We start from the raw sequence: 51,498 nt of genomic DNA on the forward strand, positions 1-51,498 counted from the left end.
GCACCGCCTCTTCGACGGCGATCTCGTCGAAGGGGTTCATGCTCATCTTCACGTTGGCGGTCTCGACGCCGCTGCCATCCGCCTTGACGCGGACCTTCACGTTGTAGTCGACCACCCGCTTCACGGGCACCAGCACCTTCATGACGGCGTGTCTCCTCTCGAATGGTGTTCTTGTAACTGTTCAGGCGGCCGCGGACAGAATCTGCCCGCGCAAGGCTGCGACCGCATCGGGGATCGGCGGGGAGGCGGCGGTGGTCCCGAGCGCCGCCAGAACCTCGGCCGGCGCGACCACACCCCCGGATCCGACGAAGGCGCCCTGAACGACGGCCAGTGCCGCCAGTCCGCCCCGTGTTTCCATGCGGTGTTCGATGAAGATGTATTTGTCGTCCCAGCACAGCACCCGGCTGACCAGGGCGAATCTCTGGAACGGCCGCAGCGAGCGGCGATAGCGGATGGTCGCCCCGCCCAGCACCGGCTGCCAACGGTTGCGCAGGATCGCCGGACCCAGGCCGACGCGGATCATCAGGTCGGTGCGGCCCAGATCCATCACGCTGAAATAGCGCGCGTTGGTCATGTGCAGGTTGAGGTCCAGGTCGGTCGGCCAGACCCGGAATCGCAGAGCCGACGGCTCCAGCAGCCCGGCGCGTCGACCGCGCCACGCGGCAAAGATTGCGGCGGCGGCAACCGCCAGCAGGCGGAAGATCAGGTTCATCGCCCATCTCCCGCCTTGAAGGCATCGCAGGCCGCCCGCGGATGTCGCTGTCCCATCATGCTCCGATCTCTCCCCTCACAGGGCCGATCGGCGCGTGAAGGGGCGCCCGACCGGTCAGCTGTCCTTCGCGGCGGTCTTCAGCTCCGCCAGGGTGTTGTTGACCTGCTCTTCGATGTCGCGCAGCTCCTGCACGGTGGCTTCCAGATCCTCGCGCTGCTGGGCGAGGTCCTTCAGCCGCTTCTGAACCCGCTTCAACAGGTTCTTCTGCTGCTCGACCCCGCCATTGACGTTGTAGAGGTCGAGATACTCGCGGATTTCCGCCAGCGAGAAGCCCAGGCGCTTGCCCCGCAGGATCAGCTTCAGCCGGGCGCGGTCGCGCTTGGTGTAGACCCGGTTGTTGCCGACGCGGTTCGGCGCCAGCAGTCCCTTGACCTCGTAGAAGCGCAGAGCCCGCGGAGTGATGCCCAGCTCCTCCGCAAGCTGGTTGACCGTGTAGAGCTGTTCCATCCCTGGGAAGACCTTTTGTTTGCGTTTGGCACAATGCGTCTTCCGTTTGGTAGCACAGCTGCCGTGGCGTGATAAGGCTTCCCTTTACGTCCGGGTCAACGCAGTGACTTCGGGTCATCCTCCGTTCGATAGGGCCTGCTGCGCCTCGGCAATCAGTTCCTTCTTCGACAGCTTGCCGACGGCGGTCTTCGGCAGTTCCTCGCGGAACTCGATGGCCGTCGGCATCTCGATGCGGGAGATTTTGTCGCGCAGGAAGTCGCGCAGAGCCTCCACCGTCAGGCTGGCTCCCGGCTTCAACTGCACGAAAGCCTTCGGCGTCTGGCCGCGGTAATCGTCGGGCAGGCCGATGACGCAGGCGGCGACCACGTCGGGATGCTGGTAGATCGCTTCCTCGATCATGCGCGGATAGACGTTGTATCCGCTGCAGATGATGAGGTCTTTCAGCCGGTCGAGCAGGAAGACGTAGCCGTCCTCATCCATCGTCCCGACATCGCCGGTCATCAGGAAGCCGTCGACCACGGTGCGGTCGCTCTCCTCCGCCCGGCCCCAATAGCCGGCCATGACATTGGGTCCGGCGATCGCCACCTGACCCTTCTCGCCGATGCCGAGCTTGCGGGACGGGTCCTCCAGGTCGCGAATCTCAATGGCGATGCCGGGCAGCGGCAGGCCGATGGAGCCCTCCTTGTTGACGCCCTTCAGCGGATTGGCGGCGCAGACGGGGGAGGCTTCCGACAGACCGTAGCCTTCGATCAACACGCAGCCGGTCGCCGTCTCGAACTGGCGCTTCAGCTCCATCGGCAGCGGCGCGCCGCCGGAGATGCAGTAGCGGATCGAGGTCATCGGATAGCGGCCGACCTGCGGATGGCCCAGCAGCGCCTTGTACATGGTGGGCACGCCGGGGACGAGGGTCGGCTTGCGCCTGGCGATGGTCTTCAGCACCTGTTCGGTCTCGAAGCGCGGCAGCATGATCAGTTCCGCCCCACAGGCCAGCCCCATGTTCAGCACCACGGTCATGGCGAAGACATGGAAGAAGGGCAGGACGGCCAGAACCCGCTCCTGTCCCAGCGCCACCTCGGGGAACCAGGCTTGAACCTGCCGCGCATTGGACAGCAGGTTGTGATGGGTCAGCATCGCGCCCTTGGGCACGCCCGTGGTGCCACCGGTGTATTGCAGCACGGCGACGTCGCGCAGCCCGTCGATCCGCACCGGGCGCAGCGTTCCGTCATTGGCGAGAAGGCTGTCGAAATCGACATGGCGGTCGTCGCGCGGCACGGCGGCGATCTCGCTGCGCTTCAGCACGCTGAACAGGGCCTTCTTTACCACCGGCAGGATCGATGCCATGCGGCAGACGACGATCCGCTTCATCGGCGTGCGCGCCAGCATCGCCGCGACGCGCGGATAGATCTGCTTGAGGTCCAGCGTCACCATGATCTCGGTCTGCGAGTCGGTGATCTGGTGTTCCAGCTCCCGCTCGACATAGAGCGGGTTGTAGTTGACGACGGTCCCGCCGGCCTTCAGCACCGCGAAATAGGAAATGACGTAGGTCGGGCAGTTGGGCAGGCACAGCCCCACCCGCACCCCCGGCCCGACCCCCAGATCCTGAAAACCGCGGGCGGCGCGGTTCACCAGAGCCAGCACCTCGGCGTAGGTGTAGCGGCGGCCCATGAAGTCCAGGCAGGGGCGGTCGGCATAGCGCCCGGCCGCCTCCTCGAACAGCATGTGCAGCGGCATCGGCGCGAAATGCTGGTCCCAGGCGATTTCCTTGGGGTAGTGGGTCAGCCAGGGATGGATGGCGTCATTGGCGGCGGCGCCATTGGCATTGGTGGTCGGCGGATTGGCGCTCTGCGCAAGCGGCTCGGGCATGGTTCGCTCCCCTTGGCGGTGGCGCGTTCCGGATCACCTGACGGCCGGCACCGAAGGGCGGCATCGACAAGCGGCGGGCGTCTGAAACGCTTTCGTTATGACGTTGACGTAAACGTAATGCGCGCCTACTGTCAAGACCAGTCCTACGAACAATCCTGAGGGCACGCTTTCATGGTCGACGACATTCTGCAGGAACTGCGCAGCCGCAGCGGCGATCTGCGCTCGCTCAACGCCTCGGTCCGCTTCCTGCTGGGCAAGGAGGGGGAGGTGATCCGGGTCGATGGCCGCGCCAGCCCGATCAGCATCAGCCGCGACGATGCAGAGTCCGACTGCACCATCCGCATCTCGCCGGAAAACCTGCAAAAGCTCATCAACGGCAAGCTCAACCCGATGCTGGCCTTCACCATGGGCAAGCTGAAGGTCGAAGGCTCGATGGGCGTGGCGATGAAGCTGGCCCAGCTGCTGGACGACTGACGAAGCGGCCGGAAGAGCCGCCCACCAAATCAACCGGGAGGAAACGAACATGACGACGATGCGCACCAATTGCGCCACCCTGTCGGCTGCCCTGATGGCGGCCACGCTGCTGACCGGTCAGCCGGGTGCGGCCTCTGCCCAGGGGACTGCGCGCTCGCTGACCTACCAGATCCTGATGGGCGAGGATCCCATCGGCACCGAACAGGTGAAGATCGAGCCGCAGGGCGACCGCACCAAGGTCACCGTCACCGCCACCACGCGGGTGAAGGTGCTGTTCATCAACTTCCGCTACGACCACAAGCGGGAGGAAATGTGGAAGGGCGGCGTTCTGGAGTCGATGACCGCCACCACCGACGACGACGGCACCCCGCACGAGATCGACATGGTGCGCGATGCCGGCGGTTATCGGCTGGTGGTGGACGGCAAGCCGCAGCAGGCACCGGCAAGCGCCCTGCCGCTGACGCTGTGGACGACGGACGTGCTGAAGCACCGCGAGCTTCTGTCGGTGATCGACGCGGCCCCCTACAAGGTGGCTACGCGCAAGATCGGGGCGGAGACGGTGGAGGCCGGCGGCAAGGCGACGGAGGCCGCCCACCACCGCATCGAGGGCGATGTGGAACGCGACCTGTGGTATGCGGCGGACGGCACGCTGCTGAAGACGCGCTTCAAACGCAGCGGCTATGATATCACCTATGTCCTGAAGTGAATTCTGCCGCAGATTCCTGTTTGAACGAGGACCCGATGCCCATCTTCCTGTTTCCCGACGACCCCTTCTGGAACGAGGAGGCCGACGCCGTGGAGTTCGCGGTGCAGGTCGGGGAGTATCAGGGCCGGGTCTTCGTCACCCGCCGCACCCTGCAGGGCATCGTCGGCCACACGCCGAAGCCGGACGAGGCGGTTCAGCAGGTCTGCATGAACCGCCCCCTGTTCGAACGGGCGACCGAACAGCGCATCATGGCCCGCGCGCTCGATCCCGATGCCAACATCCACCTGACCGGCCGCGACCTTCACCGCGCGGCCGGCTGAACCGAAGACTCAGCGCCCAGAAATCAACGCAGATGGGCGTAGCGGCCGCGGAAATACAGCAGCGGGTCGCCGTCCTCGCGTGAGGTCAGATTGCGCACGCGGCCCAGCACGATGACGTGGTCGCCGCCGTCCAGCAGATGCTCGCGGTCGCATTCCAGCGTGGCGAGGCAGCCGGTCAGCAGGCGGACGCCGCCACGGCCGGTGGTGGTCTCCAGTCCGGCCCAGCGCTCTTGCAGGTCGCGGCGGGAGAAGCGGTTGGACAACTCCTCCTGGTCGGACGCGAGGATGTTCACCGCGAAATGCGGCGCGATGTTGAAGGCCTCGAACGACATCGCGGCACGGCCCAGGCAGAACTGCACCAGCGGCGGATCGAGCGACACGGACGAGAAGGAGTTCACCGTCACCCCCAGCGGCAGCCCGTCGGGCGCGATGGTGGTGATGACGGCGATCCCGGTGGCGAAGCAGCCGAGGGCGGAACGGAACGCGAGGGGATCGATCGGCTGTTCGGTGGTCATGACGTCCTGTGGTGTGGGCCGAAGTGGAGGGGCTGGCGGAGAAGAGGGCAGGGGACCCGTGAAAGGCCCCCGGAGTGGCCGAAGATGACACTGAAAGTAGGAAATACCGCGAATTAATCCAGCACGCCATCCGCTGCAAGCCGCATCTCCGTCGCATCCCCCGCCACATCTGCGCCGTATCTCCGCCCGGTCTCCGTCGCACCTCCCCCGGGGCAACGTCGTTAAACGGATCTTAATCAAACCCCGTCAGGGTTTTGCCGCGGCGGACGGCCGCCGCATCCACCGCGGCGCCGCGCGCGGAAATCGGCCTTCGGGCCTCGAACCATTCGCCACGGCCAGGGCATGAGCGGGAATTCCGGCGGCGACGAGCGGCCAATCATCATCAAGAAGAAGAAGGGCGGACACGGCGGCCACCATGGTGGCGCGTGGAAGGTGGCCTATGCCGACTTCGTGACCGCGATGATGGCCTTCTTCCTGCTGCTGTGGCTGTTGAACGTCACCACCTCGGACCAGCGCAAGGGCATCGCCGACTATTTCTCCCCCGTGTCGGTCAGCCGCGAACAGTCGGGCTCCGGCGGCATGCTGGGCGGCAAGACCATCACGGTGCCGGGCGCGCAGATCTCCCCCAGCTCGCCGATGTCGGCCGACGTGCCGGTGTCGGGTCCGCCCGGCTATTCGTCGCAGCAGACCGACGATGCCGACGACCCGACCGAATCGGTCGTCGGGCCCGGACAGGGCACCGGACCGGGAAAATCGGGCAAGGATGCCGCCGCCAACGGTGCGGCGGATGCGGATGTCGCCGACCAGAAGCCGAGCGAGACCCGCGCCGAATTCCAGAAGCGGATGGAGGAGATGGCCAAGCAGCTGGGCATCCCCGGCCAGAAGCCCGGCGAGAAGCTGTCCGACTTCGGCGAGCGGGTGAAGGAGGCGATGGACAGCCTGCAGGGCGCGGCCAAGGAAGCCCGCCAGTTCCAGCAGGCCGCCACCGAGATCCGTCAGGCGATCCAGTCGGTTCCGGAACTGGAGCCGCTGGCCCAGAATCTGATGATCGACCAGACGCCGGAAGGCCTGCGAATCCAGATCGTTGACCAGGACCGCGTGTCGATGTTCCCCGGCGGCTCCGGCCAGATGTATCCGCAGACCCGCCAGCTTGTGCAGCAGGTGGCGAAGGCGCTGTCGAAACTGCCCAACAAGCTGTCGATCAGCGGCCATACCGATTCCACCCCGTTCCCCGCCGGCTCCGGCCGCGACAACTGGGATCTGTCGAGCGAGCGGGCCAACGCCACCCGCCGCGCCCTGTTGGCCGGCGGCATCGACCCGTCGCGAATCCAGGATGTCGTCGGCAAGGCCGACCGCGACCCGCTGGTCGCCGATCAGCCCAACAACCCGCGCAACCGCCGCATCACCATGGTCCTGCTGCGCGAGACCCAGGCGGCACCCGCGGCCGGCGGCCAGTCCGGCGGCGGCGCCCCTACCAAAGCACGATAAGTTTTCGATGCCGCCGGTACTTTGGCGCTAATTTCCGGAATCGCCCGCGTCCGAATTCTTGCTTTGTCATTGCGTCGCACAACGGCGCGCGCGTTTGCCCTGTTCAAAGCGCGCGGCGATGGGTCATACTTCCTGCACAATGCGACATGGCCGGGGCGATGCCGCCCGGCCCGCGATGATCGGTCAGATACAAGCGCGGGGGAGTCTGTGAGCGTACCCGAGAGCAAACCGTCCGACCTTTTGTCATCCTACAATCCTGGCCTGTACTTCGACGAATTGTTCGGAGCCATGGATTTGCCGGCCGAACATACGGCGCTGATCCGCCAGAGGCTGGCCGCGCTCGACTTCGATGAACTGCGCCGCCGCGCGCAGGATGCGGAGCGGGAACTTTACAATCTCGGCATCACCTTCATCGTCTATTCCGACAAGGACGCCGTCGACCGCATCCTGCCCTTCGACGTCATCCCGCGGGTGATCTCCGCACCGGAATGGAAGCATCTGGAGGCGGGCGTCACGCAGCGGGTCGCCGCGCTGAACCTGTTCCTGCACGATATCTATCACGACCAGAAGATCCTGAAGGACGGGGTGATCCCGCGGGATCTGGTCGAGGGGAACCATAATTTCCGCCCGCAGATGATCGGGCTGGACGTTCCCTTCAACACCTACATCCACATCATGGGCACCGATCTGGTGCGCGACCGCCATGGCACCTTCCGCGTGCTGGAGGACAATGGCCGCGTTCCGTCCGGCGTCTCCTATGTCGTGGAGAACCGCCATATGATGCAGCGGGTCTTCCCCGACCTGATGCAGGACATCGGCATCCGCCCGGTGGACAATTACGGTCACAAGCTGCTCGACGCCATGATGGAGATCGCGCCGGTCGACGATCCCCAGGTGGTGCTGCTGTCGCCGGGTACCTACAACTCGGCCTATTTCGAGCACATCTTCCTGGCGCGCGAGATGGGCGTGCCGCTGGTGGAAGGGCGCGATCTGGTGGTGGAGAACGACCGCGTCTTCATGAAGACGACCAACGGTCTCGCTCCGGTCCATTCGATCTATCGCCGGCTGGACGACGCCTTCCTCGATCCCAGGGCCTTCAACCCCGACAGCCTGCTGGGTGTGCCCGGCATCCTGGAGGCCTATCGCAAGGGCAACGTGGCGCTGGCCAACGCCATCGGCACCGGTGTCGCCGACGACAAGGCGGTCTACTGCTATGTCCCGCGGATGATCAAATACTACCTGGACCAGGACCCGATCATCCCCAACGTCGACACCCGCATCTGCCGCGAGGCCGACGCCCTGCAATACACGCTCGACAATCTGGCCGATCTGGTGGTGAAGCCGGTGGGCGAGGCCGGCGGCTATGGCATCACCATCGGCCCGCGCGCCAGCAAGGCGGAACTGGAGGATTGCCGGGCCAAGCTGCTGGCCGATCCGTCCAACTACATCAGCCAGCCGGTGGTCGACCTGTCGGTCTGCCCGACCGTCTGCGACGACGCCATCGAGCCGCGCCACGTCGATCTGCGCCCCTTCGCCATCACCGGCAAGAGCACCTGGGTCCTGCCCGGCGGCCTGTCGCGCGTGGCGCTGAAGAAGGGCACGCTGATCGTCAATTCGTCCCAGGGCGGCGGCTCCAAGGACACCTGGGTTCTGGAAGGTGGTGCGGCATGAACCTGCTGTCCCGTTACGCAGAGTGCATTTTCTGGATGGCCCGCTACATGGAACGGGCCGAGAATCTGGCCCGCATCCTGGACGTGCACGAAACCTTCGCGCGCGACACCCGCGGGGCCACCAACTGGTTCTCCATCGTCCAGCTGAACGCCGACGAGAAGGACTTCTTCAGCCGCCACGACCGCCCGACGGCGGAAGCGGTGATCCACTATTACATGTTCGACGCGCAGAACCAGAATTCGCTGCTGTCGATGCTGCGGATGGCGCGGGAGAACGCGCGGACCCTGCGCCCCTGGATCTCGACGGAGATGTGGACGCAGATCAACGTGTTCCACAACAAGCTGCTGGAGATGTCGGTCAAGGACGTGGCGGCGCAGAACCTGTCCAAGGTCTGCACCTGGATCAAGGAGGAATGCCAGACCCACACCGGCATCACCGAGGGCACCTTCTACCGCGACCAGGGCTGGTACTTCTACCAGATGGGCAAGTATATCGAGCGGGCGGACCAGACCACGCGCCTGCTCGACATCAAGTACCACACGCTGCTGCCGTCGCCGGCCGAGGTCGGGTCCACGCTGGACGTCAGCCAATGGACGACGGTCCTGCGCTGCACCGCCGGCTACCACGCCTTCCGCCGCGTCTATCCCCGCGGCATGTCGCCGACCACGGTCGCCGGCTTCATGCTGTTCAACGAGGGATTCCCGCGCTCCGTCGTGATGTGCGTGCGGCAGATCGACGGGGTGCTGACGCGGATGCGCTCGCGCTACGACCTGCGCGGCGGCTCGGCGGCGATGGAGCGGGTGGACGAGCTGCTGGCCGCGCTGCTGTCCCGTCCGATCGATGCGGTGCTGCGTGACGGCCTGCACGAATATCTCGACTGGATACAGCTGCAACTGAGCGTCGTGACCACGGAGATCGCGCAAGCCTTCTTCGGTGCTCAGCCTCCTCTGGCAGTTCAGAGCCAGTCGCAGTAAGCTCTGGTGCGGCGGAGGGGTTCACGCTCCTCCGCCTCCTCCTCACTGTCGTGGTGGTTGTCGGTCAGAATGTCGGTCATCCAGCCGCCGCAGCGTCCATTGCAGCAATTCTTCCGGTCGGGGCCGATGCCCTGCCCCTATCTGCCCGGACGTGTTGAACGCAAGCTGTTCACCCGCCTGATCGGTCCCTTCGCGACCGAGGTGAACTCGACCCTGTCGCGCGCCGGCTTCCGCCGCAGCCACGACATCGTCTATCGCCCGGTCTGTCCCAACTGCCAAGCTTGCGTGCCGGTACGCGTGCCGGTTGCGGAGTTCGTGCCGACCCGGTCGCAGCGCCGGGTGCTGAAGCTGAACGAAGGGGTGACGCTGGCCGAACGCCCGGCCTACGCCACGTCGGAGCAGTACCGGCTTTTTGCGCTCTACCAGAACTCCCGCCATGGCGATTCCGACATGGCCCGCATGGCGATGGGTGATTTCGCCGCCATGGTGGACGAGGGCAGGGCGGACACCAACCTGCTGGAGGCGCGCGACGAGCGCGGGCAGCTGGTCGGCTGCATGCTGACCGACCGGCTGTCGGACGGCTATTCGGCGGTCTACAGCTTCTACGACGCGGCGCAGGACCGCCGCAGCCTGGGCACCTTCATGATCCTGGGCCTGATCGAACGGGCACGGTTGGCCGGCATGCCCTATGTCTATCTTGGCTATTGGATCGCCCACAGCCGAAAGATGGCCTACAAGGCGAAGTTCCATCCGCTGGAATGCCTGGGCGAGGACGGCTGGCGCCCGGCCGAGATCGCTCCGGACATCGACGGATCGATCAGGGATGGAGAGTAGAGGCATCGCCGCCGCACCAACGGCGATGCGCCCATACCCGATGACCGCCGACGTCAGGCCGCCTTGATGTCGCTCAGGAACTTCTCGACATCCCGGCGCATCAACTCTGCCTGTTTGGACAGTTCACTGGCGGCGCCCAGCACCTGACCGGCGGAATTGCCGGCCTCGCCTGCGGCTTGATTGACCTGGACGATGCTGCCCGTCACCTCCTGCGTGCCAGCGGCGGCCTGCTGGACATTGCGGGAAATCTCGTTGGTTGCCGCGCTCTGCTCCTCGATCGCGGCGGCGATGCCGGTGGTGATGTCGTTGATGCGGCCGATGGTGCCGCCGATGCCGGTGATCGCCGTCACCACGCCATAGGTCGTCTGCTGGATGGCGCCGATCTGGCCGGCAATCTCCTCCGTCGCCTTGGCGGTCTGGCCGGCAAGACTCTTCACCTCGCTGGCGACCACGGCGAAGCCCTTGCCGGCCTCTCCCGCCCGCGCCGCTTCGATGGTGGCGTTCAGGGCCAGCAGGTTGGTCTGGCTGGCGATGGAGTTGATGAGTTCCACCACCGCCCCGATCCGCTGGGCTGCATCGGCGAGGCTGCGCACCGCGTCGCTGGTCTGCGCCGCCTCCGTCACCGCCTTGCCGGCAATGTCGGCCGAGCGGGCGATCTGGCTGCCGATCTCCCGGATCGAGCTGGCCATCTCCTCGGTCGCGGTCGCGACCGTCTGGACGTTGGCGCTGGTCTGTTCGGCGGCCGACGCCACGACGGTGGCCTGGCTGCTGGTCTGCTGCGCCATCGCCGACATGGCGTGCGCGGTGGTGTCCAATTCCGACGCGGCCGACGCCACGGTGCGCAGCGCGGCGCCGGACGACGTCTCGAAGGATGCCAGCAGACGCTCGATCGCCGCGGTACGCCGTGCCTTGGTCTGCTGTTCGGCCGCCTCGGCGGCGGCGAGCCGGTCGGCCTCGATCAGACCGTCCTTGAAGATCTGGACCGCTCTGGCCATGGCGCCCAACTCGTCCTTCCGCTCCGTTCCATCGACGGCGACCGAAAGTTCCCGGTTCGCCAGACGGCCCATGATCATGGTCAGCTTCTGGATCGGCCGAACCACGGTGGACAGCATGGAAACAGCGATGCCGATGCAGATCACGGCAACCAGGCCGGAAGAAACCATGATGAGGATTTTGCCGTTTTCATACAGGTCCTGGCCTTGGTCAGCCGCCTTTGCGCCCTCGCGCGTATTGAAGTCGATCAGCTTCTGCAAAAGGCCTTTTGCCGTCCTATACTGATCTCTTGCTTGTCCACGGAAGACGGAGCCGGCTTCTTCGGTCTGGTTCTGGCGCGAGAGTGGAAGCAGGACGGTCTTGCTGGTTTTCAGATAATCGCCCCATGCTGACTTGAACGCCTGATAGGTTTCGGTCTCGAATCCTGGCGTCAGCATGGCCGCATAGGTCCTATCAGCCTGTTCGAAAGATTTAAGAATCTCTTCCAGGGTTTTTTCTTCGACGCGCATGCCCTCATCCGAGGTTGAGATGATGTGCGCACCTTCATTGATGCGGTAGTAATCGAACAGCGTGTAAAGATTGGCGACCGCAGCGACGGACGGAAGCCAATTATTCCTGATCTCGAGAGACTTATCGTTCATCGACGACATCTGCAGGATGGAGAAGCCTCCAAACGCAATAAATATGATTATTACTGCTGTAAAGGAAGCGATCGACTTCATTCGAACCGTCATGTTCGATAGCCACGTCATTCCCCATCTCCTGCAAAAAGCAACGGTTCTGATTGAAAAGGCCCTAAAACCGGCCGACACCATATCGTCACGCCTCTATGGGCGTCTTCGATAGGGCATCCGACCGCCTTAGCAAGGAATGCGCCATCGGCCTCCGGTATGTGGAGTTGCAAGAAAAGCAAGGGCTTTGCCGGCGATGATCAGTTTCATGATCGACCGGCGACCCATGCGGGGCTGGACCTGCAGTGTGGCAAGTTGACGCAGGCGCTGCGAATTGCGACGCATTCCGCAGTTTCCATCTACGGGATTCTACGTAGCTCCAACGTAGCCCTTGCCGCTGGGGGGCGGGAAAGGAATAGTCCCGTCCAATCCTATCTTTTGGTATACCCTCCAATCGAGAGAGGGTTGCGACCTGTCGCGCGTGCGCGGCTGCAACAAAAGCAAAAGGGGACGGCCCAAGCCGCGCCCCCGCAACAGGGAGGTTTCTCCTTTGAGAGGTCTGCTCAGACTAAGTGGGCTGATCGATGCCATGAACCAAGGCATCGGCAAGCTCGCCTACTGGCTCGTGCTGGTCGCCGTCGTCGTCAGCTCAGTCAACGCTGTGGTCCGCTACGGGCTGAACACCAGTTCCAATGCGTGGCTGGAACTGCAATGGTATCTGTTCTCGGCCGTGTTCCTGCTGTGCGCCGGCTATACCTTCCTGCGCAACGAACACATCCGCATCGACATCGTGCTGGGCCGCTTTTCCAAGCGGGTGCAGGCCTGGGTCGACGTCTTCGGCATCATCTTCTTCATGTTCCCGATGACGATCCTGATCATGGTGCTGTCCTGGCCGATGTTCATGGACAGCTTCGTCACCAACGAAATGTCGAGCGATGCCGGCGGCCTGATCCGCTGGCCCGTGAAGCTTCTGGTCCCGGTCGGCTTCTTCCTGCTCACCGCGCAGGGTGTCTCGGAACTGATCAAGCGCATCGGCTTTCTCACCGGCCATCGTGACGAGCCGGGCGAGAAGATGCACAGCCATTCCTAAGGACCGGGAGCACCCCAGATGGTCGAGTTCGTAACCGCCAACATGGCGCCGCTAATGTTCGGCGCGCTGGTGTTCTTCCTGTTGATGGGTTTCCCGGTCGCCTTCGCTCTGGCCGCGAATGGTCTGGCGTTCGGTCTGATCGGCATCGAGCTGGGTCTGCTGACCCCGGCGCTGCTGCAGGCGCTACCGGAACGCGTGTTCGGCATCATGCGCAACGACACGCTGCTGGCGATCCCCTTCTTCACCTTCATGGGCCTGATTCTTGAGCGATCGGGCATGGCCGAGGATTTGCTCGATACCATCGGGCAGTTGTTCGGTCCGATCCGTGGCGGTCTGGCCTATGCGGTGATCTTCGTCGGCGCGCTGCTGGCGGCGACGACCGGCGTGGTCGCGGCCTCGGTCATCTCCATGGGTCTGATCTCGCTGCCGATCATGCTGCGTTACGGCTATGACCGGCGGATCGCGACCGGCGTCATCGCCGCGTCCGGCACGCTGGCCCAGATCATTCCGCCGTCGCTGGTGCTGATCGTTCTGGCCGACCAGCTCGGCCGCTCGGTCGGCGACATGTATGCCGGCGCACTGATCCCCGGCCTCGTGCTGACCGGGCTCTATGCCGGTTACATCCTGCTCACCAGCATCATCAAGCCGGAGATGGTGCCGGCCCTGCCGCCGGAAGCCCGTTCGCTGCGCGGTTGGAAGCTTCTGCTGCGCGTCATCACCTCGCTGGTGCCGCCGCTGGTGCTGATCTTCCTGGTTCTGGGCACGATCTTCATCGGCATCGCCACCCCGACCGAGGGCGGCGCCATGGGCGCGGCCGGCGCCATCCTGCTGGCCCTTGCCAAGCGGCAGCTGAGCTGGGGCCTGATGCGTCAGGCGATGGACGCGACCGCCAAGCTGTCATCCTTCGTGGTGTTCATCCTGATCGGTTCGACCGTGTTCGGTCTGGTGTTCCGCGCGGTGAACGGCGACCTGTGGGTGGAGCATCTGCTGACCAGCCTGCCGGGCGGCGAGCTTGGCTTCCTGATCGTCTGCAACATCCTGGTTTTCGTTCTGGCCTTCTTCCTCGATTTCTTCGAGCTGGCCTTCATCATCGTCCCCCTGCTGGGGCCGGTGGCGGACAAGCTGGGCATCGATCTGATCTGGTTCGGCGTGCTGCTGGGCGTCAACATGCAGACCAGCTTCATGCACCCGCCCTTCGGCTTCGCGCTGTTCTTCCTGCGGTCGGTGGCGCCGAAGACCGACTATCTCGACAAGATCACCGGGAAGAAGATCGCGAAGATCACCACCGGCCAGATCTATTGGGGTGCGGTTCCCTTTGTCGTCATCCAGATCATCATGGTCGCCCTTGTCATCTCCTTCCCGCAGCTAGTCGACGCCGGCCGCGACAAGGGACCGAAGATCAACCTGGACGACGTGAAGATCGAAATCCCGGCCTTCGACAACCAGGAAGTGGCTCCGCCGTTCGGCGCTCCGGCGCAGCCGGAGTCGAACCCGAACGACGACATCATGAAGCAGCTGCAGGGCAAGTGACGCCTGTCGTCACCAAGCCTGGACAAGCAAAAGGGGCCGGTTCATCCGGCCCCTTTCTTGTTGATGCGTATCCGGTTGGGAAAGGGTCAGCGTGACTTGGTGGCACCGGCCCAGTTGGTCGGCGCGGTTCCGGAAGAGGGAAGAGCCCCGCCGCTGCCAAGGGAAACCATACGGTCGCTTCCGGCGATGGGCGGCAGGGCGGCGAATTCCTCCGCCGTCATGCCGGTCAGGATCACGGCCTGACGATTGCGGGCGTAGCGCAGGTTGTCGCTGCCGACCATCACCTTGTGCTCGTTCGGGAAGCGCGGGGCGCCGACGGTGACGATCGCCTGTTCCACCCGGTTTGTCGGCCCGATCACGAGATCGCTGACGTTGCCGAGGATCCGGCGGCCGTCCGGCGTCTGCACGGTCAATCCGACGAGTTCCACCGGTGGCTTGGTCGCCACCTCCGCTGATGGGACGCCGCCCATGTCCGAACTGGCGCAGGCGCCCAAGGCCAGAACCGGCAGGGCCAGAACCGGCAGGATTGCCAGAGCCGACAGGCTGGGGAGGGGCATGCGCAGGGAAAGGCGGCGGTGATCCATCGGTCTTGGCCCTTTTGCTGACGGCGCGGAACTGTGCGTCCCTAGAACAGCACGAGCATGGCCGGAGGTCCCGCGCGCCGAAGGGGTGACCCCATCGTCGGCCGGAGACCTCCATCGGGACGGGTCAGGTGAAGATGAAGTCGTGGGCGGCACTCAGGCCGATCTGGTCCACCGTCAGCGACGAGCCGTCGGTGAAGGTGAAGACCGAATTCGAGCCGTTGGTCGTCATCGCCATCTCCCACGCGGCGTAGCCGTGGAACTCGATCTGGTCGATCCCCTTCTCGAAATAGTTGATGGTGTCGTGGCCGAAGCCGCCGGTGGCCCGCTCCATCAGGAAACGGTCGATCTGTCCGTCGGTGTAGCTGACCATCAGGTCGTCGCCGGTGCCCGGCTGGAACAGGTCGGCGCCGCCGTCGCGATAGCTGTCGTAAAGCGTGTCGTTGCCGGAGCCGCCGATCATGGTGTCGTCGCCGCGCATCCCCTTGACGATGTCGTCGCCGGTGCCGCCGTTCAGCCAGTCGTTGCCATCGCCGCCGAACAGCTGGTCGTTGCCGGCATCGCCCCACATCGAATCGTTACCGGCCTCGTTGCCGCCATAGGGATCGCCGAGCCAGTCGTTGCCGTCGCCGCCATGAAGCTGGTCGTTGCCCAGCCCGCCGATCAACGAGTCATTGCCGCGTTCGCCATACAGCTGATCGTTACCGCCGGCGCCGTTGACGCGGTCGTCGCCATCCAGACCGTCGATCCGGTCGTCATAGGCGGTGCCGGTCATGGCGTCGTTGTTCGAAGTCCCCCAAAACTGGCGCATGGCGTCTCTCCATCAGTGCCGTTAACGTGCTGTTAACGATTAACCAGATGTTAACCATGAGGCCTGGGCGGTCGAAAAGCGATAAAGGGGCAGTACAAACGGGACAAGGAGAGATGACACAGATAATCGAAGCTTGATTGGATTTGTGATCTTTAATGTTTCTTTATTCGACGTATTTGTGATCCAAAGCGGGATCTTTCTGTGACGGAACAGAGACTTTGCTCCTCCTATGGGTAGGTCCGGGCCGGCGGAAGGGCACAGCGGCGCCGGCCGAAGGCGATGCGCGGACGGGGAGGGCAGTAGGCCGCAGGCAAAAGCACTGTCGGAACGGATCGTCCGAAAGAGGATCGGCGGCGCAAATGTGCTTCGCGCCTTCCAAGATTGCGGATCCGGCGGTGTGCGCAAAAAATTACCGGGCGTCCAAAGGAACGCCCGGTGCAGTCATATACAGGGAGGGTTAGAGACAAGAAGCTGTGTATACCCTTCGGCGGGGGTGCCGCTTTGATGTGGATCAAGAAATCCGGCAGCGGCGTCGAACCGGGTCTCGATCGCCTCCCGCTCAGCCGTGGCTGTGCGAATGCCCGCCATAGAGAATGGACGGATCGGTTTCGACCTCCTGGATCGTTTCCAGCTTTCCTGCCCGCCAAGCCCGATAGAAGCAGCTGCGCCGGCCGGTGTGGCAGGCGACGCCGTCCTGTTCGACGATCAGCAACAGGGTGTCGCCGTCGCAATCCACCCGGAAATCCTTCAGCCGCTGGACCTGCCCGGAGGTCTCGCCCTTGCGCCACAGCCCGCCGCGCGACCGCGACCAATAGCAGACGCGGCCGGTTGACAAGGTCTCCACCACCGCATCGCGGTTCATCCAGGCCATCATCAGGATTTCGCCGCTGCCCTCAGCCTGGGCGATCGCCGGCACCAGTCCGTCGGCGGTGAAGCGGATGGCGGCCAGCACCTCTTCAAAGGGGCCGGAATCGATCGACGGCGTGTCCGTCATGGCAAATGACTCCTTCACAGGCCCGCCGCTCAGAGGGCGGCGGCCATCCGGCGGAAGCCGGCCTCGAGATCGCGGATCAGGTCGTCGGGGCTTTCCAGACCGGCATGCAGGCGCAGGACCTGTCCCGGATCGGTCCAGCGGGTGGCGGAGCGCACTGCGGCCGGCCGCGTCGGCAGGATCAGGCTTTCGAACCCGCCCCAGCTGTAGCCCATGCCGAACAGCTCCATGCCGTCCAGCATCGCCGCCAGGGCCTTGCGCGGCACCTGGTTGATGATGATGGAGAACAGGCCGCTCGATCCGGTGAAGTCGCGCTTCCACAGCTCGTGGCCGGGGAAATCGGGGCGGGCGGGGTGCAGCACGCGCGTGACCTCCGGCCGGGCGGCCAGCCAGTCGGCGAGCGCCAGCGCGCTTTCCTGATGCTGGCGCATCCGCACCGACAGGGTGCGCAGGCCGCGCAGGCCGAGATAAAGGTCGTCCGGCCCGCCGCAGACGCCGAAGCGGGTGGCGGCCTTCTTCACCGCGGTCCAGCTTTCCTCGTCCCGGCAGGTGACGACGCCCAGCATCGCGTCGGCATGGCCGACCATATACTTGGTGGCGGCATGGATCGACAGGTCGACGCCGTGGTCGAAGGGGCGGAAGAACAGCGGCGTCGCCCAGGTGTTGTCGATCATCACCGTGGCGCCGACTTTTTTGGCCGCGGCGGCGATGGCCGGCACGTCCTGCACCTCGAAGGTCAGCGAGCCCGGCGATTCGAGGAAGACCACGCTGGTGTTCGGCCGCAGCAGCGCCGAGATGCCGGCGCCGATGCAGGGATCGTAGAACTCGACCTCCACCCCATAGGGCGCCAGCGTCTCCTTGGCGAAGCGGCGGGTGGGGCCATAGGCGCTGTCGGTGATCAGCACATGGTCGCCGGCCTTGGTGAAGGCTGACAGCGCGATGGCGATGGCGGCGAGGCCGGAGCCGGTGTTCACCGACTTGTAGCCGCCCTCCAGCGCCGCCGCCGCCTCTTCGAAGGCGAAGGTGGTGGGGGTGCCCATGCGGCCGTAATGCACGCCTTCCAGCGTGTTGCGGTCGCTTTCCTCCAGCGCGTCCAGCGTCGGGAACAGCACGGTGGAGCAGTGATAGACCGGCGGATTGACGATGCCGTGGTTGTTCCGCGGATCGCGGCCGGCATGAACGAGAATCGTGTCCTGCGTGACGTCCTTCATCGACTGTCCGTTTGGCTGGTGCGGCGTTCCGGTGCGGCGGAGCCGAACATTGTGTCATTCCGAAGGCCCTGCGGCCAACACCGATTGCGCCGAAGTGCCGTCAGCGGGCGGTATAGTCTGGTATCACCACAAATGCACGGATGATTCGACAAGCGGGATCAAGTTGATACACTCTTGTCCCACGCGCATGGCTGCGTCGCGATCCCCACAGGGGCGGCCCGTCGGGGCTACCTCAGGCTCCCCGGGGATCACATGGCCGGCGTGGTCGGCGCGTCGTCAGACCGCTCAAATGCGAAGAACGCAAGAACAGGGTGGAGTTAATAATTATGAAGTCAGGGCTTCTCGCCGCCGCCGCGGCGGCTGTGGTCATTACCGCCAGCGCCGCCGCCGGTGCTGCCACGCTCGATACCGTCAAGCAGCGCGGCTTCGTGCAGTGCGGCGTCAATGCCGGCCTGCCGGGTTTCGGCAACCCCGATAGCGCCGGCAACTGGACCGGCCTCGATGTCGATTACTGCCGTGCCGTCGCCGTCGCCATCTTCAACGACCCGAACAAGGTCAAGTTCACCCCGCTGTCGGCGCAGCAGCGCTTCCCGGCCATCCAGTCGGGCGAGGTCGACCTGCTGTCGCGCAACACCACCGCAACGCTGACCCGCGACACCTCGGTCGGCCTGAACTTCGCCCCCGTCACCTATTATGACGGCCAGGGCTTCATGGTTCCGAAGAAGCTGGGCGTGAAGAGCGCCAAGGAACTGAACGGCGCCACCGTCTGCGTCCAGTCCGGCACCACCACCGAACTGAACCTCGCCGACTATTTCCGCGCCAACAACATGACCTACAACCCGGTCGTCATCGAGTCGAACGACGAGGTGAACGCCGCGTACTTCGCCGGCCGCTGCGACGTGCTGACGACCGACGTGTCCGGTCTGGCCGGCACCCGCGCCGGCGTCGCGCCGGTTCCGGAAGACCATGTCATCCTGCCGGAAGTCATCTCCAAGGAGCCGCTGGCCCCGGCCGTGCGCCATGGCGACGACCAGTGGTTCGACATCGTGAAGTGGACGGTCTACGCCACCATCCAGGCGGAAGAGTTCGGCATCAACTCCAAGAACATCGACGAGTTCGCCAACTCCAAGAACCCGGACGTCCAGCGCTTCCTCGGCACCTCGCCGGGCATGGGCAAGGCTCTGGGCCTGGACGAGAAGTGGGCCTACAACGTGGTGAAGAAGGTCGGCAACTACGGCGAGATCTTCGACCGCAACGTCGGCCCGGGCACCCCGCTGAAGCTGGAGCGCGGCCTGAACGCGCTGTGGACCAAGGGCGGCCTGATGTACGCGCAGCCGTTCCGGTAAGGCAGACCACCGTTTGAAGGCCGCCCGTCGGGACCTGCCGGGGGCGGCCTTCCGGTAGAAGGAGCGGTCGCGAAGGGCGTCAGCGAAACGCCCGCGCATCTGGCCGCATTGGGAGACATGTCGCATCCCCTACGGTGTGGAAATTGCCCGGAAAACGTCCGGGACCGCGTGGGCACCGTATGGGGCGCGATGGTTGGGGGAGAGTAGTCCGTGGCGACCGAGACCCGGACCACCCAAGGCGCTCCGCCGCCGGGTGGCGTATCCATTTCCCTCAGCGACCCGACGTTCCGTGCCATCGTCTACCAGATCCTGGTGGTCGGCGCGGTCGTTCTGGTCGGCTGGTTCCTTATTTCCAACACGCTCGACAACCTCGCGCGGCGCTCGATCGCGACCGGTTACGATTTCCTGGGGCGTGAAGCGGCCTTCGGCATCGGCGAGTCGCTGATCGACTATTCGCCGAAGGACACATATGGCCGGGCCTTCCTGGTCGGCGTGCTGAACACGTTGAAGGTGTCGGTCATCGGCATCATCCTGGCGACGATCATCGGCACGGTCATCGGCGTCGCCCGGCTGTCCAGCAACTGGCTGATCGCCAAGCTGGCCTCGACCTATGTCGAGATCGTGCGCAACATCCCGCCGCTGCTGCAGCTGTTCTTCTGGTATGCGCTGGTGTCGGACGGCCTGCCGGCGGTACGCCAGGCGCTGAACCCGTTGCCGGGCGTGTTCCTGTCGCAGCGCGGCCTGCGCATTCCCGTCCCGGTCGCCGATCCGGTCTGGACCAACATGGGCATCGCCCTGCTGGTCGGCATCGCCGCCGCCTGGGGGGTGTCGCGCTGGGCCAAGGCCCGGCAGGCGCGCACCGGACAGCCCTTCCCCGCGGGGTGGGCCGGGCTGGGTCTGATCCTCGGCCTGCCGATCCTGACCTGGATCGCCGGCGGGGCGCCGATGGCGCTCGACATGCCGAAGCTGGCCGGCTTCAACTTCTCCGGCGGCGTCGCGATCTCGCCCGAGTTCTTCGCCATCCTGACCGGCCTGACGCTCTACACCGCGGCCTTCATCGCCGAGGTGGTGCGCAGCGGCATCAAGGCGGTCAACTGGGGCCAGACCGAGGCGGCGCGCGCGCTGGGCCTGCCGAGCGGTCCGACGCTGCGCCTTGTGATCCTGCCGCAGGCGCTGCGGGTGATCGTGCCGCCGCTGACCAGCCAGTATCTGAACCTGATGAAGAACAGCTCGCTGGCGCTGGCCATCGGCTACCCCGATCTGGTGTCGATCGCCAACACTACCCTGAACCAGACCGGCCAGGCGATCGAAGGCGTGACGATGATCATGGGCACCTATCTGGTCATCAGCCTCAGCATTTCGATCTTCATGAACTGGTACAACAAGCGCATCGCGCTGGTGGAGCGGTAACGGCCATGACCGACAACGTGCAAAGCGTCGGCCTGCCGGACGAGCGTCCGCCGGCCAACACCGTCGGCCCCATCGCGTGGCTGCGGAGCAACCTGTTCAACACCTGGTACAACGCCATCCTGACCATTCTGGTCCTGGCGCTGCTGGTTTCGGCGATCCCGCCCTTCGTCGGATGGCTGCTGGTCAACGCGCATGGTTTCGATTCGAACTCCACGGTCTGCCGGCAGGATGCCGGCGGCGCCTGCTGGGGCTTCATCGGCGAGAAGCTGCGCTTCATCATGTTCGGGATGTTCCCGTGGGATGAGCAGTGGCGGCCGCTGCTGACCATCGGCGTCTTCATCGCGCTGCTGGTCGCCAGCTGCGACCGCCGCTTCTGGAAGCCGTGGTTCGGCCTGGTCTGGGCTGCCGGGCTGACGCTGGTGGCGATCCTGATGTGGGGCGGCGTCTTCGGCCTGACCTATGTCGAGAACACGCTGTGGGGCGGCCTGCCGCTGACCATCATCCTGTCGGTGATCGGTCTGGCCGTCGCCTTTCCGGTGTCGATCCTGCTGGCTCTGGGCCGGCGGTCGGACATGCCGGCGGTAAAGGTGCTGTGCGTCACCTACATCGAGTTGATCCGCGGCGTGCCGCTGATCAGCCTGCTGTTCATGGCGTCGGTGATGCTGCCGCTGTTCCTGCCGAACGGCGTTTCCGTCGACAAGCTGCTGCGCGCGCAGATCGCCTTCATCATGTTCGCCGCCGCCTATATGGCGGAAGCGATCCGCGGCGGCCTGCAGGCGATCCCGAAGGGGCAGTATGAGGCGGCGGACGGGCTGGGGCTCGGCTATTGGCAGAAGATGCGCAAGATCATCCTGCCGCAGGCGCTGGCCATCGCCATCCCGCCGCTGGTGAACACCTTCATCAGCTTCTTCAAGGACACCTCGCTCGTCATCATCATCGGCCTGTACGACCTGCTCGGCACCGCGAAGGCCGCGCTGTCCGACCCGTCCTGGCGCGGCTTCTACCGCGAGGCCTATCTGTTCATCGGCGTGATCTACTGGATCTTCTGCTTCAGCATGTCGAAATACAGCCAGAAGCTGGAACGCGACCTGAACCGCGGCCATCGCCGCTAGATCAACGCCGTCAAGGGAGAAGCAAGACCCATGTCCCAGGCCATGTCCCAGGGCACCAAGCCGAAGCACACCCTCAGCGGCGAGGAGATCATCCGCTGCACGGGCGTCAACAAGTGGTACGGCGAGTTCCACGTCCTGAAGAACATCAACCTCAACGTCCAGAAGGGCGAGCGTATCGTCGTCTGCGGCCCGTCGGGGTCGGGCAAATCGACGATGATCCGCTGCCTGAACCGGCTTGAGGAACATCAGAAGGGCACGATCGTCATCGACGGGATCGAGCTGACCAACAACCTGAAGAACATCGAGTTGGTCCGCCGCGAAGTCGGCATGGTGTTCCAGCACTTCAACCTGTTCCCGCATCTGACGGTGTTGGAGAACTGCACGCTCGCCCCGATATGGGTCCGCAAAATGCCGAAGGCGGAAGCGGAAGAGCGGGCGATGAGCTACCTGACGCGGGTGCGCATCGCCGAACAGGCCAAGAAATATCCCGGCCAGCTGTCGGGCGGCCAGCAGCAGCGTGTCGCCATCGCGCGGTCTCTGTGCATGAGCCCGAAGGTGATGCTGTTCGACGAGCCGACCTCCGCGCTTGACCCCGAAATGGTCAAGGAGGTGCTGGACGTCATGATCGGGCTGGCCGAGGACGGCATGACCATGCTGTGCGTGACGCACGAAATGGGTTTCGCCAAGTCGGTCGCCGACCGCGTCATCTTCATGGACCGCGGCGAGATCGTGGAGCAGGACACGCCGGACGCGTTCTTCTCCAACCCCAAGTCGGAGCGCACGCGCCTCTTCCTCAGCCAAATTCTAAACCACTGATCCGGGCAGCAGGCCGGCGCTTCCGTCCGGCCTGCTATTTGGAAATAAAACACCTCGAGTTGGGGTGCGCGACGCAAAGTCCTGTGGCGTCGCGCACCAGTTTGCGGTTCAATCGGTCGCCCGACGTGCTGTTCGACCGATCCGCTTACGGAGACCGAGGTTATGGACCTGCTCAGCCCCCGTCCCAGCGTTGGCCAGATCAAGCCGTACCGTCCCGCTCGCCCGCCTCGCGACGGCCGCCGGTGGATCGACCTGTCGCTGACCCACAATCCGCTCGGACCCAGCCCGCTGGCGCTGGACGCCTATTGCGAGGCGGCCACGCGCATCCATTGCTATCCCGATTGGGATCAGGAACCGCTGCGCCACGCCATCGCGCGCCGTCATTCCATCGACGCCGACCGCATCGTCTGCACCGCCGGATCGGAGGAACTGATCCATCTGGTCGCCCAGGCCTTCGCCGGTCCCGGTGACGAGGTTCTGTGCCACGAGCGGGGCTATCGCGGATTCCTCAAGGCGATCCGCGCCGCCGGGGCAACCGCAGTCGTGGCCGCGGAGCGCGACATGGTGGTGGATGTGGACGCGATGATCGACCGCGCCAGCGAGCGCACGAAGATCTGCTTCCTCGCCAACCCCAACAACCCGACCGGCACCTACATCCCGGCCGAGGCGGTGCAGCGGCTGCGCGCCGGCCTGCCGTCCACCACACTGCTGGTGCTGGATTCGGCCTATGCCGACTATTGCCGGATGCCGGACTACAGCGACGGGACAGAGATCGTCGAGAATTCCGACAATGTCCTGCTGATCCGCACATTCTCAAAGATGCACGGGCTGGCGGGGCTGAGGGTTGGCTGGGGCTATGGTCCCGCCACGGTGATCGAAGCGGTGAACGCCATCCGCGGTGCCTTCAACGTCTCGCTGCCTGCCCAACTGACCGCCGCCGCCGCTCTCAGCGACGCGGAGCATGAGGAGGCGACCTTCGCCCACAATGCGCGGTGGCTGCCCTGGCTGTCACGCGAGTTGGAGCGGGTGGGGCTGCGCGTCTATCCCAGCGTCTGCAACTTCGTGCTGGCCCGCGTGCCGACCGATCCGTCGCTGGGCACCCAGGCGGTCATCGACCATCTCGCCCACCGTGGCATCCTGGTGAAGCCGGTGACCGAGTACGGCCTGTCCGACTGCCTGCGCATCACCATCGGTCGCGAGGAGGAGAACAAGGCGCTGGTGGTGGCTCTGGCGGAGATTCTCGGCTGATGGGACCGACCGGAGGCTGCGACGGAACGACGCGAACAGAACGCACGGATTTTCGCCTCTTTTGATGCAGATCAACGAACGGTCTATGCGCTTCCGGATAAGGTCCTTCTTGTCTCTAACCCTCCCTGTATCACTGAGCCGGAGCATCCGCATGGATGTCTCCGGCTTTTTCTTTTCGGTCGGGGGAGACGGAAAGTGCCTGTCCGTTGACCTGCATCAAGGCGGGAGGGGGTGGATGGGCGTAGACCTTTGACTGTCTCTAACCCTCCCTGTTTCACAGGAGGCCCCGGTTCCGGTGCCTCCTGTTTTTTTGTCCGCGTTTTGGACGGCAACGCCTATGAGGGCGGGCGCGTGCGGTTCCAGCGCAGGACCAGCCCGATCACCGACAGCGGCACCACGATGACGGCGCCGATCAGGATGTAGGGCAGGGCCCAGCGGCCGGCGTCGATCATCAGTGCGGCGATGTCCTGCACCGTCTGCCAACTGTTCGTCAGGATGCTGGCCGGATTGATGTGCAGGAACGACAGCACGAAGCCGACGACGAAGCACAACACCAGCGTCCGAATGATCCAACCCACCAAGGCTTCACCTCACGCTCGTCACGGCGGAGCGTTCGCTCCGCCTGAAGCAACGCGCCGCCCCGCGACCGGGTTCCGGCGCCGTCAAACGGCCTCCCGCTCCACCGATAACGCGCGCGGCAGCTTGAAGACGATGTTCTCCGTCGCCGTGCGCAGCTCCTCCACCGTCACGTCGAAACGGGTGCGGGCGGCTTCGATGACCTCCTCGACCAGCACTTCCGGTGCCGACGCGCCGGCGGTGATGCCGAGGCGGGCGACGCCGGACAGCGCGTCCCAATCGATGTCGGCGGCGCGCTGGACCAGTTGGGCGGCCGGGCAGCCATGGGTCTTCGCCACCTCCACCAGCCGCTTGGAGTTGGAGGAGTTCGGCGCCCCCAGCACCAGCAGCGCGTCCACCTTCGGCGCGATGGCCTTCACCGCCGCCTGACGGTTGGTGGTGGCGTAGCAGATGTCTTCCTTCTTCGGCCCGGCGATGGCGGGAAAGCGGGCCTGCAGCGCGGCCAGGATCGCCGTCGTCTCGTCGACCGACAGGGTGGTCTGGGTGGCGTAGGCGAGGTTTTCCGGGTCACGGACCTCCATCGTCGCCACGTCGGCCACCGTCTCCACCAGCACCACGGCGCCGTCGGGCAACTGGCCCATGGTGCCGATCACCTCCGGGTGGCCTGCATGGCCGATCAGGACGATCTGCTTGCCTTCGTCGAAATGCCGTTCGGCCTCGCGATGCACCTTGCTGACCAGCGGGCAGGTGGCGTCGAGATAGAACAGCCCGCGCGCTTCGGCCGCCTGTGGCACCGATTTCGGCACGCCATGGGCGGAGAAGACCACCGGGCGACCGTCCGGCACCTCGGTCAGTTCGTCGACGAAGACGGCGCCCTTGGCTTCCAGGCTTTCGACCACGAAACGGTTGTGGACGATCTCGTGCCGGACATAGACCGGCGCCCCATAGCGGTCGATCGCCGTCTCGACGATCTGGATCGCCCGGTCCACCCCGGCGCAGAAGCCGCGCGGCGCCGCCAGCAGGATCGTCAAGGCCCGGGTGGCCTGGGGAGAGGTCGTGGTCATATGCGCTGTACCGCCCTTGCGTGGAGTGGGTCGCCCTTAGGTGGTCCTGCGCCAGACGGTCACAAGGGATAGAACCGCCGCGCGGTCTTGTGCCGGTCAAGCTGGGACACTAAAGTCGCGGTCCAACAGCCCGTCAACCGATCAGGCCGAACCGATGGACCGCCGCGACCGTAATATAGGAACCCCCGCCCGGAAAAGCCCGCTGGCGTCCCTCTTTGGGATGGGCCGCCCTGCGCTGCTCGCGGCCGGGGCCGTGCTGGTGCTTTCCGGCTGCTCCGGTATGGGGATGGGCCCGACGAATCCGTCGGAGGCGGCACTGGCCTGCCCGAAGGTCAACATCGTCCGCGACCTGCAGGAAGTGACGGTCTTCCGCCCCGGCGGCAAGGACCTGACCGATCTTGAGTCGCGCGCTGCCCTGGTCGATTTCACCGGCAGCTGTGACTACACCAGCAACGGCGTCACCGTGAACGTGAACGTCTATCTGGTGGCCGAGCGCGGCCCGGCCTTGCCGGGCAACACCGCCAAGTACCAGTATTTCGTCGCCCTGGCCCAGCCGGACGACACGCTGGTGTCGAAGGCCTTTTTCGACACCGACGTGACCTTCGTCCCCGGCCAGCCGCGCGCCGGCACCCGCGAGGAACTGACGCCGAAGATCCCGCTGCCCAAGGACGCCAACGCCAAGGATTGGAAGATCTATCTCGGCTTCCAGCTGACGCCGGAGCAGCTGAACTTCAACCGGACGCAGATGAAGAAGTAGGAAGCTCCGGGATTCGAATCCTTCGCTTGTACCATAAGGAGCGCCCGGCATGCTGCGGGCGCTCCCTCGAAGTTACCAATTCAAGGCGGGCAGTTTACGCCAGCCGGCTTGCGGCGAAGAAGGTCGCAGTCGGCGTGCCGTCCAGAATGCCGTCGGTAATGATGGTGTTGAGCACCTTCATCTCCACGTAATCGGTCGTCCCGTTCATGTAGGTCACGGAGGTCGTGGCGGCATAGGTTGGGGTGGCCATGGGGGTGAGGGATCGGCACAGGGCGATGTTGGCGTCGTTGAGATAGAGCCCGGCGTAGATCGAGCCGTTGGCGCCGCAGTTCATCATCACCTGGGCATGCAGCAGATAGTAGCCGGCGACGGAAGGCTGGAAGCGGGAATTCGTACCGTTGAAGGCATTCCCGACATTGATGTCGGCGGTGGTCAGCAGAACCTTGGCCCAGCTATTGTTGGTGACGCCACCCTGGCCGACATTGTTGCGGTGCGCCCGGACGACGACGGAGTTCTGCGTCGGGGCCGTCAGGTCGTTGAAGGACCGCTCGTCCACGATCATGTCATTGGTGACGGCATCCGTCGTCGGCAGCAGCACCACGCGGGCCACCGGCAGCTTGCCGGATGGGATCGCCGGCGGAGTCAGGCTGTTGGCGGTGCCGGCGACGATGGACGCCGCACCGGTGCCGCGGTCCACCACCACGCGGTCGATGCGGAAGCCGCTGGCCGGCGGCGTAAAGGGGCCGACGGACTGGGCGTTCACCTCGGTAAGGGTGGTGCCGTTCAGCAGGTTGCCGGGGTCGAGCGCCAGTGTCAGGTTCGGCACGACCTGCGCATGGGGGGCGAAGTTGCCGACGATGCGCTGGGACACCGCCCAGTTGGCGGCGGACTGGGACAGGTTGGACGGGTTGAAGGCCTGGACGGTCATTGCGCGCTCTCCAATGTGTCGATTGGGGGGTCAAACCCGCGGCGGTCAACGGCTGGCCAGCTCGGCGTAACGCGGTGAGTAGGTTTTTATGCCTATCCAGCCCGATTAAAAGGAAAATTTCCAAAACCCGGATATTTCAACGACTTGGCCGTATCGGCGACCAGAGCGCTGATTGACAAACCTGTCTATTCGCGACAGTGTGCCGCCATCACGCCGATGATCCCTCGCGGGAGAGATCGCTTGTGAGCTTGTCGTAAATCGACAAGTTCTCAGGCGGCGCCGAAGGAGCAACCGCCCCCGGAAACTCTCAGGCAAAAGGACCGCAAGGGGATAAGGCAACTCTGGAAAGCAGCCTCGGCGCTCACCCGCCGCGACTCACCGAAGGAGTAAACCGGGTGCCCGGCTCGACCGGACAACGGTGAATCTCTCAGGTCCAAGACAGAGGGGGCAGCTTCCTGCATCGATCCCGATGCGGGCGCTGAAACCTTGTCGGAGGACCCGCGCGTGACCGAGGCCGCAACCGCTCTCAAGACCACCCCGCTGCACGCGCTCCATGTCGAGCTTGGCGCCCGCATGGTGCCTTTCGCCGGCTATGACATGCCGGTGCAGTATCCGCTGGGCATCCTGAAAGAACACCAGCACACCCGCGAGAAGGCCGGGCTGTTCGACGTGTCCCACATGGGACAGGTCCGCCTGACCGGCGACGATCCGGCCGCAGCATTGGAAACGCTGGTTCCCGGCGACATCAAGGGCTTGGCGCAGGGCCGCATGCGCTACACGCTGTTCCTGAACGAACAGGGCGGCATCCTCGACGACCTGATGGTGACCAATGCCGGCGACCACCTGTTCCTGGTGGTGAACGCCGCCTGCAAGGAGCAGGACGTCGCCCATCTGCGCGAAAAGCTGGCCGGCAAGGCCGAGGTCGAACTGCTGGACGATCTGGCGCTGATGGCGCTCCAGGGTCCGATGGCGGCCGAGGTGATGGCCCGCTTCGTGCCGGAAGCCGCGACCATGAAGTTCATGAGCTACCTGTCCGCCACCTTCAAGGGCGTGCCGGTGATCCTGACCCGCTCCGGCTACACCGGCGAGGACGGCTACGAGATCTCCTGCGACAAGGCCGATGCCGAGATGATCGCCCGCGTGCTGCTGGGCGAGTCGGAGGTCGAGGCGATCGGGCTGGGTGCCCGCGACTCGCTGCGGCTGGAGGCCGGGCTGTGCCTCTACGGCCACGACATCGACACCACCACGACGCCGGTCGAAGGCGCGCTGGAATGGACGCTGCCGAAGCGCCGCCGCGCCGAGGGCGGTTTCCCCGGTTACGACATCATCCACCGGCAGTTGACCGAAGGTGCCACGCGCCGCCGCGTCGGCATCCAGCCGGAAGGCCGCCAGCCGGCCCGTGAGCACACCGAAATCCAGGATGCCAACGGCAACCGCATCGGCGAGATCACCAGCGGCGGCTTCGGCCCGACCGCCGGCGCGCCGGTCGCCATGGGCTATGTCGACATTGCGAATTCCGCGGTGGGTACGCCGCTGACTCTGGTCGTGCGCGGCAAGCCGCTGCCCGCCCGCGTCGCTGCTACGCCCTTCGTGCCGCAACGCTATTACCGGGGCTGACGGAGCAGTACCCCTCTTGGCCGTCATCCCCGCGAAGGCGGGGATCCAGGTCCGATGGAGCGGCTGTTTCGGTAACGCCTGGATCCCCGCCTTCGCGGGGATGACGGTTCCGAGAAGCCTTGAACCACCTGCCAACGAACGATTTTCAGGAACAGGGAACCCTTCCGATGAGCAAGAAATTCACCAAGGACCACGAGTGGGTTCAGGTCGATGGCGATGTCGCCACCGTCGGCGTCACTGACTTCGCCCAGAGCCAGCTGGGCGACGTGGTGTTCGTCGAACTGCCCGAGGCCGGCCGCGTGCTGGAGCAGGGCAAGGAAGCCGCCGTCGTCGAATCGGTGAAGGCCGCCAGCGACGTTTACGCTCCGGTCTCCGGCACCGTCGTGGAAGCCAACCAGGCCCTGGTCGATGACCCGTCGATGGTCAACAGCGCCGCGGAGACTGATGGCTGGTTCTTCAAGATCCAGTTGAAGGACGCCTCCGAACTCGATGGTCTGATGGATGAATCGGCCTACAAGGCCTTCGTGGAGGAATCCCACTAACATGCGCTATCTGCCCCTGACCGAGGCCGACCGGCAGTCGATGCTGGAGGCCGTCCGCGCAACATCGGTCGAAGACCTGTTCCGCGATGTTCCAAAGGCGGCCCAACTGGCCGGCCCGATCGGGGGCTTGCCCAACCATATGGGCGAGCTTGAGGTCGAACGGCTGCTGGGTTCCATGGCGGCCAAGAATGTGCCGGCCGGTTCGGTGCCGAGCTTCCTCGGCGCTGGCGCCTACCGCCACCATGTGCCGGCGACCGTCGACCATCTGGTCCAGCGCGGCGAGTTCCTGACCGCCTACACGCCGTACCAGCCGGAGGTGAGCCAGGGCACGCTGCAGGTCCTGTTCGAATTCCAGACCCAGGTCGCGCTGCTGACCGGCATGGATGTGGCCAACGCCTCTATGTATGACGGTGCCACCTCCTGCGCCGAGGCGGTGATGATGGCCAACCGCGTCACCCGGCGGAAGAAGGCGATCCTGTCTGGCGGCCTGCACCCGCATTACCGCGACGTGACCACCACCGACGCCCGCTTCATCGGCTTCGAGGCGGTGGCCCTGCCGGCCGCCCCGACCGGCGGCGAGGACCTGCTGGCGCTGGTCGACGACAAGACCTCCTGCGTTGTCGTGCAGAACCCGGACGTGTTCGGCCATGTCCGCGACTACACCGACCTCGCCGCGGCCTGTCAGGCCAAGGGCGCCCTGCTGATCGTCGTGGTGACCGAGGCTTTGTCGCTCGGCCTGCTGACCCCGCCGGGCGACGTGGGCGCCGACATCGTGGCTGCGGAGGGCCAGTCCTTCGGCAACGCTCTGAATTTCGGCGGCCCCTATGTCGGGCTGTTCGCGGTGAAGGACAAATATGTCCGCCAGATGCCGGGTCGCCTGTGCGGCGAGACGGTGGACGCCGACGGCCGCCGCGGCTTCGTGCTGACGCTCTCCACCCGCGAGCAGCATATCCGCCGCGAGAAGGCGACCTCGAACATCTGCACCAACTCCGGCCTGTGCGCGCTGGCCTTCTCGATCCATGTCAGCCTGCTGGGCGAGGCGGGGATCACGCAGCTGGCCCAGCTGAACCATGCCAAGGCGGTCCAGATGGCCGACAAGCTGGCGGCGGTTCCGGGCGTCGAGGTGCTGAACGACGGCTTCTTCAACGAATTCACCGTCAAGCTGCCGAAGCCGGCCGCCGCGGTGGTCGAGGAGCTTGCCAAGCGCCGCATCCTGGGCGGCGTGCCGGTGTCGCGCCTCTATCCGGGCGAAATGGAAGACCTGCTGCTGGTCGCCGTCACCGAGACCAACACCGACGCCGACATGGACGCCTTCGCCGCCGCGCTCACTGAGGTTCTGGCATGAGCATGAACAACCAGGGCCGTCCGTCGGCCATTCCCGCCGGTAGCGCCGGGTTCGACAGCGTGACCGGCACCGTCACCGGCAACCGCGGCCTGCAGATCGAAGAGCCGCTGATCTTCGAACAGGACAGCGCAGGGCGCACCGGCGTCGATCTGCCGGATCTGCCAAAGGTGGCCTCGCGCCTGGGTGCGGTGAAGCCGCGCGCCAAGGTCGGGCTGCCCGGCCTCGCCGAGCCGCAGGTGGTCCGCCACTACACCCGCCTGTCGCAAAAGAACTACGCCATCGACAGCGGGTTCTATCCGCTCGGCTCCTGCACGATGAAGCACAACCCGCGCCTGAACGAGAAGATGGCGCGGCTGCCGGGCTTCTCCGACGTGCATCCCATGCAGCCGGTCAGCACGGTGCAGGGTGCGCTGGAACTGATGGACCAGTTGGCCCACTGGCTGAAGACGCTGACCGGCATGGCCGCCGTGACACTGGCGCCCGCCGCCGGTGCCCACGGCGAGATGTGCGGCATCATGGCGATCCGCTCGGCGCATGAGGCAAAGGGCGACAGCGGCCGCACCAAGATTCTGGTGCCGGAAAGCGCCCACGGCACCAACCCGGCGACCGCCGCCGCCTGCGGCTACAGCGTCGACGCCATCCCGGCGACCGCCGATGGGCGCGTCGATCTGGAGGCGCTGAAGGCCAAGCTCGGTCCCGACGTGGCCGGGCTGATGCTGACCAACCCCAACACCTGCGGCCTGTTCGAACGCGACATCATCGCGATCGCCGACGCGGTGCATGCGGCCGGCGGCTATTTCTACTGCGACGGCGCCAACTTCAATGCCATCGTCGGGCGGGTGCGTCCGGCCGATCTCGGCATCGACGTCATGCACATCAACCTGCACAAGACCTTCTCCACCCCGCATGGCGGCGGCGGTCCGGGGTCTGGGCCGGTGGTGTTCGCGGAGTCGCTGGCGCCCTACATCCCGGTGCCCTACGTCACCCATGGCAAAGATGGCTTCGCGCTGGTTGAGAACGCCGGCGACGGTCTGGCCTTCGGCCGTATGAAGGCTTTCCACGGCCAGATGGGCATGTTCGTCCGCGCGCTGTCCTACATGCTGAGCCACGGCGCCGACGGGCTGTGGCAGGCGTCGGGCGATGCGGTGCTGAACGCCAACTATGTCATGGCGCGGCTGGAGGCCGTGATGACGGCCTCCTTCGAAGGGCCGTGCATGCACGAGTGCCTGTTCGACGACCGCTTCCTGAAGGGGACGGGGGTCACCACGCTCGACATGGCGAAGGCGCTGATCGACGAGGGCTTCCACCCGATGACCATGTATTTCCCGCTGGTCGTCCACGGTGCCCTGCTGATCGAGCCGACCGAAACGGAAAGCAAGGCCAGCCTCGACCAGTTCGTCGACGCGCTCCGTGCGCTGGCCGAACGGGCGAAGTCGGGGGATGTGGCTTACTTCCAGGCTGCGCCGCGCCTGACGCCGCGCCGTCGCCTGGATGAGACGGCGGCGGCCCGCAAGCCGGTCCTGCGCTGGAGCCCGCCGGTGGTGGCGGAAGCCGTCGCGGCCGAGTAAGGGGTTGCTGCGGGTGCCCCCACCCTAACCCTCCCCGCTCTCGCGGGAGAGTGGACTGCCGCCGCTGCGGCGGTTAGATCACGCCGACAACGATCCTATACCCCCTCTCCCGCGATCGGACCGGCCTTCGGCCGGCCGAGAGCGGGGGAGGGATGGGGAGGGGCAGCGGCTCACTTGTCGGTCTTGTCGACGTACTTGTCGGCCTTCTTCTGGTCCTCGGCGGCTTCGCGGGACATTTCCTCGCCGATCTTGGGGTCGATGCGCTTGGCTTCCTCAATCAGGTCGCGTGCCTTGCGGGCATCGCCGCCGGCGGCCTTGTCCAACGCCTGCTCGGCCAGATCGTGGGCCTTCTTGTGTTCCGGGCTGTCTTCGTGGCGGGTGGCCATGGGGCGCTCTCCTGTGTTTTTGGGAGTATGGAACCGGACGTTGTCCAACAGAAGGCGACCGTCAGGGTTCCGCTCTCCGCAGCGCACAAAAAATTTTTGGAAGTGACGGAATAGGGAAGTCGGTCTGCCCGTTTGTGCGGATGTCCGGTGGCGAACGGCCACCCAGCAACAGGGCAACGCGAACTCCCCATGAGCAACCCGAAGAACTCGATCCGGCGCGCAGCCATCGCCGCCGCACTGCTGGCCGTGACCGCCGGCCACGCGTCCTTCTGGTCCTGGCGCAACGCGCCCACGGCGGTGGACGCGGAACCCGGCCGCATAGAATCGGTGTCCTATTCGCCCTCGGGCCGCAGTTACGACCCCAATCACCAGCCGATCGTTCCGCGCAAGGACATCGAGAAGGACATGACCGCCATCGCCGGCTTCGCCGATGGCGTCCGTACCTACTCGACGCTCGGCTCGCAGGGCGAGGTGCCGGAGATCGCGGTGTCCAAGGGGCTGGACGTCACGCTCGGCATCTGGCTGAGCAAGGACAAGGTCCGCAACGAGCGGGAGGTGATGCACGGCATCGCGCTCGCCAAGGAATTCCGCGGCATCAAGCGCATCGTCGTCGGCAACGAGACGCTGCTGCGCGCCGAACTGACGGATGCCGAACTGGCCGGCTACATCAAGCGTGTGCGCGCCGCCGTTCCGGCTTCGATCAAGGTCGGCACCGCCGACGTCTGGTCGGAGATGGTCAAGGCCGACGCCACGGTGAAGGCGTCCGACTTCATGGGCGTCCACGTGCTGCCCTACTGGGAAGGCGTGCCGGTTTCCGATGCGCTGACCTGGATCCGCGACCGGCTTGACACCGTGCGCAAGGCGCATCCGGGCAAGCCGCTGTTCGTGGGCGAGGTTGGCTGGCCTTCGGGCGGCGAGAACTTCCACGACGCCTATCCGACGCCGGAGGCGCAGGCCGCCGTCGTCCGCGGCTTCGCGGCGGAAGCCAATGCCCTCGGCATCCATTACAACGTCGTCGAGGCTTTCGACGGCATCTGGAAGTCGACCATCGAAGGCTCGCCCGGCCCGACCTGGGGCGTGCTGGATGCCGACCGTCAGCCGAAATGGTCGATGACCGGCGCCGTCGCCGCCCCCTATGGCGACCGGGTCGGCGCGGGCGTCGCGCTCGCCGTTGGTCTGGCCCTGTCGGCTTTCGCCGTCTTCCGCCGCCGGACCAACGCTGGTTTCGCGCTGGCTGCCTCGATGGGCGCCAACATCATCGGCTTCGCCATCGGTTCGGCCGTCGCCGGTGCCTTCGCCGAATATCTGACCTTCGGTGCGCTGACCACCTGGGGCTCCGCCTTCGCGCTGGGCGCCCTGATGATGAGCGTCGCCTTCGCCGATCTGGTGGATGTCGCCCGCCGGCTGCTGACCGGCCGCGCCCCGGCGCTGCTGCCGCATGCCGTGCCCAGCATCGACCACAAGCCGATGGTCTCCATCCACGTCGCCGCCTGCCGCGAGCAGCCGGACGTGTTGAACGCCACGCTGGCCTCGCTGTCGCGGCTGGACTACCCGAACTATGAGGTCGTCGTCCTCATCAACAACACCGAGGAGGAGCATCTCGTCCGCCCGGTCGAGGAGATGTGCCGGGCGCTGGGTCCGAAGTTCAAGTTCCACTGGTACAAGAAGATTTCCGGCTTCAAGGCCGGCGCTCTGAACGCCGCCCTGCGCCACACCGATCCGTCGGCCGAGATCGTCGCCGTGCTGGACGCCGACTACACCGTGTCGCCCGACTGGTTGTCGAAGCTGGCTCCGACCTTCGCCGATCCGTCGGTCGGCATCGTCCAGGCCCCGCAGGAGCACCGCGACGGCCACGAGACGGCGCTGAAGGCCGCCATGACCGCCGAATACCGCCCCTTCTTCGACGTCGGCATGCAGGAGGGCGTGTCGAGCCAAGCCTTCATCTGCCACGGCACGATGATCATGCTGCGCCGCTCGGCGATGGATCAGGTCGGCGGCTGGTCGGAAGCCGGCATCTGCGAGGACACCGAACTGGGCCTGCGCATCCTGTCGGCCGGCTACCGCGCCGCCTACACCGACGAGCGGCTTGGCGCCGGTCTGGCCCCAGACAACTTCATGCAGTTCCGCAAGCAGCGCGACCGCTGGGTGTTCGGTTCCACGCAGATTGTCCGCGCCCACTGGAAGAAGTTCCTGCCGGGTTCCGCCGAACTGAGCGCGCGGCAGAAGCTGGGCTACGTCACCAACTGGATCCGCTGGTGGTCCGACGCTGTCGGCCTGTTCGCTGCCGCCGCCGCCGTGGTCTGGACTTTCGCCTCGCTGGTTCTGCCGCTGCACCTGCCGCCGGTGGCCGCCACCGCCGCCGTCCTGGGTGCCCTGGTCCTGCGTGCCGGCTCCAGCCTGCTGGCCTCGCGCTATGCCTCCGGCAACAGCTGGAAGGAAAGCCTCGGTGCCTGCGCCGTCGGAATGGCGCTGTCCACCACCGTCGCCCTGGCCGTCGTCCGCGGTCTGTTCCGCAAGCAGGACGCCTTCCGGGTGACCGCCAAGGGTGGCAAGCGCACCGCCGGCCGCTTCTGCGCCAAGCCCGAAGCGTGGCTGTCCGCCGCCCTGGTCGCCTCGTCGGCCACCGCCGCCCTGGTCAACCCGCTTGGCACCCTGTCGCTGGAGCTGTGGTCGGTGCTGCTCGCCGCCATGGCGGTGCCGAACCTGATGGCCGTCGCCTTCGGTATCGGTGACATGCTGCCGGTCCGCGAAGCCAAGCCGGCTCCGGTCCCCGCCACCCAGCAGGCCGACACGGCCAATCAGGAGCAGGGGGCGAACCGTCCGGTTGCGGCGTAAGCGCTTCGCCCGGTGATCAGAACTTTACGTGCCGCGCCGCCCCGACCGTCGACGCGGCACGTTTCCTTTGGAACGCAATTGCCGCTTTTGGGTTGCATTCTCGTTGCGCAGCTCGCGAGAAATGTTATGTTTATGACGTCTCCATAATTGACATGACGAACCCTCTGCCTTAGAAGGCCGCAACACGGCGCATACCGTTCACGAGAGACAGGGTCACCCCGGCCAATGCCCATCCCGTTGGATCCAGTCCTGATCGAAGAGTTTACAAAGCTGCTCGGAAACGAAGGCATTCATGATATTTCCCATTGGGTGCTGCCGAACGACGATGTTCCCTTTGATGAAACGGTCGCCTTGGAGAGATATAAGGCGATGTTGGATGAGGAATTTGAAGCTTCGTCCGAAGGCATAAAGCAGATCGTTGCCAGCGAGGACGCTCAAAAAGCAAAAGCGTAGAGATTTCCGGCTGATGATCAGGTTTAAATGATATGTTTGATGCCTTGGATGATTTTGTTGATTTGCAAGATGAGGTTGCTGAAAGCAAGCGTACTGTCAGACGGTGCGCTTACCTCGCCCAGGCTTTCGGGTTTTACAATCAGAAGCTTCAATCTTCTGGTCTTGTAGATGCTGAAATGAACACAGCTCTTTTGCTGAGTGCAATGGAAAGTTACTTCATTGATGTTCGGCGCATTAAAGATTTCCATGGCATGGAGCGCATCGACCGCTACAAGATTGCCAGCTACACATTGAAGTGGCTGTGCAAGATTCGTCCGATTCAGGTCGGACCATTGGGCAGTTTGAGCCGGGACGTTCAGAAACGCGGTCTGGTGGTCAATGCAGACTTCGCGCTTACCCAGGCTTTTTCTATCGCCAACATCAACAGCAAGATCATCGGGACCCGGTTGAGGAACAGCATCCTCTATTCGGCACATTATCGCGACATCGATGGCGGCGTGATGGCGGTGACGCTGGAGGCGCTGGCCAACGTGACTCTGAAGACCCGGTTGCTCGACGAAATCAAGCGCTTCGACGCCAAGCTGTTCGCCAAGGCATTAGGAACCGTAACCGGAACCGCGCCGCGGACGATCTGATCTGACGGATTCAAGAGCCTGACCGCCAACGGCCCCTTTCCCGCCTGCAAGGGCGGGGGAGGGGCCGACTTTTTTGGGGGTGGAGTCGCTTTTCCCACCAAGGTGAAACTTGTCGGCAACAGCGCTTCGTGCCTACCATCGGCGGCTGAAATCGACAAAGACGCGCGAACCAACGCGCCAAGCAACCTCTGGAGGGAGAACGCCATGCACGTCGTCAAAGCGTCCGATCAGTCTCCGCCATCGCTGCTGTCGGGCGACAATCGGACTCGACTGGAAAGCTGGCTGGCCACACAGGTCGGCGCATCCCGCGTCGTGGTGACTGAGGATGGACGGCTCGGCGGTGGCGCGATCTCTCTGAACCTTGCGGTGACTCTGGACATCGATGGCGGGCCGCTTGCCGGCCGGCATGCCTGCGTGCTGCGGGCCGAGGGCGGCGGGCGTATTTCGGCCAGCATCGGCAAGCTGCGGGAGTTCGTGGTGCTGCGCGCCGCCTTCGCCGGCGGGGTGATGGCGCCGGAACCGCTGTTCGCCTGCGACGATCCCGCCGTGCTGGGCCATGACTTCTACATCATGCGCCGCGCCGATGGGCTGGGCGCCGGCCATGCGGTGACGCGGTCGGAAGCGGCCCAACCGGAACTGGCGCGAGAGCTTGGCCGGCAACTCGGCCTGTTGCACCGGATCGCCCCGGAGACCGAGGGGCTGGAGAGGCTGGGCGAGGCGCCGGAATGCCCGGCGCAGGAGACGCTCTCTCAGTATCGCCGCTGGTTCGGCGACCTTGGACGCCGCGATCCGGTGATCGCCTGGGGCCTGCGCTGGATGGAGGTCAATGCTCCGTTGCCGGGTGCGGTGGTGCTGTGCCATCGCGACTTCCGCACCGGCAACTATCTGGTCAAGGACGGGGCGCTGACCGCGATCCTGGATTGGGAGTTCGCCGGATTCAGCGACCCAATGGAAGATCTGGGCTGGTTCTGCGCCCGCTCCTGGCGGTTCCGCCGGCCCGATCGCGAAGCGGGCGGCATCGCCGACCGTGCGGACTTCTACGCCGGCTATGAGGAGACCTCCGGCCGCCGCGTCGATCCGGCGCGTGTCGCCTATTGGGAGACGGCGGCCTACCTGCGCTGGGCGGCCATCGCGGTGGAGCAGGGGCTGCGCCACAGCTCCGGCGACGAGCCGTCGCTGGAACTGGCGCTGACCGGGCGAATGCTGCCTGAGATCGAGATGGACATGCTGCGCCATCTCCGCGCCATCGGCGGCATGGTGTCCGGTGCGGTGGAGAAGGTGGCCTGATGCGCGCCAATCCCGACGCCCGCGGTCTGCTGCAGATCGCCGCCTCCACCTTCCGTGCCGATGTGCTTCCCCATGTGGCGCCGGAAGCGCGCTTCGCCGCGCTGATGGTCGCCAATGCGCTAGAGATTGCCGAGCGCGAGTTGAAGGGGTTGGACACCGCCGGCCAATCGATGCTGGCGGCCCTCGCCCTGCTCTATGGCGAGGACGCCGACGACGCCCTGTCCGGCGACGACCTGCGCAAGCGGGTGGAGGCGCTCCAGCACCGACTGTGCATCGAGATCGCCGCCGGTGACTTCGACCAGGAGGGCCAGGACGTGCTGATGGATTCGCTGGAAGCCATCGTCCAGGCGCGTCTGGGGATATCGAACCCGAAGGCGCTGGGACCACAGTAAGGCGGTTCCGGGTCGGCGCTGCGTCTCGCATGCGCGGGGCGCAGTGCCGCTCAGCCTGCGCTCGACAGACGGGGGCGTTGCGGCCATATAATCGGTTCCCGTTCCGTACCCCTCCTCTGATCGGATCGCCGCCCCATGGCAAGTCCTGTTCTGTCCGCCATTCCCGCCCGGCCGCTCGCGAAGCTGGAAGCCGGAAAGCAGTTCGTCATTTCGTCGGAATTCGAACCCGCGGGCGACCAGCCGAATGCGATTGAGGAGCTGACTGCCGGGCTGCGGCAGGGCGAAAAGGATCAGGTGCTGCTGGGCGTCACCGGGTCGGGCAAGACCTTCACCATGGCGCATGTCATCCAGACGGTGCAGCGTCCGACGCTGATTTTAGCGCCCAACAAGACGCTGGCGGCGCAGCTGTATGGCGAGATGAAGTCATTCTTCCCGAACAATGCGGTGGAGTACTTCGTCTCCTACTACGACTATTATCAGCCGGAAGCCTACGTCCCGCGCACCGACACCTATATCGAGAAGGAATCCTCGATCAACGAGCAGATCGACCGCATGCGCCACTCGGCGACGCGGGCTCTGCTGGAGCGGGACGACGTCATCATCGTCGCGTCGGTGTCCTGCATCTACGGTATCGGCTCGGTCGAGACCTATTCGGAGATGACGGTGGACCTGCGCAAGGGCGAGGTGATCGCCCAGCCGGAGTTGCTGCGCAAGCTGACCGAGCTTCAGTACAAGCGCAACGACGCCGCCTTCGGCCGGGGCCTGTTCCGCGTGCGCGGCGACACGGTTGAGCTGTTTCCGGCCCACATGGAAGACCGGGCGTGGCGCATTTCGCTGTTCGGCGACGAGATCGAGGGCATCCACGAGATCGACCCGCTGACCGGCGAGAAGCTGGCGGCGCTGGAGGCCGTGCGCGTCTATCCGAACAGCCACTATGTGACGCCGAAGCCGACGCTGAATCAGGCGATCAACCAGATCAAGAAGGACCTGAAGGATCGGCTGGAGGAGTTCGCCGCCGAGGGCAAGCTGCTGGAAGCCCAGCGGCTGGAACAGCGCACCACCTTCGACATCGAGATGATGGCGGCAACCGGGTCCTGCGCTGGCATCGAGAATTATTCCCGCTACCTGACCGGCCGCGCAGCGGGTGATCCGCCGCCGACCCTGTTCGAGTATCTGCCGGGCGACGCTCTGCTGATCGTTGACGAGAGCCACGTCATGGTGCCGCAGATCGGCGGCATGTATCGCGGCGACTTGGTGCGGAAATCGACGCTGTCCGATTACGGCTTCCGCTTGCCCAGCGCCAAGGACAACCGGCCGCTGAAGTTCGAGGAATGGGAGGGGATGCGGCCGCAGACGGTCTTCGTCTCCGCCACCCCCGGCCCGTGGGAGCTGGAGCGCACCGGCGGCGTCTTCACCGAGCAGCTGGTCCGCCCGACCGGCCTGATCGACCCGCCGGTTATCGTCCGTCCGACCGAGACCCAGGTCGACGACCTGATCGGCGAATGCAAGGAGGTGGTCGCCAAGGGCTATCGCGTGCTGGTCACCACCCTGACCAAGAAGATGGCCGAGGCGCTGACCGAGTACATGCACGAGGCGGGATTGCGCGTGCGCTACATCCACTCCGACGTGGAGACGCTGGAGCGCATCGAGATCATCCGCGATTTGCGGCTGGGCGCCTATGACGTGCTGGTCGGCATCAACCTGCTGCGCGAGGGGTTGGACATCCCGGAATGCGCGCTGGTGGCGATTCTGGACGCCGACAAGGAAGGCTATCTGCGCAGCAAGACCTCGCTGATCCAGACCATCGGCCGTGCGGCGCGCAACGTCGATGGCCGGGCGATCCTGTATGCTGACAAAATCACCGACAGCATGAAGTACGCCATCGACGAGACGGCGCGCCGCCGTGAAAAGCAGATGGCCTACAACCTGGAACACGGCATCACGCCGGAATCGGTGAAGAAGGCCATCGGCGACATTTTGGAAAGCGTGTTCGAGCGCGGGGACCATGTGACGGTGAAGACCGGCCTGAATTCGAACGAGCTGGTCGGGCACAACCTCAAGAACGTCATCGCCGATCTGGAAAAGCGCATGCGCGCCGCCGCTGCCGATCTGGAATTCGAAGAGGCTGCCCGCCTGCGCGACGAGCTGCGTCGGCTGGAGGCGATGGATCTGGGGCTGGAGACCCCCGGCAGCATCGGCATCAGCAGTGCGCGCCAAGGCCGCGGCATTCCCGAAGGTGCTCCGAAGAAGCAGGGTCGCCGCCGCCGGGGACCTTGACCAGCCCTTGTCGTCGGCAGGTTGCAACACCATACTTCCGCTTCCCGTGGGATGACGCGGGAAAGCAGGAGGGTCGAGGTTTGCTGGTTCGTCGTGTCGTGATGGTGCCGTTGATTGCGCTGGTGCTGTGGGGCGCCGGTATCGCGTCGGCACCCATCGCTACGGCGGCGGAAGCCAAATCCGCAGCGAAGCCGGACGCTGTGGCCGAATTGCCCCCGCCCTCGCTCAAGACCAAATCCACCGATTGCGAGCTGGCCGAGCAGGGCGACGCCAATGCCGCCTTCCGGCTGGCTCGTCGTTATCTGTTCGGAAAAGGCGTGCGCAAGGACCGGCGGCTCGGCACGGCATGGCTGCGCGCCGCCGCCTCGCGCGGGCATCCGGAGGCGCGGCGGCTGGTCAATTACGTTCCCGGCCGCATGGGGCGCATCCGTCCCTGGTGCCGTCCCGGTGGCGGCCCGGTGCGCGAGATCGGTCCTCCGCCGGCGGAGGTGGTGGCGCTGGTCAACTCGATCGCGCCGAAATACGGCATCGACCCCGCGCTGGTGCTGGCGGTGATCCAGGCGGAAAGCGCCTTCCGCACCGATGCGGTGTCGCCGAAGGACGCTGCCGGCCTGATGCAACTGATCCCCGACACGGCCGACCGCTTCGGCGTCGGCGACGTCTTCGATCCCAAGCAAAACATCACCGGCGGGGTGAAGTATCTGCGCTGGCTGCTGGCCTATTTCCAGGGCGACGTGACGCTGGCGCTGGCCGGCTACAATGCCGGCGAACGGGCGGTCGACCGCTACAAGGGAATTCCGCCCTATGCGGAGACACGCAACTATGTCCGTGTCATCCGCCGCATTTACGACGATACCCGGCACCCCTTCGACCGATCGGTGGCGGAACCGTCGCCGGCGCTGCCCGCCATCCGCGCTGCCGCAGGGCGCGATGCGGAGGCGGAGTTGCCACGCGGCGCCAAATCGCCGAAAAAGGGATGAGCCCCGTTGAATCGGGAAGTCAAATCCGAACAGGAGTGCCCGCCCGTGCCGATGTCCGAACGCAACGTCCTCGGCCTCAGCGCCGCCGGGTTTCACAAGATCGCCTACACCCAGTGGGGGCGTGACGATGCCGCGCGGACGGCCGTGTGCGTGCATGGGCTGACCCGCAACGGTCGGGACTTCGACCGGTTGGCGCTGGCTCTGGCCGACGGCTGGCGGGTTGCCTGCCCGGATGTGGTCGGGCGCGGGCGCAGCGACTGGCTGCCGGTGCCGGCGCTCTACGGCTATCCGCAATATTGCGCCGACATGGTGGCGCTGATCGCCCGTATGGGGGTGGAGACGGTCGACTGGGTCGGCACCTCGATGGGCGGTCTGATCGGCATGACGCTGGCGGCGCAGGCCAACAGCCCGATCCGCCGCATGGTCATCAACGACGTCGGTCCCTTCATCGCTCAGGCCGGATTGCAGCGGATCGCCGATTATGTCGGCAAGGACCCGGTGTTCGAGGACCTGCCGGCGCTGGAATCCTACCTGCGCTTCGTCCTTATGGGCTTCGGCACGATCAGCGACGAATGTTGGCGCCATATGGCGGAGCACAGCACCCGCCCGATGCCCGACGGCCGCTTCCGCCTTGCCTATGATCCCGCCATCGGGGAGGCGTTCAAGACCGCGCCCATCGCCGACGTCGATCTGTGGGCGTTGTGGGATCGCGTGCGTTGCCCGGTGCTGGTCCTGCGCGGCGCGGATTCGGACCTGTTGAGCACCGATACGGCGGAGCGGATGGCGGAGCGTGGGCCGGGGGCGTCCGGTCTGGTGCGGGTGGTGGAATTCCCCAACACCGGCCACGCCCCGTCCCTGATGACGGACGAGCAGATCGCCATCGTCCGCAATTTCCTGGCAGAGGGCTAAGGAGGAGAGGGCGGTGGGCTGATCGCCCGCCGCCCTGTACGTCAGTTCACCCGGCGCAGCACGGTGTCGAGCCGGCCGTGGCCGTCCTTGTCCAGCCAGCTCGCGGCAACGCGGCCGTCAGGGCGCAGGCGGTAGCGCAGGATGTTGCGGCCCTTCTCGTCGAAGACCAGTTCGCCATTCTCGATCCGGCCCTTGCGGCGCACCCGTTCGAAGGGCTGGTCGGCTTCCATGCCGGCGCCGAGCACATAATCGGCATAGACGGCGTCGCCCTCCGCCTTTTCCACCGACAGTGCGACCTCGCGGCCATTGATGTAGCTGCCGTACCACATGCCGATGTAGGGACGGAGTGCCGCGGTCGCGTCGTTGCCCTTGGCGGAACCCGACGCGTTGGCGGGCAGGGCCGCCTGCAGCAGTTCCGCGCTGGGGCTGCGGCCCCAGGATTCGTCGCAGGGAGGATCGTTCGGGGTCGGCGGAGCCTCGGCGAAGCGGACGATGCAGGCGCCGAAGCGGCGGACGAACAGGCCTGTGTTGGCGGCGCCATGGCCGGTCAGCAGCGACGGCTGGTCGACGATCAGGCTGCTCAGCCCGCGCTGTGTCAGGATGTTGCGGGCCGGCTCGGCGCGCCCGCCCGGATCGAAATCATCGCCGTGGAAGAAGAACATCATCACCCGCGCCCGGCGAACCTCGCGCAGGATCGGCCAGAGCTGGGCGGCGTTCTCGCGGTAGCTGTCGAAGGCCTCGGTGAAGTTGCCGAAGGCGGCGGGGGCGGTGGCGACGACGGCGTCGATGGCGTTGGTCTGACCGGCGGCGATCAGCGAGATGAAGGCGCCGAAGGATTGACCGGTCAGGGTGACCCGGCGATAGCCCTTGGCCTTCAGCGCTTCCGAATAGCTGGCGAGCGCGCGGGAGCTGTTGGGCAGCGTGTCGCTGACGCGCATGCGGTCCAGCCGGTAGACGTCCCAGCCGGCGTCGCGCAGCGCCTTCATGTAGAGCGGGGTGGGCGCTTCCGAATCCTCGGAGTCCACCGAACGGCCGTGGCTCCACACCACCGCGCCGCGCGCCTTGGCCGGGCCGGCCAGCGACGCTTCCCCATAGGCGGACTTCAGAACGATCTGGGCCGCTGCCGGATGGGCCACCGTCAAGCCCGCCGCAACAGCAATTCCGATCACCGTGACCAGTCCGAAAACAGCTCCCCGTAGTGTCCGAATCATCCCCACCGATCCCCCTGTACTGCGAGTCGGTTCAGGATTGCCGCGGTTCGTTAACGCGACCTTTCCGGCATTCCGGGTGTCACGGGCGCCCGATTTTTGTCACAGGCACGGCCGCAAATAAGAATGACTCGCAATTAGAATAGAGAGGCGTTAGGATGGTCCTGCAACCGGATGAAGGAGCTGCGGCATGTGCGGGACGATCGAAGAGGGGCGGCCGTCGCCCTGGACTGTGACGGACCTGACGACGGCCGAACGGGCGCTGTTGACCGGCGTCCGCCAATGGTTCCGCGCCGGCACCGCCGGGGCGATGGCGTCGATGCGCATCGGGCTGAACGTGGCCGGCGTGCCGAACACGGCGCTGCTGCCGCTGTTCGCGCTGCTCGGGACCTTCGCGGTGGCGGGTGCCCGCAAGCCGGAAATCCGCTGTCCGGCCTGCAGCCGCATCAGCGCCGACGAGGCGGCCCTGCTGGATTCCCTGGCTGCGGTCCAGGGCGGCGATGCGGAGGTGGCGGCGCAACTGTTCGACCGCTGGCTTCCGCCGGTGGCGCTGTGCATGGCGGTCGATGCGATGGGCGAACTGGGCAACATTCTGGATGGCGCCCGCATCTTCCTGCCGCGCAGGCGGGCGGCCCGACTGGTGCCCCTTCCGGTCGGCGCGGCGCTGGCGGCGGAATAGCGGTCAGTCCCCCGCCAGTCGCAGGCAACGACCGATTTCGGGACCTGCGGTGGCGGACTCTGCGCCGTCACCCAGCCGCTTGTGCAGAAGCCATTGGTCGATGGCGACGCGGACCAGACGTCCTTCGGGCGTATGGTAGAGGAACTGGCCGCGCTCCCGGCCACAATGTTCGTATCCCAGCCGTTCATAGAAGGGCAGGACGCCGGCATTGTCGCGGTCGACGCCCAGTTCGGCGTAGGGGACGGCGCGCTGGATCACGACCCGCTCGGCCGCCCGCACCAGCCGGCCGCCGATGCCCAGTCCGCGGAAGGGCTGGAACACTCGCAGAGCCCACAGCGTGGCCCGGCCACTCGGCCGCTTGCGCAGGAAATCGATGCAGATTTGGCCGGCCGGGAAGCCGTTGACATCGGCCAGCAACATGGAGCCGTCGCCGCGTTCCTGCAGACGGAAGGCACCCGTTATGATCTCGCGATGGGGGGTGTGCTGGCCGAACCACTCCAGGGTCGGCAAATCCTCCTGCCTCGCCGGACGGATCGTCACTGGCAGCGCCAGAATGGCGTGTTTGCCGTCGCAATCGTCCGAATCGGCGCCGAGGCTGTCGTTATTGGCCGTGCCGTAGGAGCCGGTGCGGCGGTGTGCAGTTGCCATGTTGCCGATGCCTCGCAGGTTCTTCCCCGCTGCATGCCGTCGATTGGACAGCGGCTTTCGGTGACAACCCTACACGGCACGCGGTCGTTCCCACGTGGCGCTGTCGGGATAAGGCTTTTGGGCAGGCGGAGCCATCCCGCAGGTATAGCAAAAGTATATAAAATTTTCAATAAAGCAAGAGTAAATCTATTGGGGATGGTGGCGGGATGAAAGCAGGGGGTCTAAGTGAAGGTCGACTTATGAACTCGTCAGTGGGTTGAGTGACGGAAGTCTTATTGACGCGAGCGGATATGTGCTGATACTTCTTTTAGACAGAGAGGCAACTCTTCCAGAGAAAGAATCTAAATAAATTCTCTAAAATGCACGAGACCGGGCGGGGGTGAAATCATGATGAGAATTGTCAATCTGGGGCGTACGGGTCTGTTCGTGGCGATGCGGGGCGGTGTTCTCACCAGCCTGGGAGGTCGCAGCCATTGGCGCAGCGCCGACGATGTTCGCCGCGCCGCTCAGGCCGAGAATATTCAGGTCAGCCATCTGGTTGTTCGCACGATGCCGTGAGCCGCTCTGTCCAGGCGGATTGGACAGTTGAAGACATCCATATGAAAAAGGCGCGTTCCGCGGAACGCGCCTTTTTCATTTCCAAACCTGGGGATCGGATCAGCCGGCGCGGACGCGGGCAAGGAAGCGTTCGACCTCTGTCCGCAAGGTGTTGGACTGGCGAGACAGCTCGTTGGTCGCCTCCAGCACTTCACGGGCCTCTTCGCCGGCGTTGTTGGCGGACGCGTTTACCGCGACGATGGTCTCGCTGACTTCGCGGGTACCGATCGAGGCCTGCTGGACGTTGCGGGCGATCTCGGTCGTGGCGGCGCCCTGTTCCTCCATGGCGGTGGCGATGGAGGTGGAGATCTCGTTGATGCGGGCGATGGTGCCGGAGATGGAGCGGATGGCGCCGACCGCCTCCTGGGTCGCACCCTGGACGGCCCCGATCTGCGAGTTGATCTCTTCCGTCGCCTTGGCGGTCTGGTTGGCGAGGCTCTTCACCTCGCTCGCCACAACCGCGAAGCCCTTGCCGGCCTCTCCGGCGCGGGCGGCCTCGATGGTGGCGTTCAAAGCCAGCAGGTTGGTCTGGCTGGCGATGTCATGGATCAGCTTCACCACCTGACCGATGCGGCTGGCGGCATCGGCAAGCCCCTGCACGGTGGCATTGGTTCGTTCGGCCTCCGTCATCGCGGCATTTGCGATGGCGGCCGACTGGGTCACCTGATGGCTGATTTCGCCGATGGAGGCGGTCAGCTCCTCCGCCGCTGCGGCGACCGTCTGGATGTTGACGGACGCTTCTTCCGCTGCGGCGGCAACCTGGGTCGACTGCTCGCTCGTCGTTTCAGCGGTGCGGCTCATCGCTTGGGCGGTGCCCTGGAGCTGCTGGGCGGCGCTTGCCACCGCCTGAACCACGCCCTTCACCTCGCGCTCGAAGCTGTCGGCGGTGCTGCCCAACTCCCGCGCGATGATCGCCGCGGTGTTCAGATCGATATAGACCGACGTGGCGAGGTCCATGTCCAGGAACACCGCCTTGTTGATGGCCTGGAGGAGCTGCGACAGCTTTTCAGGCTTCTTGCGGTGGATCTGGGCAGCCAGTTCGATCAGCTTGTTCAGGGTGAAGCAGTAGGCCCCGGTATACCAGCGCGGTTCAAGCCCGATGCGCTGGTGGGTCTGACCGATCTTCAGAACCTGGCTGACATAGGCATCATCGAAGGTGCCGGTGAAGACGTTGCGCAGCCAGTGCTGCTTCTGCAGATCGCGCGCCCGACCGGTCACTGCTGGATTGACCAGCATCGGCGCCACCTGCGGCACCGAACGCAGATAGGCGTAGAATTCTTCGAGAATCTGATCGATGCGCTGCGCCAGATAGGGCTGGAACTCCCGCAGCGTCGCCTTCGTCGCCTCGTCGATGCGCAGGAAGGTGATGCGGTCAATGATCGATTGAGTCTGGGCAGCGTGCGACATGGAGCCCCTCTCCCATTTGAGATATAACTAGCGTACTAAGTATTGGAGAAAATGCAATCTTTCCCGCGAGCCGCACATCATGCGCAAGCATTCGCATCTTTGAACCGGTCACTTTGTCGCACAACATCCAGAAGCAGCAATAAGCGCAATATATGACAACCGACTGAGACTCGGCGATAGCCTGTCCGCGCAAGAAAATGCCGGCGGGCCAAGGGCGCCGCCGGCGTGAAGGTGACAGGTCTGGAGGCAACTGGCGGGCTGAATGCCCGCGGCAACGATGCGGTGGCCGGCCGGCTGGCCGGCTCCGCAAGATCCCCGTCCGGCATCGCGTCCGCCGGACGGGGTAATCGGATGGGTCAGGCCACCATTGGCGTGGCCGGACGACGCAGGGCCTGCGCGGCGCTGAGCACGGCCTTCTGGAGCTTTTCGAAGGCTCGCACCTCGATCTGGCGTACCCGTTCGCGCGAAACCGAGAACTGCTGGCTCAGCGCTTCCAGCGTGGACGGATCGTCCTTCAGGCGGCGTTCGAACAGGATGCGGCGTTCACGGGCATCCAGCCGGTCCAGCGCCTGCCCGACCAGCCGGCGGCGCAGCGCCAGTTCATCGGCATCGGCCAGCATGGTGTCCTGGGTGGGGCGGTCGTCGGCCAGCAGTTCCAGCCAGTTGGTCTCGCCGTCGGTCGACAGGGTGGCGTCGAGGGAGCTGTCGTTGGCGGCCAGACGGCGGTTCATTTCCACCACCTCGGTCTCCGGAACATCCAGTTCGGCGGCGATGGTGGCCACGGTCTCCGGCGACAGGTCACCCTGTTCCAACTCGGCCATCTGGCTTTTCAGGCGGCGCAGATTGAAGAACAGCTTCTTCTGCGCGGCGGTGGTGCCCATTTTCACCAGCGACCAGCTGTGCAGAATGTATTCCTGGATCGCGGCGCGGATCCACCAGGTCGCGTAGGTGGCGAAGCGGAAACCGCGCTGCGGATCGAATTTCTGGGCCGCCTGCATCAGGCCGACATTGCCTTCGGCGACCAGATCGACCAGCGGCAGGCCGTAACCGCCGAAGCCGCGGGCGATCTTGATGACGAGGCGAAGGTGGCTGCCCACGAGTTGTTCCAGGGCCTGCGGGCTTCCGCGCTCCCGCCAGGCGATGGCGAGGTCGCGTTCGACGTCCGGCGCAAGGATGGGGAAGCGCTTGGACTCCTCGATGTAGCGGGTCAGGCTGGCGTTTTCACCGGTCAGCAGTTTCTTCAGCACGCGAATGCCTCCTCTCCAACGCTTCCTGGGACGGCCGATTTTCGAAGGCCGGCCCATGTCGGGGCCCATGGCGGGGTCGCCTTAGAGGCGATTGTCCATCGGCGGACGCAGGAATATCGTCCGTCGCTTCGGCTCTGGCTGGTTCTGGTTTGTTGTGGGGTTCTATTTTGCCCGGTGTCTCAAGGAACTGCGTCCTTTCGACAATGTTAATGTGGCCGCGGAAATGCGGCGGATCAACCCTGTAAAGGGCGTGTTCCGGGTGTTTTTCGGCGTATACCCAAGCTCTTCTTCCACCCGCACCGGCAGTCTGGGGGAGGAGGCAATCCTATGACCCAAGACCTTCGGCAAGGTGCCTTTCGGGCGGGTGTCACCCTTCCGATCGGTCGGCATCGTTCCGGGCGGGCCGCCCTTTAGATGCCACCGACAGGCCGCAGCCGCGAAGTGGATCGGCGGCAGGTCGGCCACCGGTCAACCGACATAGCGGGAGGCGACTATGCCTCTGCGGCAAGGAAGGTGATAGGACCGCACACGGCCCATGAACCCTACCGGAACCCTAGATGGGAAGGCCGAGGCGCTTCGCTACCTGAACATTGGTCATAGGCCGTTAAACGGGAACGGGGTAGCCCGCGGGATGGCGCCCTGGGCAGACCGGTGATTAGGGGGGCGGAAAAAGAAAAAGGCGCGCCCTTGGGGACGCGCCTCTCTCGACAGCGGTGGGCGTAAGCCGTTATTCGGCCGCAGCACGCTTGCGGCCAAGCCCGAGCTTGGTCGCCATTTCTGAACGCGCCTTGGCGTAATTCGGGGCGACCATCGGGTATTCCGGCGGCAGGCCCCACTTGGCGCGATATTCGTCCGGCGTCATGTCATAGACGGTCTTCAGATGCCGCTTCAGCATCTTCAGCTTCTTCCCGTCTTCCAGGCAGACGATGAATTCCGGCGTGACCGACTTCTTGATCGCGACCGCCGGAACCAGTTCGGCCTTGGCCGGGGCCGGCTTGTCGTCGCCCAGATTGCGGAAGGCCACCTGGACGCTGTTGATCAGCGTGGGCAGATCCTGAACCGGCACCGAGTTGTTGCCGACATAGGCGGCGACGACCTTGGCGGTCAGCGATTGCAATTCGGTTTGATCGATGGACATGGCTGCGCTCCCCCTGGGACGTGGTTGCGGGTGGATCAGCCGTTCACCAGATCGCGCAGCTGCTTGGCCGGCTTGAACTTCGGAGCCTTGGAAGCGGCGATCGCCACGACTTCGCCGGTGCGCGGGTTGCGGCCTTCACGGGCGGCGCGCTCGGCCACCTCGAAGATGCCGAAACCGGCCAGCCGCACATCTTCGCCGCGGCCCAGCGCGCCGGAGATGCCCTCGAACACAGCCTGAACGACCTTGGCCGCGTCGGCCTTCTTGATGCCGGCGTTGGTGGCGACGGTTTCGATCAGCTCGGCCTGGTTCATGCAAAACTCCATTTGTTCGGTTTGGTTTCGGTTTTTCGGAGTTATTGGCAGAACGGCACCATCCGCACAAGAGCGAACACAGATTGGGCAACCATCGGTGTTTTTCTTGCCGGTCATTTCTTCGCCATCTGTGGCGGCATTGCATCAAGCGCCGAGTCCCGATGCCATTCCCGCCCATCCAGCCGCAGTTTTCCGCAGTGCGGCCGGCATTCCGACGCTGCCGGCGGTGCGACTCGCAAAGGCCAGGGGAAGACGCCGTGCGATGTTTTTGCTTTCGCCGCCTTGTCGCTGTTTGCCGCCATCTTGACCTGCGGCGCGGTGACACCATCTGCGAGGAAGTTCGGGTCCGGGCCCCTCTGACGGCCGAGGCGTCGGTCGTGATGTCGGAACCGCTTGATCTCACCGCTCACGCAGCGTCATCAAGTGGGTTTTGCGATGGACGGTTTGTTTGCAACGATTTTCCTGGAATTTCTGGGAAAACCGGTTTGGATTTGGCTCGTTTTCGTTGGGATTGTCCTGACGCTTCTGGTTCTGGACTTGGGCGTTCTCAACCGGCGCGACCATGTCATCGGCGTCGGTGAAAGCCTGAAGCTTTCCGCCTTCTACATCGCGGTCGCCTTGCTGTTCGGCGGCTGGGTCTGGTGGTCGATGGGCGGCGAGGCCGGGTTGCAGTACTACACGGGCTTCTTCGTCGAGAAGAGCCTGTCACTGGACAATGTCTTCGTCATATCGCTGATCTTCAGTTATTTCGCCGTGCCCCGCGAGTTGCAGCACCGCGTGCTGTTCTGGGGCATCCTGGGCGTCATCGTGCTGCGTGGCCTGATGATCGGCGCCGGCGCCGCTCTGGTGTCGGAATTCCACTGGATCCTCTACGTCTTCGGTGCCTTCCTGCTGCTGACCGGCATCAAGATGCTGTTCGCGAAGGACGAGGAAACCGACATCGGCGAGAATGCCATCCTGCGGTTCCTGAAGCGTCGCATCCGCGTTACCGACCGCTTCCACGGCCACCACTTCATCGTCAAGCAGCCGGTGGGCGACAGCGGCGTGATGCGCTGGACGGCCACCCCGTTGCTGCTGGCGCTGATCATGGTGGAGCTGGCCGATCTGGTCTTCGCGGTCGACAGCGTGCCGGCGATCTTCGCCATCACCACCGACCCGTATCTGGTCTACACCAGCAACATCTTCGCCATCCTGGGCCTGCGCGCGCTGTACTTTGCCCTGGCGGCGATGGTCCACCGCTTCCGCTATCTGAAATACGCGTTGGCGCTGGTGCTGGTGTTCATCGGCGGCAAGATTTTCTACACGCAAGTCTTCGGCAAGCCCGACCCGCTGATCGCGCTTGGCGTCACCTTTGCCCTGATCGCCGGCGGCGTGGTGGTGTCGCTGTGGAGGACCAGCCGCGAGACCAAGGCGGCGGCTGCCGAGTAAACGGGTTTGTTGAAATGGGGGCGGCGCGCAAGTGCCGCCCCTTGGTCATGTTCAGAATCCCAGCTTCGCCAATTCGGCGATGCTGTCCGCCGCATTGCGGTGGAGGATGAATCGGCCACCGGCCGCCTCCCACGGATCGCGGGCCTTCTCGCGGTCATCGACCAGGATGGCGCCGGGACTGGCGTAGCGGGCCTTGTCGCGGGCCATGCAGGTGATGACCGGCACCTCGGCCCCCAGCATGCGGGCAACCCAGCGCTTCTTCTGCTCCGGCGCCCAACTGCCCAGCGGCAGGCCGGTCAGGATGGTCGGCCGGTGCGGCGCGCAGAAAGCCCAAAGCTCCTGCGCGTCATGCATGAAGTCCAGCGTGCCGAAAAAGTCGGCGTGGCGGGACAAGGCCCGCCACATCTCCT

51 protein-coding genes, 1 pseudogene and 1 riboswitch are annotated in these 51,498 nt (G+C 65.1%); of the genes and pseudogenes, 30 read left to right on the forward strand and 22 right to left on the reverse strand.

All coding sequences use genetic code 11. From position 1 onward, the window contains the following. From TSH20_RS35755 to TSH20_RS21960, 4 genes and pseudogenes are all read right to left on the reverse strand, one after another. Positions 1-142: pseudogene (locus tag TSH20_RS35755) on the reverse strand (electron transfer flavoprotein subunit beta/FixA family protein); the annotation flags it as partial. Between the two features lie 39 nt (positions 143-181). Further along, the gene (locus TSH20_RS21950) at positions 182-712 is read right to left on the reverse strand and encodes a thioesterase family protein (protein ID WP_109155804.1); all 531 of its coding nucleotides are present in this window, start codon (positions 710-712) and stop codon (positions 182-184) included. Positions 713-826: 114 nt separating this feature from the next. Further along, the gene (locus TSH20_RS21955) at positions 827-1,219 is read right to left on the reverse strand and encodes a MerR family DNA-binding transcriptional regulator (protein ID WP_085089534.1); all 393 of its coding nucleotides are present in this window, start codon (positions 1,217-1,219) and stop codon (positions 827-829) included. A gap of 114 nt (positions 1,220-1,333) precedes the next feature. Further along, positions 1,334-3,082: a long-chain fatty acid--CoA ligase gene (locus tag TSH20_RS21960; RefSeq protein ID WP_109155805.1), complete on the reverse strand. Its 1,749-nt coding sequence runs from the start codon at positions 3,080-3,082 to the stop codon at positions 1,334-1,336. Positions 3,083-3,253: 171 nt separating this feature from the next. On the opposite strand from TSH20_RS21960, the gene TSH20_RS21965 reads away from it, so the two are divergent. The 3 genes from TSH20_RS21965 to TSH20_RS21975 are packed head-to-tail and all read left to right on the forward strand — an operon-like array spanning position 3,254 to position 4,582. Continuing rightward, the gene (locus tag TSH20_RS21965) at positions 3,254-3,556 is read left to right on the forward strand and encodes an SCP2 sterol-binding domain-containing protein (RefSeq protein ID WP_085089532.1); all 303 of its coding nucleotides are present in this window, start codon (positions 3,254-3,256) and stop codon (positions 3,554-3,556) included. Between the two features lie 49 nt (positions 3,557-3,605). Beyond that, positions 3,606-4,262 (forward strand): DUF6134 family protein, encoded by a 657-nt coding sequence (locus TSH20_RS21970; RefSeq protein WP_109155806.1) that lies wholly within the window; start codon positions 3,606-3,608, stop codon positions 4,260-4,262. A 35-nt stretch (positions 4,263-4,297) separates the two neighbouring features. Then, entirely contained in the window at positions 4,298-4,582 is a 285-nt protein-coding gene (locus TSH20_RS21975) for a DUF1488 domain-containing protein (protein ID WP_042702619.1), read from the forward strand. Positions 4,583-4,605: 23 nt separating this feature from the next. Here TSH20_RS21975 and TSH20_RS21980 read toward each other — a convergent pair whose 3' ends face one another. Then, a complete protein-coding gene (locus TSH20_RS21980) occupies positions 4,606-5,097 on the reverse strand; it encodes a flavin reductase family protein (protein ID WP_109155807.1) in 492 nt (163 codons plus the stop codon). Positions 5,098-5,439: 342 nt separating this feature from the next. On the opposite strand from TSH20_RS21980, the gene TSH20_RS21985 reads away from it, so the two are divergent. From TSH20_RS21985 to TSH20_RS22000, 4 genes are all read left to right on the forward strand, one after another. After that, a complete protein-coding gene (locus tag TSH20_RS21985; protein WP_109155808.1) occupies positions 5,440-6,585 on the forward strand; it encodes a flagellar motor protein MotB in 1,146 nt (381 codons plus the stop codon). 288 nt (positions 6,586-6,873) lie between these two features. Then, the gene (locus TSH20_RS21990; RefSeq protein WP_247871145.1) at positions 6,874-8,256 is read left to right on the forward strand and encodes a circularly permuted type 2 ATP-grasp protein; all 1,383 of its coding nucleotides are present in this window, start codon (positions 6,874-6,876) and stop codon (positions 8,254-8,256) included. Next, positions 8,253-9,230 (forward strand): alpha-E domain-containing protein, encoded by a 978-nt coding sequence (locus tag TSH20_RS21995; RefSeq protein ID WP_109155810.1) that lies wholly within the window; start codon positions 8,253-8,255, stop codon positions 9,228-9,230. The genes TSH20_RS21990 and TSH20_RS21995 overlap by 4 nt, the downstream gene beginning before the upstream one ends. A 69-nt stretch (positions 9,231-9,299) precedes the next feature. Then, complete coding sequence (locus TSH20_RS22000) at positions 9,300-10,064, forward strand: arginyltransferase (protein WP_109155811.1); 765 nt, start codon at positions 9,300-9,302, stop codon at positions 10,062-10,064. Between the two features lie 53 nt (positions 10,065-10,117). Here TSH20_RS22000 and TSH20_RS22005 read toward each other — a convergent pair whose 3' ends face one another. Beyond that, the gene (locus TSH20_RS22005) at positions 10,118-11,809 is read right to left on the reverse strand and encodes a methyl-accepting chemotaxis protein (RefSeq protein ID WP_109155812.1); all 1,692 of its coding nucleotides are present in this window, start codon (positions 11,807-11,809) and stop codon (positions 10,118-10,120) included. A gap of 508 nt (positions 11,810-12,317) precedes the next feature. Between TSH20_RS22005 and TSH20_RS22010 the strand changes: the two genes are divergently transcribed. Both TSH20_RS22010 and TSH20_RS22015 read left to right on the forward strand, forming a co-directional pair. Next, on the forward strand, positions 12,318-12,818 hold the full coding sequence (locus tag TSH20_RS22010) for a TRAP transporter small permease subunit (RefSeq protein ID WP_247871146.1): 501 nt from the start codon (positions 12,318-12,320) through the stop codon (positions 12,816-12,818). An 18-nt stretch (positions 12,819-12,836) separates the two neighbouring features. After that, positions 12,837-14,348 (forward strand): TRAP transporter large permease subunit, encoded by a 1,512-nt coding sequence (locus TSH20_RS22015; protein WP_109155814.1) that lies wholly within the window; start codon positions 12,837-12,839, stop codon positions 14,346-14,348. Between the two features lie 86 nt (positions 14,349-14,434). Here the strand turns inward: TSH20_RS22015 and TSH20_RS22020 are convergent, their stop codons facing one another. From TSH20_RS22020 to metC, 4 genes are all read right to left on the reverse strand, one after another. Continuing rightward, positions 14,435-14,932: a PRC-barrel domain-containing protein gene (locus TSH20_RS22020; protein ID WP_247871147.1), complete on the reverse strand. Its 498-nt coding sequence runs from the start codon at positions 14,930-14,932 to the stop codon at positions 14,435-14,437. Positions 14,933-15,056: 124 nt separating this feature from the next. After that, positions 15,057-15,740: a calcium-binding protein gene (locus tag TSH20_RS22025; protein WP_109155815.1), complete on the reverse strand. Its 684-nt coding sequence runs from the start codon at positions 15,738-15,740 to the stop codon at positions 15,057-15,059. A 559-nt stretch (positions 15,741-16,299) separates the two neighbouring features. Continuing rightward, positions 16,300-16,734, reverse strand: coding sequence for a phosphoribosyl-AMP cyclohydrolase (hisI, locus tag TSH20_RS22030; RefSeq protein WP_109155816.1), 435 nt, complete (start codon positions 16,732-16,734; stop codon positions 16,300-16,302). 29 nt (positions 16,735-16,763) lie between these two features. Beyond that, positions 16,764-17,942: a cystathionine beta-lyase gene (gene metC / locus TSH20_RS22035; RefSeq protein WP_109155817.1), complete on the reverse strand. Its 1,179-nt coding sequence runs from the start codon at positions 17,940-17,942 to the stop codon at positions 16,764-16,766. Positions 17,943-18,268: 326 nt separating this feature from the next. On the opposite strand from metC, the gene TSH20_RS22040 reads away from it, so the two are divergent. The 5 genes from TSH20_RS22040 (at position 18,269) to TSH20_RS22060 (ending at position 23,874) form a co-directional block, all read left to right on the forward strand. After that, positions 18,269-19,288, forward strand: coding sequence for an amino acid ABC transporter substrate-binding protein (locus TSH20_RS22040; protein WP_109155818.1), 1,020 nt, complete (start codon positions 18,269-18,271; stop codon positions 19,286-19,288). 210 nt (positions 19,289-19,498) lie between these two features. After that, complete coding sequence (locus TSH20_RS22045; protein WP_109155819.1) at positions 19,499-20,698, forward strand: amino acid ABC transporter permease; 1,200 nt, start codon at positions 19,499-19,501, stop codon at positions 20,696-20,698. 5 nt (positions 20,699-20,703) lie between these two features. Then, positions 20,704-21,810 (forward strand): amino acid ABC transporter permease, encoded by a 1,107-nt coding sequence (locus tag TSH20_RS22050; RefSeq protein WP_109155820.1) that lies wholly within the window; start codon positions 20,704-20,706, stop codon positions 21,808-21,810. Positions 21,811-21,840: 30 nt separating this feature from the next. Then, complete coding sequence (locus TSH20_RS22055; RefSeq protein ID WP_109152860.1) at positions 21,841-22,626, forward strand: amino acid ABC transporter ATP-binding protein; 786 nt, start codon at positions 21,841-21,843, stop codon at positions 22,624-22,626. A 162-nt stretch (positions 22,627-22,788) separates the two neighbouring features. Beyond that, positions 22,789-23,874 (forward strand): histidinol-phosphate transaminase, encoded by a 1,086-nt coding sequence (locus tag TSH20_RS22060; RefSeq protein WP_109155821.1) that lies wholly within the window; start codon positions 22,789-22,791, stop codon positions 23,872-23,874. Between the two features lie 335 nt (positions 23,875-24,209). On the opposite strand, the gene TSH20_RS22070 is transcribed toward TSH20_RS22060, so the two are convergent. Both TSH20_RS22070 and ispH read right to left on the reverse strand, forming a co-directional pair. Continuing rightward, positions 24,210-24,452 carry a hypothetical protein gene (locus TSH20_RS22070; protein ID WP_247871148.1) on the reverse strand — a complete coding sequence of 81 codons (243 nt, stop codon included), beginning with the start codon at positions 24,450-24,452 and terminating at the stop codon, positions 24,210-24,212. 84 nt (positions 24,453-24,536) lie between these two features. Beyond that, complete coding sequence (gene ispH / locus TSH20_RS22075; RefSeq protein WP_109155824.1) at positions 24,537-25,514, reverse strand: 4-hydroxy-3-methylbut-2-enyl diphosphate reductase; 978 nt, start codon at positions 25,512-25,514, stop codon at positions 24,537-24,539. Between the two features lie 286 nt (positions 25,515-25,800). Here ispH and TSH20_RS22080 point away from each other — a divergent pair, with 286 nt between their 5' ends. Further along, positions 25,801-26,271 (forward strand): hypothetical protein, encoded by a 471-nt coding sequence (locus TSH20_RS22080; protein WP_247871149.1) that lies wholly within the window; start codon positions 25,801-25,803, stop codon positions 26,269-26,271. 94 nt (positions 26,272-26,365) lie between these two features. On the opposite strand, the gene TSH20_RS22085 is transcribed toward TSH20_RS22080, so the two are convergent. Further along, a complete protein-coding gene (locus TSH20_RS22085) occupies positions 26,366-27,199 on the reverse strand; it encodes a hypothetical protein (protein ID WP_109155826.1) in 834 nt (277 codons plus the stop codon). 217 nt (positions 27,200-27,416) lie between these two features. Continuing rightward, a riboswitch (glycine riboswitch) is annotated at positions 27,417-27,532 on the forward strand. A gap of 171 nt (positions 27,533-27,703) precedes the next feature. Here TSH20_RS22085 and gcvT point away from each other — a divergent pair. The 4 genes from gcvT (at position 27,704) to gcvPB (ending at position 32,271) form a co-directional block, all read left to right on the forward strand. Further along, complete coding sequence (gene gcvT, locus TSH20_RS22090; protein WP_109155827.1) at positions 27,704-28,816, forward strand: glycine cleavage system aminomethyltransferase GcvT; 1,113 nt, start codon at positions 27,704-27,706, stop codon at positions 28,814-28,816. A gap of 167 nt (positions 28,817-28,983) precedes the next feature. Further along, the gene (gene gcvH / locus TSH20_RS22095; protein WP_109155828.1) at positions 28,984-29,358 is read left to right on the forward strand and encodes a glycine cleavage system protein GcvH; all 375 of its coding nucleotides are present in this window, start codon (positions 28,984-28,986) and stop codon (positions 29,356-29,358) included. Position 29,359: 1 nt separating this feature from the next. Further along, complete coding sequence (gene gcvPA, locus TSH20_RS22100; protein ID WP_109155829.1) at positions 29,360-30,703, forward strand: aminomethyl-transferring glycine dehydrogenase subunit GcvPA; 1,344 nt, start codon at positions 29,360-29,362, stop codon at positions 30,701-30,703. After that, positions 30,700-32,271, forward strand: a complete 1,572-nt coding sequence (gene gcvPB, locus TSH20_RS22105) for an aminomethyl-transferring glycine dehydrogenase subunit GcvPB (RefSeq protein WP_109155830.1) — start codon at positions 30,700-30,702, stop codon at positions 32,269-32,271. The genes gcvPA and gcvPB overlap by 4 nt, the downstream gene beginning before the upstream one ends. A gap of 170 nt (positions 32,272-32,441) precedes the next feature. On the opposite strand, the gene TSH20_RS22110 is transcribed toward gcvPB, so the two are convergent. Then, positions 32,442-32,657 carry a hypothetical protein gene (locus TSH20_RS22110; protein ID WP_109155831.1) on the reverse strand — a complete coding sequence of 72 codons (216 nt, stop codon included), beginning with the start codon at positions 32,655-32,657 and terminating at the stop codon, positions 32,442-32,444. A gap of 189 nt (positions 32,658-32,846) precedes the next feature. Here TSH20_RS22110 and TSH20_RS22115 point away from each other — a divergent pair, with 189 nt between their 5' ends. The 8 genes from TSH20_RS22115 to TSH20_RS22150 all read left to right on the forward strand — a co-directional run bounded on the left by TSH20_RS22115 (position 32,847) and on the right by TSH20_RS22150 (position 42,425). Next, positions 32,847-35,492 (forward strand): glycosyltransferase, encoded by a 2,646-nt coding sequence (locus tag TSH20_RS22115; RefSeq protein WP_109155832.1) that lies wholly within the window; start codon positions 32,847-32,849, stop codon positions 35,490-35,492. Positions 35,493-35,717: 225 nt separating this feature from the next. Next, a complete protein-coding gene (locus tag TSH20_RS22120; RefSeq protein WP_109155833.1) occupies positions 35,718-35,945 on the forward strand; it encodes a hypothetical protein in 228 nt (75 codons plus the stop codon). A 32-nt stretch (positions 35,946-35,977) separates the two neighbouring features. Beyond that, positions 35,978-36,580, forward strand: coding sequence for a hypothetical protein (locus tag TSH20_RS34705; protein ID WP_146205330.1), 603 nt, complete (start codon positions 35,978-35,980; stop codon positions 36,578-36,580). A 204-nt stretch (positions 36,581-36,784) separates the two neighbouring features. Continuing rightward, the gene (locus TSH20_RS22130) at positions 36,785-37,867 is read left to right on the forward strand and encodes a phosphotransferase family protein (RefSeq protein ID WP_109155835.1); all 1,083 of its coding nucleotides are present in this window, start codon (positions 36,785-36,787) and stop codon (positions 37,865-37,867) included. Beyond that, positions 37,867-38,259, forward strand: a complete 393-nt coding sequence (locus TSH20_RS22135) for a DUF6285 domain-containing protein (protein WP_109155836.1) — start codon at positions 37,867-37,869, stop codon at positions 38,257-38,259. The genes TSH20_RS22130 and TSH20_RS22135 overlap by 1 nt, the downstream gene beginning before the upstream one ends. A 135-nt stretch (positions 38,260-38,394) precedes the next feature. Continuing rightward, positions 38,395-40,536, forward strand: a complete 2,142-nt coding sequence (gene uvrB, locus TSH20_RS22140; RefSeq protein ID WP_109155837.1) for an excinuclease ABC subunit UvrB — start codon at positions 38,395-38,397, stop codon at positions 40,534-40,536. 80 nt (positions 40,537-40,616) lie between these two features. Next, positions 40,617-41,516 carry a lytic transglycosylase domain-containing protein gene (locus TSH20_RS22145; RefSeq protein ID WP_247871150.1) on the forward strand — a complete coding sequence of 300 codons (900 nt, stop codon included), beginning with the start codon at positions 40,617-40,619 and terminating at the stop codon, positions 41,514-41,516. 51 nt (positions 41,517-41,567) lie between these two features. Beyond that, a complete protein-coding gene (locus TSH20_RS22150) occupies positions 41,568-42,425 on the forward strand; it encodes an alpha/beta hydrolase (RefSeq protein ID WP_348770448.1) in 858 nt (285 codons plus the stop codon). 41 nt (positions 42,426-42,466) lie between these two features. On the opposite strand, the gene TSH20_RS22155 is transcribed toward TSH20_RS22150, so the two are convergent. Then, entirely contained in the window at positions 42,467-43,594 is a 1,128-nt protein-coding gene (locus TSH20_RS22155; RefSeq protein WP_247871151.1) for an alpha/beta hydrolase, read from the reverse strand. Between the two features lie 229 nt (positions 43,595-43,823). Between TSH20_RS22155 and TSH20_RS22160 the strand changes: the two genes are divergently transcribed. After that, on the forward strand, positions 43,824-44,312 hold the full coding sequence (locus TSH20_RS22160) for a hypothetical protein (RefSeq protein WP_109155840.1): 489 nt from the start codon (positions 43,824-43,826) through the stop codon (positions 44,310-44,312). Positions 44,313-44,315: 3 nt separating this feature from the next. Here TSH20_RS22160 and TSH20_RS22165 read toward each other — a convergent pair whose 3' ends face one another. Beyond that, the gene (locus TSH20_RS22165) at positions 44,316-44,960 is read right to left on the reverse strand and encodes a GNAT family N-acetyltransferase (RefSeq protein ID WP_109155841.1); all 645 of its coding nucleotides are present in this window, start codon (positions 44,958-44,960) and stop codon (positions 44,316-44,318) included. Between the two features lie 387 nt (positions 44,961-45,347). Between TSH20_RS22165 and TSH20_RS35045 the strand changes: the two genes are divergently transcribed. Then, positions 45,348-45,518, forward strand: a complete 171-nt coding sequence (locus TSH20_RS35045) for a hypothetical protein (protein WP_158282045.1) — start codon at positions 45,348-45,350, stop codon at positions 45,516-45,518. Positions 45,519-45,617: 99 nt separating this feature from the next. Here the strand turns inward: TSH20_RS35045 and TSH20_RS22170 are convergent, their stop codons facing one another. The 5 genes from TSH20_RS22170 to TSH20_RS34710 form a co-directional block, all read right to left on the reverse strand. Beyond that, positions 45,618-46,964, reverse strand: a complete 1,347-nt coding sequence (locus TSH20_RS22170) for a globin-coupled sensor protein (RefSeq protein ID WP_109155842.1) — start codon at positions 46,962-46,964, stop codon at positions 45,618-45,620. Between the two features lie 356 nt (positions 46,965-47,320). Beyond that, the gene (gene rpoH / locus TSH20_RS22175; protein ID WP_085089494.1) at positions 47,321-48,211 is read right to left on the reverse strand and encodes an RNA polymerase sigma factor RpoH; all 891 of its coding nucleotides are present in this window, start codon (positions 48,209-48,211) and stop codon (positions 47,321-47,323) included. 727 nt (positions 48,212-48,938) lie between these two features. Next, complete coding sequence (locus TSH20_RS22180) at positions 48,939-49,349, reverse strand: MucR family transcriptional regulator (RefSeq protein ID WP_109152842.1); 411 nt, start codon at positions 49,347-49,349, stop codon at positions 48,939-48,941. Positions 49,350-49,384: 35 nt separating this feature from the next. Continuing rightward, positions 49,385-49,660 (reverse strand): HU family DNA-binding protein, encoded by a 276-nt coding sequence (locus TSH20_RS22185; protein ID WP_012974184.1) that lies wholly within the window; start codon positions 49,658-49,660, stop codon positions 49,385-49,387. Between the two features lie 113 nt (positions 49,661-49,773). Continuing rightward, the gene (locus tag TSH20_RS34710; RefSeq protein ID WP_136705683.1) at positions 49,774-50,070 is read right to left on the reverse strand and encodes a hypothetical protein; all 297 of its coding nucleotides are present in this window, start codon (positions 50,068-50,070) and stop codon (positions 49,774-49,776) included. 25 nt (positions 50,071-50,095) lie between these two features. On the opposite strand from TSH20_RS34710, the gene TSH20_RS22190 reads away from it, so the two are divergent. Then, entirely contained in the window at positions 50,096-51,088 is a 993-nt protein-coding gene (locus TSH20_RS22190) for a TerC family protein (protein WP_109155843.1), read from the forward strand. A gap of 51 nt (positions 51,089-51,139) precedes the next feature. On the opposite strand, the gene TSH20_RS22195 is transcribed toward TSH20_RS22190, so the two are convergent. After that, the coding region (locus TSH20_RS22195) for a hypothetical protein (RefSeq protein ID WP_109492984.1) at positions 51,140-51,498 on the reverse strand (359 nt) is incomplete at its 5' end.

Origin of the sequence: Azospirillum sp. TSH20 (genome assembly GCF_003115935.1) — a bacterium.
Classification (GTDB): domain Bacteria; phylum Pseudomonadota; class Alphaproteobacteria; order Azospirillales; family Azospirillaceae; genus Azospirillum.

Coding starts and splice junctions, on each gene's coding strand:
- TSH20_RS22120 (WP_109155833.1), top strand. CDS start 35,718: ATGCCCATCCCGTTGGATCCAGTCCTGATCGAAGAGTTTACAAAGCTG.
- TSH20_RS21990 (WP_247871145.1), top strand. CDS start 6,874: ATGGATTTGCCGGCCGAACATACGGCGCTGATCCGCCAGAGGCTGGCC.
- TSH20_RS22050 (WP_109155820.1), top strand. CDS start 20,704: ATGACCGACAACGTGCAAAGCGTCGGCCTGCCGGACGAGCGTCCGCCG.
- TSH20_RS22055 (WP_109152860.1), top strand. CDS start 21,841: ATGTCCCAGGCCATGTCCCAGGGCACCAAGCCGAAGCACACCCTCAGC.
- uvrB (WP_109155837.1), top strand. CDS start 38,395: ATGGCAAGTCCTGTTCTGTCCGCCATTCCCGCCCGGCCGCTCGCGAAG.
- TSH20_RS22160 (WP_109155840.1), top strand. CDS start 43,824: ATGTGCGGGACGATCGAAGAGGGGCGGCCGTCGCCCTGGACTGTGACG.
- TSH20_RS22000 (WP_109155811.1), top strand. CDS start 9,300: ATGTCGGTCATCCAGCCGCCGCAGCGTCCATTGCAGCAATTCTTCCGG.
- TSH20_RS21980 (WP_109155807.1), bottom strand. CDS start 5,097: ATGACCACCGAACAGCCGATCGATCCCCTCGCGTTCCGTTCCGCCCTC.
- gcvPA (WP_109155829.1), top strand. CDS start 29,360: ATGCGCTATCTGCCCCTGACCGAGGCCGACCGGCAGTCGATGCTGGAG.
- TSH20_RS22040 (WP_109155818.1), top strand. CDS start 18,269: ATGAAGTCAGGGCTTCTCGCCGCCGCCGCGGCGGCTGTGGTCATTACC.
- TSH20_RS21950 (WP_109155804.1), bottom strand. CDS start 712: ATGAACCTGATCTTCCGCCTGCTGGCGGTTGCCGCCGCCGCAATCTTT.
- TSH20_RS21960 (WP_109155805.1), bottom strand. CDS start 3,082: ATGCCCGAGCCGCTTGCGCAGAGCGCCAATCCGCCGACCACCAATGCC.
- TSH20_RS22170 (WP_109155842.1), bottom strand. CDS start 46,964: ATGTCGCACGCTGCCCAGACTCAATCGATCATTGACCGCATCACCTTC.
- TSH20_RS22180 (WP_109152842.1), bottom strand. CDS start 49,349: ATGTCCATCGATCAAACCGAATTGCAATCGCTGACCGCCAAGGTCGTC.
- TSH20_RS21970 (WP_109155806.1), top strand. CDS start 3,606: ATGACGACGATGCGCACCAATTGCGCCACCCTGTCGGCTGCCCTGATG.
- TSH20_RS21955 (WP_085089534.1), bottom strand. CDS start 1,219: ATGGAACAGCTCTACACGGTCAACCAGCTTGCGGAGGAGCTGGGCATC.
- TSH20_RS22190 (WP_109155843.1), top strand. CDS start 50,096: ATGGACGGTTTGTTTGCAACGATTTTCCTGGAATTTCTGGGAAAACCG.
- gcvH (WP_109155828.1), top strand. CDS start 28,984: ATGAGCAAGAAATTCACCAAGGACCACGAGTGGGTTCAGGTCGATGGC.
- TSH20_RS22005 (WP_109155812.1), bottom strand. CDS start 11,809: ATGACGTGGCTATCGAACATGACGGTTCGAATGAAGTCGATCGCTTCC.
- TSH20_RS22115 (WP_109155832.1), top strand. CDS start 32,847: ATGAGCAACCCGAAGAACTCGATCCGGCGCGCAGCCATCGCCGCCGCA.
- TSH20_RS21995 (WP_109155810.1), top strand. CDS start 8,253: ATGAACCTGCTGTCCCGTTACGCAGAGTGCATTTTCTGGATGGCCCGC.
- TSH20_RS21975 (WP_042702619.1), top strand. CDS start 4,298: ATGCCCATCTTCCTGTTTCCCGACGACCCCTTCTGGAACGAGGAGGCC.
- TSH20_RS35045 (WP_158282045.1), top strand. CDS start 45,348: ATGATGAGAATTGTCAATCTGGGGCGTACGGGTCTGTTCGTGGCGATG.
- TSH20_RS22110 (WP_109155831.1), bottom strand. CDS start 32,657: ATGGCCACCCGCCACGAAGACAGCCCGGAACACAAGAAGGCCCACGAT.
- TSH20_RS22165 (WP_109155841.1), bottom strand. CDS start 44,960: ATGGCAACTGCACACCGCCGCACCGGCTCCTACGGCACGGCCAATAAC.
- TSH20_RS22080 (WP_247871149.1), top strand. CDS start 25,801: ATGGGCCCGACGAATCCGTCGGAGGCGGCACTGGCCTGCCCGAAGGTC.
- TSH20_RS22025 (WP_109155815.1), bottom strand. CDS start 15,740: ATGCGCCAGTTTTGGGGGACTTCGAACAACGACGCCATGACCGGCACC.
- gcvPB (WP_109155830.1), top strand. CDS start 30,700: ATGAGCATGAACAACCAGGGCCGTCCGTCGGCCATTCCCGCCGGTAGC.
- TSH20_RS22150 (WP_348770448.1), top strand. CDS start 41,568: ATGTCCGAACGCAACGTCCTCGGCCTCAGCGCCGCCGGGTTTCACAAG.
- TSH20_RS22060 (WP_109155821.1), top strand. CDS start 22,789: ATGGACCTGCTCAGCCCCCGTCCCAGCGTTGGCCAGATCAAGCCGTAC.
- TSH20_RS21985 (WP_109155808.1), top strand. CDS start 5,440: ATGAGCGGGAATTCCGGCGGCGACGAGCGGCCAATCATCATCAAGAAG.
- metC (WP_109155817.1), bottom strand. CDS start 17,942: ATGAAGGACGTCACGCAGGACACGATTCTCGTTCATGCCGGCCGCGAT.
- TSH20_RS21965 (WP_085089532.1), top strand. CDS start 3,254: ATGGTCGACGACATTCTGCAGGAACTGCGCAGCCGCAGCGGCGATCTG.
- TSH20_RS22085 (WP_109155826.1), bottom strand. CDS start 27,199: ATGACCGTCCAGGCCTTCAACCCGTCCAACCTGTCCCAGTCCGCCGCC.
- TSH20_RS22015 (WP_109155814.1), top strand. CDS start 12,837: ATGGTCGAGTTCGTAACCGCCAACATGGCGCCGCTAATGTTCGGCGCG.
- TSH20_RS22185 (WP_012974184.1), bottom strand. CDS start 49,660: ATGAACCAGGCCGAGCTGATCGAAACCGTCGCCACCAACGCCGGCATC.
- TSH20_RS34705 (WP_146205330.1), top strand. CDS start 35,978: ATGTTTGATGCCTTGGATGATTTTGTTGATTTGCAAGATGAGGTTGCT.
- TSH20_RS22130 (WP_109155835.1), top strand. CDS start 36,785: ATGCACGTCGTCAAAGCGTCCGATCAGTCTCCGCCATCGCTGCTGTCG.
- TSH20_RS22020 (WP_247871147.1), bottom strand. CDS start 14,932: ATGGATCACCGCCGCCTTTCCCTGCGCATGCCCCTCCCCAGCCTGTCG.
- hisI (WP_109155816.1), bottom strand. CDS start 16,734: ATGACGGACACGCCGTCGATCGATTCCGGCCCCTTTGAAGAGGTGCTG.
- TSH20_RS22135 (WP_109155836.1), top strand. CDS start 37,867: ATGCGCGCCAATCCCGACGCCCGCGGTCTGCTGCAGATCGCCGCCTCC.
- ispH (WP_109155824.1), bottom strand. CDS start 25,514: ATGACCACGACCTCTCCCCAGGCCACCCGGGCCTTGACGATCCTGCTG.
- TSH20_RS22010 (WP_247871146.1), top strand. CDS start 12,318: ATGAACCAAGGCATCGGCAAGCTCGCCTACTGGCTCGTGCTGGTCGCC.